The organism is Larkinella sp. C7 (assembly GCF_006149005.1).
GTDB lineage: Bacteria > Bacteroidota > Bacteroidia > Cytophagales > Spirosomataceae > Larkinella.
Window position 1 is genome coordinate 1 of the sequence record NZ_VBSL01000014.1, and the last position, 57,671, is coordinate 57,671.

The 57,671-nt window shown below is 44.4% G+C and carries 38 protein-coding genes (1 of these 38 running past the window's edge); 29 read left to right on the top strand and 9 right to left on the bottom strand.

The window, feature by feature from the left end; translation table 11 throughout:
* The first annotated feature begins 205 nt into the window (after positions 1-205).
* The 26 genes from FH871_RS25225 to FH871_RS25350 all read left to right on the top strand — a co-directional run bounded on the left by FH871_RS25225 (position 206) and on the right by FH871_RS25350 (position 42,355).
* The gene (locus FH871_RS25225; RefSeq protein ID WP_138994195.1) at positions 206-949 is read left to right on the top strand and encodes a ParA family protein; all 744 of its coding nucleotides are present in this window, start codon (positions 206-208) and stop codon (positions 947-949) included.
* Positions 946-1,416: an SPOR domain-containing protein gene (locus tag FH871_RS25230; protein WP_138994196.1), complete on the top strand. Its 471-nt coding sequence runs from the start codon at positions 946-948 to the stop codon at positions 1,414-1,416. Before FH871_RS25225 ends, FH871_RS25230 begins: the two co-directional genes overlap by 4 nt.
* 59 nt (positions 1,417-1,475) lie before the next feature.
* Positions 1,476-2,093 (top strand): hypothetical protein, encoded by a 618-nt coding sequence (locus FH871_RS25235; RefSeq protein ID WP_138994197.1) that lies wholly within the window; start codon positions 1,476-1,478, stop codon positions 2,091-2,093.
* A gap of 11 nt (positions 2,094-2,104) precedes the next feature.
* Positions 2,105-2,653, top strand: coding sequence for a hypothetical protein (locus FH871_RS25240; protein ID WP_138994198.1), 549 nt, complete (start codon positions 2,105-2,107; stop codon positions 2,651-2,653).
* A gap of 114 nt (positions 2,654-2,767) precedes the next feature.
* Positions 2,768-3,097 (top strand): DUF4134 family protein, encoded by a 330-nt coding sequence (locus tag FH871_RS25245; protein WP_138994199.1) that lies wholly within the window; start codon positions 2,768-2,770, stop codon positions 3,095-3,097.
* A gap of 5 nt (positions 3,098-3,102) precedes the next feature.
* Positions 3,103-3,459: a DUF4133 domain-containing protein gene (locus FH871_RS25250; protein ID WP_138994200.1), complete on the top strand. Its 357-nt coding sequence runs from the start codon at positions 3,103-3,105 to the stop codon at positions 3,457-3,459.
* Complete coding sequence (locus FH871_RS25255; protein WP_138994201.1) at positions 3,407-5,905, top strand: TraG family conjugative transposon ATPase; 2,499 nt, start codon at positions 3,407-3,409, stop codon at positions 5,903-5,905. The genes FH871_RS25250 and FH871_RS25255 overlap by 53 nt, the downstream gene beginning before the upstream one ends.
* Positions 5,906-5,949: 44 nt before the next feature.
* Positions 5,950-7,119 (top strand): hypothetical protein, encoded by a 1,170-nt coding sequence (locus FH871_RS25260; protein WP_138994202.1) that lies wholly within the window; start codon positions 5,950-5,952, stop codon positions 7,117-7,119.
* Positions 7,120-7,181: 62 nt separating this feature from the next.
* Positions 7,182-7,823, top strand: a complete 642-nt coding sequence (traK, locus tag FH871_RS25265) for a conjugative transposon protein TraK (RefSeq protein WP_138994203.1) — start codon at positions 7,182-7,184, stop codon at positions 7,821-7,823.
* 304 nt (positions 7,824-8,127) lie between these two features.
* Complete coding sequence (traM, locus tag FH871_RS25270; protein WP_138994204.1) at positions 8,128-9,366, top strand: conjugative transposon protein TraM; 1,239 nt, start codon at positions 8,128-8,130, stop codon at positions 9,364-9,366.
* Positions 9,367-9,370: 4 nt separating this feature from the next.
* Positions 9,371-10,234, top strand: coding sequence for a conjugative transposon protein TraN (traN, locus tag FH871_RS25275; protein WP_138994205.1), 864 nt, complete (start codon positions 9,371-9,373; stop codon positions 10,232-10,234).
* Positions 10,231-10,818 carry a conjugal transfer protein TraO gene (locus FH871_RS25280; RefSeq protein WP_138994206.1) on the top strand — a complete coding sequence of 196 codons (588 nt, stop codon included), beginning with the start codon at positions 10,231-10,233 and terminating at the stop codon, positions 10,816-10,818. The genes traN and FH871_RS25280 overlap by 4 nt, the downstream gene beginning before the upstream one ends.
* Entirely contained in the window at positions 10,808-11,269 is a 462-nt protein-coding gene (locus FH871_RS25285; protein ID WP_138994207.1) for a hypothetical protein, read from the top strand. Before FH871_RS25280 ends, FH871_RS25285 begins: the two co-directional genes overlap by 11 nt.
* Before the next feature lie 11 nt (positions 11,270-11,280).
* Positions 11,281-12,237, top strand: a complete 957-nt coding sequence (locus tag FH871_RS25290) for a hypothetical protein (protein ID WP_138994208.1) — start codon at positions 11,281-11,283, stop codon at positions 12,235-12,237.
* A 4-nt stretch (positions 12,238-12,241) separates the two neighbouring features.
* Positions 12,242-12,862, top strand: coding sequence for a hypothetical protein (locus FH871_RS25295; protein ID WP_138994209.1), 621 nt, complete (start codon positions 12,242-12,244; stop codon positions 12,860-12,862).
* Positions 12,863-12,993: 131 nt separating this feature from the next.
* Positions 12,994-13,551, top strand: coding sequence for a recombinase family protein (locus FH871_RS25300; protein ID WP_138994210.1), 558 nt, complete (start codon positions 12,994-12,996; stop codon positions 13,549-13,551).
* A gap of 321 nt (positions 13,552-13,872) precedes the next feature.
* A complete protein-coding gene (locus FH871_RS25305; RefSeq protein WP_138994211.1) occupies positions 13,873-14,622 on the top strand; it encodes a hypothetical protein in 750 nt (249 codons plus the stop codon).
* A complete protein-coding gene (locus FH871_RS25310; RefSeq protein WP_138994212.1) occupies positions 14,597-15,151 on the top strand; it encodes a hypothetical protein in 555 nt (184 codons plus the stop codon). The genes FH871_RS25305 and FH871_RS25310 overlap by 26 nt, the downstream gene beginning before the upstream one ends.
* 4 nt (positions 15,152-15,155) lie before the next feature.
* Positions 15,156-18,800 carry a BREX system P-loop protein BrxC gene (brxC, locus tag FH871_RS25315; protein ID WP_138994213.1) on the top strand — a complete coding sequence of 1,215 codons (3,645 nt, stop codon included), beginning with the start codon at positions 15,156-15,158 and terminating at the stop codon, positions 18,798-18,800.
* A gap of 9 nt (positions 18,801-18,809) precedes the next feature.
* Positions 18,810-22,481, top strand: coding sequence for a BREX-1 system adenine-specific DNA-methyltransferase PglX (pglX, locus tag FH871_RS25320; protein ID WP_138994214.1), 3,672 nt, complete (start codon positions 18,810-18,812; stop codon positions 22,479-22,481).
* On the top strand, positions 22,482-24,095 hold the full coding sequence (locus tag FH871_RS25325) for an RNA-binding domain-containing protein (protein ID WP_138994215.1): 1,614 nt from the start codon (positions 22,482-22,484) through the stop codon (positions 24,093-24,095). It begins immediately after the preceding gene.
* Positions 24,088-26,316: a hypothetical protein gene (locus FH871_RS25330; protein WP_138994216.1), complete on the top strand. Its 2,229-nt coding sequence runs from the start codon at positions 24,088-24,090 to the stop codon at positions 26,314-26,316. The genes FH871_RS25325 and FH871_RS25330 overlap by 8 nt, the downstream gene beginning before the upstream one ends.
* 8 nt (positions 26,317-26,324) lie before the next feature.
* Positions 26,325-28,376 (top strand): protease Lon-related BREX system protein BrxL, encoded by a 2,052-nt coding sequence (gene brxL, locus FH871_RS25335; RefSeq protein WP_138994217.1) that lies wholly within the window; start codon positions 26,325-26,327, stop codon positions 28,374-28,376.
* Between the two features lie 100 nt (positions 28,377-28,476).
* The gene (locus tag FH871_RS25340) at positions 28,477-33,972 is read left to right on the top strand and encodes an ATP-binding protein (protein ID WP_138994218.1); all 5,496 of its coding nucleotides are present in this window, start codon (positions 28,477-28,479) and stop codon (positions 33,970-33,972) included.
* Entirely contained in the window at positions 33,959-35,677 is a 1,719-nt protein-coding gene (locus FH871_RS25345) for an AAA domain-containing protein (RefSeq protein ID WP_138994219.1), read from the top strand. The genes FH871_RS25340 and FH871_RS25345 overlap by 14 nt, the downstream gene beginning before the upstream one ends.
* 435 nt (positions 35,678-36,112) lie before the next feature.
* A complete protein-coding gene (locus tag FH871_RS25350; protein ID WP_138994220.1) occupies positions 36,113-42,355 on the top strand; it encodes a DUF4011 domain-containing protein in 6,243 nt (2,080 codons plus the stop codon).
* A 231-nt stretch (positions 42,356-42,586) separates the two neighbouring features.
* Here FH871_RS25350 and FH871_RS25355 read toward each other — a convergent pair whose 3' ends face one another.
* Genes FH871_RS25355 through FH871_RS25365 form a run of 3 tightly spaced genes read right to left on the bottom strand, consistent with a single transcriptional unit; the run spans position 42,587 to position 48,010 of the window.
* Entirely contained in the window at positions 42,587-44,707 is a 2,121-nt protein-coding gene (locus tag FH871_RS25355) for a DEAD/DEAH box helicase (protein WP_138994221.1), read from the bottom strand.
* Positions 44,707-46,017 (bottom strand): ATP-binding protein, encoded by a 1,311-nt coding sequence (locus FH871_RS25360; protein ID WP_138994222.1) that lies wholly within the window; start codon positions 46,015-46,017, stop codon positions 44,707-44,709. The genes FH871_RS25355 and FH871_RS25360 overlap by 1 nt, the downstream gene beginning before the upstream one ends.
* On the bottom strand, positions 46,004-48,010 hold the full coding sequence (locus FH871_RS25365) for a tellurite resistance TerB C-terminal domain-containing protein (protein ID WP_138994223.1): 2,007 nt from the start codon (positions 48,008-48,010) through the stop codon (positions 46,004-46,006). Before FH871_RS25365 ends, FH871_RS25360 begins: the two co-directional genes overlap by 14 nt.
* Before the next feature lie 159 nt (positions 48,011-48,169).
* On the opposite strand from FH871_RS25365, the gene FH871_RS25370 reads away from it, so the two are divergent.
* Positions 48,170-48,925, top strand: coding sequence for a 3'-5' exonuclease (locus FH871_RS25370; RefSeq protein ID WP_138994224.1), 756 nt, complete (start codon positions 48,170-48,172; stop codon positions 48,923-48,925).
* 685 nt (positions 48,926-49,610) lie between these two features.
* On the opposite strand, the gene FH871_RS25375 is transcribed toward FH871_RS25370, so the two are convergent.
* From FH871_RS25375 to FH871_RS25400, 6 genes are all read right to left on the bottom strand, one after another.
* Positions 49,611-50,774: an SIR2 family protein gene (locus tag FH871_RS25375; RefSeq protein WP_138994225.1), complete on the bottom strand. Its 1,164-nt coding sequence runs from the start codon at positions 50,772-50,774 to the stop codon at positions 49,611-49,613.
* Between the two features lie 4 nt (positions 50,775-50,778).
* Complete coding sequence (locus FH871_RS25380; RefSeq protein WP_138994226.1) at positions 50,779-52,680, bottom strand: Piwi domain-containing protein; 1,902 nt, start codon at positions 52,678-52,680, stop codon at positions 50,779-50,781.
* A 390-nt stretch (positions 52,681-53,070) separates the two neighbouring features.
* A complete protein-coding gene (locus tag FH871_RS25385; RefSeq protein WP_138994227.1) occupies positions 53,071-53,508 on the bottom strand; it encodes a hypothetical protein in 438 nt (145 codons plus the stop codon).
* Positions 53,509-53,625: 117 nt separating this feature from the next.
* Positions 53,626-53,907 (bottom strand): hypothetical protein, encoded by a 282-nt coding sequence (locus FH871_RS25390; protein ID WP_138994228.1) that lies wholly within the window; start codon positions 53,905-53,907, stop codon positions 53,626-53,628.
* A gap of 328 nt (positions 53,908-54,235) precedes the next feature.
* Positions 54,236-55,153, bottom strand: coding sequence for an ArdC family protein (locus FH871_RS25395; protein WP_138994229.1), 918 nt, complete (start codon positions 55,151-55,153; stop codon positions 54,236-54,238).
* Positions 55,154-55,270: 117 nt separating this feature from the next.
* The gene (locus tag FH871_RS25400; RefSeq protein WP_138994230.1) at positions 55,271-55,924 is read right to left on the bottom strand and encodes a recombinase family protein; all 654 of its coding nucleotides are present in this window, start codon (positions 55,922-55,924) and stop codon (positions 55,271-55,273) included.
* A 171-nt stretch (positions 55,925-56,095) separates the two neighbouring features.
* On the opposite strand from FH871_RS25400, the gene FH871_RS25405 reads away from it, so the two are divergent.
* On the top strand, positions 56,096-56,779 hold the full coding sequence (locus FH871_RS25405) for a recombinase family protein (protein ID WP_138994231.1): 684 nt from the start codon (positions 56,096-56,098) through the stop codon (positions 56,777-56,779).
* 542 nt (positions 56,780-57,321) lie between these two features.
* A protein-coding gene (locus tag FH871_RS25410) for a TonB-dependent receptor (protein WP_229317559.1) crosses the window boundary here: on the top strand, positions 57,322-57,671 show its start. 2,161 nt of this gene lie beyond the right edge of the window; the window shows 350 of its 2,511 coding nt (coding positions 1-350); the start codon lies at positions 57,322-57,324; the stop codon falls past the right edge of the window.

The window sequence follows — 57,671 nt, forward strand, 5'->3', positions numbered from 1 at the left end:
ATTGATTGATGGGTTGATTCATATCTTGATAAATGGGTTTATTAGTTAATTGATAAATTAATATATTGATTAATTGTTTATCTGATTTATTGATTACCTAATGGATTAAGTAATTATACCATTAGTGAATAAATTTATTAATGAATTATTGCACTTGTCAATAATTCCATTTTGCTTTGGCCGAAACTTCACCCCTCCCTACTTTATGACTACCTCTTCAACTGCGCCCCCCAAACCTATTGTCCTGGCCTTTGCAACCGCGAAAGGAGGGATGGGCAAAACAACCCTGTCAGTTATTGTCGCATCTTACATGCATTACAAAATGGGCGTCAAGGCGGCTATCCTCGACGTTGATGGATCCCAGCTCTCTGTTTACAACCAGCGCCTTCGTGAAGCGGAAAACCTGAGTGAAGAGGGGAAGCTTCGACTCATGGAACGTCAGGAAAAGGAAGGTATTGATGCCTACCAGATCCTGTCGGGCTATCCGGGCGATGTTCCAAAGTTATTGAAACACTTGCCCGATGGCACCCAGTTGGTGTTTGTCGACTTACCGGGCAACATCGAAATCGTTGGTTACGACCTGGCCTTGAAAGAGGTGGACTTGTTGATCGTTCCGATGGAAACCAGTGAATACTCGGTAACAACCGGGTTTCAGTACCTGAGCGCCATCAAGCAGATCGGATTGCTACCGCTTACTAATTGCTGGATACTCTGGAACAAGTATAAGCCCTCCCGTGATGGCGCCCAGGCTGACCAGTTGGAAGAGGTATTTCAATCACACGGCTTCCAGTGCTTAAAAAGCAGGGTTCCCGCCAGAGACTCCTATCAGGACCCGGCCAATCGATCTACCCTGTTTGCCATGCCTACGCCCTACCTGCGCAATTCGGGTTTAAAAGACTTATTCAGTGAGTTAGAAGACATTATCCAAAAAATTACACCAAACAAATGAGCGAAAAACCAGCAAACCTCGTCGACGTCACGCGCAAAAGCAACGCTACCCGTCTGGCCAACTTCAGCAGCACCTTGCTACCTAAGGCTCCGGACCTTTCCGAGCCCCAGCCTGAACCTCAAACACCGGAAGGGCCTGCACCGGTGGCAGCAGTAACCCTGGAGGAGACGAAGCCAGAGCCTAAGCCTCCAGTTCAGGTCAAGGCGACAACGCCTGAAACTAAGACACCGGTGGCCAGCAAAACAGACCGTCGTCGGGCATGGGGACTGTCATTCCCACTGAACGAGTTAATTACCAGCCCGGTAGGCAAGGATGTTGAGTACAAAAAGCATATCGCCATTTCGGAAGACCATCACAATTTGCTCCGGGATTTGACCTACAAACACCGGGTACCAATGAATGTCATTCTGAATAACCTATTGGAGGTCTTGAATCAGACCGTCAAAAAAGAGGCCTTAAAAGAGTAACTCTAAAAGGTCGGGTTGCTTTTGGGTAACCCGACCATCATTCACCAACCCAATCAGCCATGTTTAGCCAATACACCTGGGGGGACTTATTCAAAGTCTTAATTCCCCTGCTTGTTGTTTACTACGCGATTGTAATCTGGAAATTCTACCGGAAGAGCATTCGCGATAAGATCAGCCGACGCGGATCAGCCGAACTCACAGCCCAGACAGAAATCGACCAGGAAGAGGAGGGAAGCGAGAACGAAGCCCAACTGCTTTACACCGTGCGGGATTATCCAACCACCGCAGTTGCGTCCGCACCCGCCCCGGCCGCCAAGAAAAAGGCCCGCAGCAAACCCAAGCCCAAAGCTGCACCAACTCCTGCGCCGGCAGAGCCCACAGAGGTAGCATCTGGTGGGTTGTCCACACCTTCGGTTGAAACTGAGCCCAAGTTTACCCCGGTGCCCGTATTCGAAAGCATCACCCCGGATGATTTGTTTATAGCCATAGAGGGCGTAAGTATCCCACAGGGTGAGCACCCGCTGGAAGATGTGGTTAACGCAGCGATGACGCTTGAAAAGCAGGAGGATGGCACAGTAGTGGCCAGCGAGACCTCCGATGAACAGGGTGCCTTATTCGCCAAAATCTTTAACGACCAAAGAGCAACCGCGCTGGCAAGATTTCAATTTACCCGTTAACCTATACTGCCATGAATTCACCCGGTTTTGATTTTGGAGACTTTGTTGCATTGGCCGTTTTTGCCGTGCTGTTGCTGGTAGCGATTCGTGTAGTCCGGTTGTTGGGGCGAATGTCCGCGCGAATAGTAGCTGTTTTTGTTCGTATGGGTTTGATCAGTGTATCCCGGGCCTTATTGCAATTGGTTGGCTATGATCGACACACCTATCTGAAGCCCCGAACCATGTATTTGAACCGGGTAGAGGTGCGCTTTATGCTGTTCTGGGGCGGGTTGATTCTATGGGCATTTGTCTGGCATTTCCTCAAAACGGGCAGAACGATCCAAAGCGTAGGCCCATACTGGGTACTTGGCTTGTGTGCCTACATCGGTTTTCGCTGTTTGTCTACGATGGGAAGCGATGAAGAGGAGTTGAGCAGTGAAGAATCACAGGATGAGGCTACCAGCTCAAGCCGGTTTAATACCAACCAATCCAGCACGAACGCTCATTATCAGAGGTTTCGCAATCAAATAGTTCAATTCCGGGCGTGGGATTATCTGGATGATCTATTTCAGGGTCAATAATTTTTTTGTCCTATTGAACACTTATTAAGTGTTTGTAATATATCTTAGAAACTTCATTGGTTTTTTTGTCACCGTTTTAATCCTCCTTTGTTCAATTTTTTTATTATCTCAATTATGTTTAACCGTACTCTTTTCTCAGCAAAGCGGCCCGTCCTGATAGTGGCCCTACTGTTCGTTAATGAACTGGTTATGGCTCAGCAGCCCGCAGCCGGCAATGGTGCCGGTGCCTTGTCGGCGGCCGCCACTACCATCCGTAGCTACGGAACGGCAGCAAGCACAATCGTGCTGGCCATCGGTGTCATCATTGGTTTGATTGGCGGAATTCGGGTTTACTCCAAGTGGCACAACGGCGACCCCGACACAATGAAGGCGGTAACCGGCTGGTTTGGCGCAGCTATGTTTTTGGTGTCAATCGGCACCATTTTGCAGGCCTTTTTCGGATAATCCAGATGCTGGAAATTAACAAAGGTGTTGGCAAGCCCGTAGAGCTGATGGGCATAAAAGGGACCTATCTTTTGCTGGTTATCGGCATTGTGATCGGTAGCCTGGTTCTGGCTCTGATTCTCTACGGGTTCAACGTCAACACGTACCTGATCACCTTTCTGGTTTTGGGTCTGACCTTCGGGGGCCTCTGGTACTGCCTGCAAATGTCAGTGAAGTACGGCATTCATGGTGTGGCTAAAAAGGAAGCTAGCCGCAACCAGCCATCCGCTATTCTGATTACCTCCGCCAAACCATTCGCCCAGCTTCGCCGTGAAACTAAACGCAAGAACGCTTCAAAAAGCCCTGCCGATTCTCGCCGTTGAGAATGATTGCATTGTCAACAAGATGGCTGACATCACCGTTGGCTTTCGTTTGTACCTGCCTGAAATATTTACGATGGCGCCAGAGGATTACAGCAGCCTGCACAACAACCTCGTCAAGGCGCTTAAACTCCTGCCCGTCGGTACGGTAGTCCATAAGCAGGATTGGTTTATGGAAGAGAAGTATCAGCCCGATAGTGATCACGACGATGATAGCTTTCTGACATTGGCCTTTCAGCGTCACTTCGTCGAACGGCCTTTCCTGAATCACTTCTGCTACCTCTACGTCAGCAAGTTGCCCAAGTCCCGTCAGCGTCAAAAGAGCAATCAGCACACCCTGACGCGTAAACGGCTCATTCCGCAGGAGCAGGTCGATCCCCGCGAACTTCAGTTGTTCTTCGACTCGGTGAGCCAGTTTGAACGGATTTTGCAGGATGCCGGCATTAAGGCGGTCCGGTTGCGTGATGAGGACCTGGTTAGTTTGAAAGGGGATAAAGGTATTATTCCGAACTACTTCCGATTGCAACCTGACGGAACCCGCAAGGTAACACTGGAGGACTGGGATATTGATGGCCGGGTGCGGGTAGGGGCGAAGGACGTCATGTGCTTTACTTTATCGGACGTTGATACGCTTCCCCAGGCCGTGAACGTCATGGCCAACTATGGGCCGTTGTCGTCGGACAGTACGCCCTTCGCGGTCGGCAATGTAATACCAGTCGGGCTGATGCTACCCTTTAATCACATCTACAACCAATACCTGTGCCTGGATGACACGCAGGCGACCCTCAAGGAGTTTGAGCAGCATGTACGGCATTTAAACTCAATGTCGCTCTACTCCAGCGAAAACGGTATCAATCGAGACTGGCACCAGAAGTACATCAATGAAGCGTATCACGAGCAGCGTACCGTTTGCCGGGCTCACTTCAATGTTATGGTCTGGACGGATAAGCCTGAACAGATTGAATACCTGCGCAATGAAACCTCCTCGGCTATTGCTCAACTGGACTGCTTCCCCAAACAAAATACGCTGGATGCGGCCCGGCTGCTGTGGGCAGGGATTCCGGGTAATGCCGGCGACCTGCCGTTGGATGAAACGTTTTACACCTTCACGGACCAGGCCGTCTGCCTGCTGAATCTGGAATCGGCTTACCAATCATCGATGTCACCTTTCGGCATCCGACTCTGTGACCGTTTTGGTAAACCGGTATGGGTAGACCTGTCAGATGAACCCAAAGAGCTGGGCTGGATCAACAACCGCAATAAGTTTATTGTGGGGCCTACCGGCTCGGGTAAGTCGTTCTTTATGAACCATCTCGTCCGGCAGTACTACGAACAGGGTACGCACATTCTATTGGTCGATGTGGGACACTCATACCGCGGTCAGTGCGAATTGGTGCAACGTAAGACCTACGGACGGGATGGAATCTACCTGACGTATGAGGAAAATAACCCGATCACTTTCAACCCCTTCTTTGTTGAGGATGGCTTTTATTCCATTGAGAAAATTAGCTCGATTAACACGCTGCTACTGACGCTCTGGAAAAAGGAAGGTGAACCGTTTTCCCGCACGGAAGAGGTCGCCCTGGGTGATGCCGTCGAGGAGTTCATCAAGCTATTGAAGAAAGGAAAAGCCGAAGCTTCGTTTAACGGCTTCTACGAGTACTGCAATGATGAGAATGGGTTTCGGGCCTATCTAAAGGAGAAGAAATACAAAGCGCAATACTTTGACATTGAGCAGTTTCTGATCACCATGCAGCCCTTTTACAAAGGCGGCAAGTATGATTACCTGCTGAATTCCAACATGAACATTGATTTGATGAACAAGCGGTTCGTCGTCTTTGAACTGGACAATATCAAAGATCACCCGATTCTGCTGCCCGTAGTGACGCTGATCATTATGGAAACCTTCATATCTAAAATGCGCCGTTTGAAGGGTTTCCGCAAAATGATTGTCATTGAGGAAGCCTGGAAGGCCATCGCCAAAGAGTCTATGGCTGACTACATCAAATACCTGTTCAAGACCGTTCGGAAGCACTTTGGGGAAGCAATGGTCGTCACGCAGGAGATTGACGATATCGTCGGTAACAAGATTGTGAAGGACGCTATTATCAACAACTCGGACTGTAAGATACTGCTCGATCAATCCAACTACCAACACCGCTTCGAGGAAATCAAGCAGCTATTGGGCCTAACTGAAAAGCAAAAGCAGCTGATTCTTTCCGTCAACAAAAACAACGATCCACGTCGCAAATACAAGGAAGTCTTTATCAGTCTGGGCTCCCGGGCCAAAGTGTTTGCCACGGAGGTAAGTCTAGAAGAATATGCCGCCTTTACAACGGAGGAGCGGGAGAAGCTGGAGGTACAGCAACGCGCTGCGGCCAATGGCGGAGATATCCAGGTTGCCATCACCGACTTTGCCGATGCCCGCCGGGAGAAGGCTGCCGTATAACCACAACCGTTTTAAAAGCTCACAAACTTTATAACCTATCGGCAATGATTTTACTACAGGCAGGACAACCCGGCGCAGGAACATACGTCGATTACGACTTTTACCGGAAGTTCGAATCTTTTGAAGCATCGATCACGCAGGCGTACAAGGAAGTACTTCAGGCCATGGGCAACTTTGGGGACGTCGCGGCTGCGATTGCCGGCATTGCGGCCAGTCTCTTCATTGGGTTTAAAATCTTGCGGCATCTGGCTTATGCCGATGGTATTGATGTGTGGCCCCTGCTGCGGCCGTTCGCGATTGGCTTTCTGGCATTGAACTTCACGATTGTAACGGACTTTATCGGGGCTATGGTAAAGCCACTGGAAACGGCTACCCAAAACATGATCGATGTGCAGACCACCCGGATTCAGCAAATCGAGAATATGCGTCAAGACAAGATCCGGCAGCGGATGGCTGAGATGAATAAGAAGATCGACGAGGTAAGCGGCTGGCAGATCGGGCAATACATGAGCCTGGTTGTTGAGAAGTATCGAACGTATATCAATGAGGGTATCGATACCATTCTGAAGAACTTCTTCTACGCCATCTATCTGGCGGCTCGGTTGGTGATCCTGACCGTCAGAGCCTTCTTTCTGATTGTGCTGACGATGATCGGCCCCTTAGCGTTCGCGATTGCCATTTTTACCGGCTTTCAGGATTCTCATTTGCTATGGATCGCCCGGTACGTGCAGGTATCGCTCTGGTTTCCGCTGGCCAACATTCTGGGTACGATTGTCACCTATTTGCAGGGTAAGGTGATCGCCCTCCAGTATCTGGAATTGACCAATAACGTACCCGATGAAGCCCAGAGTGGCAAGATCATTTACATCGTGTTTATGATCATCGCTACACTGGCCTACTTCACCATACCCACTATTTCGAGCTACATCATTTCCTCCTCCGGAGTCGGCTCCGCCATGCAGCGAATGACCAGCATGAGCACCGCATTGGCAGCGGGGGCAATGGGCATGGCGGCACCGGCTGCACTGGCAGGTGCGGGTTTAGTTGGTAAGGGTGGTGTAGCTGCCGGTGGTGCTGTTATTAGTGCTGGAAAAATGGGTCTGGGCGCAACCATCATGGCGGGTCAGGCTGTGGCTCAGCAAGCGGCCTGGTACGGGCGGGCGGCTCAGCACGAGATGCGCAATATTTCCGGATCGGGTGGCAAAAAAACGTAAAGCCCTATGGTGACGAAATGTCACTAGCCTCAAACCATTCACAGAAAACATAAATCTAAGCCATGGCAGCAGATCAAATCTTTTTCAAATCGCTCCGCAACCTGGAGACTTCGTACCGCAACATCCGGATACTATCGTTTGTGTCCATCGGCACCTTTTTTTGCATTACCATCGGGGCTCTATACTTCGCCTATATCATCAAGACGGACTCGGAAAGTCGTATTTACGTCGTTGAGCAAGGCAAGACCCTGATTGCCGCTTTACGCAAAGATGTGCGCGAAAATCGACCTGTCGAGGCCCGCGACCACATCAAGCGATTTCACGAGTTGTTCTTTACGCTGGACCCTGATCCGGGTTCAATTGAAGATCACGTCCGGGAGGCCTTGCCCTATGCTGATGAGAGCGTTTCGCGGCTTTATCTGGACACCAAGGAAAAGGGCTACTACAATAATCTGGTTCAGGCAAATGCCTCGCAGGAGATTCAGGTTGATAGCGTTCAACTGGATTTGAATCAGTATCCGTATCGATTCCGTTCCTACGCACGTCAGCAGATTATTCGGCTAACGAAGGTGACTACACGTCGGCTGATCACCGGAGGATACCTGCGTAACGTCAGCCGATCCGAGGTTAACCCGCATGGATTCCTCATCGAGCAATTTGGCATCATTGATAATTCGGACATTGAAGAACGGGCACGGCAATGAGACTATTCGGTGAGACCTTAATTCGAATCAACAACTGGGTTACGGGATTATCGAACCGCGCCCGCCTTCGTCTGGTGCTATCGTTTTTCCTGCTCCTGTTGGGTTCCAGTTGCTATAAGCTGGTTACCTCCTGGCAGCGGCTGCAAGAGCCCTTGCCAAAAGTCAGTCCTCAGGAGATGATCAAACCCATGCAGGAGATATTTCTACAGACTAAGCAGCGCTATCCCGACGCCCGTACCAACAGGGACTTCGCTCGTCTGGATAGCCTGGCTAAGATATACATGGACAAAAAACACGTAAAGCAATGAATACGACATCTATTGCCATTTCGCCACCGTACGACGATGACATTACCCGAAGGGGTCAGCCCTATCTGGTATATCCGGTTTTTTTCACGATTGCCGTTTGTCTCCTTTTCCGTTTGGGTGGAGGTGGCTCGGGAGCCCGCAATAACAATAATGCTGAAGGAGGTTCACTTGGCTTTAATACACAGATGCCCAGCGCCGAAAATACCAGCTTGAAACAGCCCTCTATTGAGCGTCCATCTTATGCCAAAGCCGAAGGCCAAATATTGTCCAGCTTTACCCATACACAGAAACTGCCGGTGGCTAATGGACTGCGTGAACTACCGTCTGATGAGACTACGGCTAATAACGCCAATGTTGCAACGCCTTTGGCGCAAAACATACCAACAGTGGCCACAAGTCAGCCAGCCTCGGCCTATGTGCCATCCCAGACAGTAAAAGGCTCACGCACCAGAAAACGGGGCAATTCGCAAGGATTCCAATACCACGCACCACGGCAACCCTACTACGTTGGCACGAACCAAACGGATCAGCAACTGGAAAGCCAGCTCAGCACCTACCAGGCAGCCAGTCGCCCAGGCAATCAGCCAACAAGCTCGCACACTGCCGGACAATCTACCAGTCTGACTGAACCCGGCTCGGTGCCTAATCTGATCCAGTTGGCCGATAACACGACTGCAACCCGACTTGCAGAGCCAACGCCTGTCCTTGAGAATCCATTCAATACGGCGGAGGTAGGGCCTACCCGGCGAGAATCCCAGAAAACGAGTCTGCAAACTTCCGGCTACAACCGGCGCGCGGTGGCCACGATGATACCCGCGGTCATTCACGATGATCAGAGCGTGCGACCTGGCCAGCCGGTGAAGCTGCGGCTGACCAAAGCAATTGTCGTCGACGGTATCAATGTGCCAGCCAACACGATTGTCCATGCAACCTGCAAGCCCGAAGGTGACCGTATTTACCTGATCATCCGTAGCCTGCAACTCAATAGCCAGTTGATTCCGCTGGATCTGGAAGCGGTTGATCTGGATGGCGGTACCGGTGTCAATGCGCCTGGCTTATCGGAACAATTGGGGGGACAATTGAAGTCGTCGGCGGTGCAGGGTGTTCAGGTTCCTACCGGCAGCATGTTGGTAAACACGGTTCTAAATACCGCACGGTTCGGGGCGTCTTCCGCCGTTCGCAAATCCATGATTCACCTCAAAGGAGGCTATCACCTGTTTCTAAAATCCATCTAACACCATGAGAAAATTACTCCTTTTAGGTCTACTGTTGCTTTCTGCAGAAGCCACCCGCGCGCAGATCGCCTATTCCCAAAATCTGGATAAGAACACCTTTCAGACCTCCTACGCCATCAAGGTAGGCTCGAATAAAACCACTCACCTGATCTTTCCATTCGAGATCAAATACGCGGATCTGGGTAGCAAAGACTTGTTTGGCGAAGCCGTCGCTAATGCGGGCAATGTATTCCGGATTAAAGCAACCGGTCGCACCTTTCTGGAAAGTAGCCTGACGGTGATTACCTCGGATGGACGGCTATTTAGTTTTCTGGTCAGCTACGACGAAAACCCGCTGGTCTTAACCTATGATCTCACCCGGGTCGGCATGGGCGCCATTGTCCCGAAAACGGCCAAAGTAAGCACCGGTTCACCGGCACGTCTGGCGGATCAGCTTAACGGATTAGGAGAGCGGGCCATGACGTCTAAACGACGGATCAAGCACATCGGTACCGAGCAACAAGGTGTCAATTTACACCTGAAAAACATCCTGTATAAAGACGATGTGATGTTTCTAGTTCTGGGCCTGGACAACGATTCCAAGTTGGATTACGATATGGACTTCCTGCACGTTTTTGTCTCTCAGGCTAAAAAGGCGGGGGAAAGCTCCGTTTCTCAGGATGTACCCGTTGAGGCCATTAAAATCTTCAACGCCAGCGAAAACACGGTACCGCACCGCAAGGAAATTACCAAGGTGGTGGCCATTACCCGGATGACATTGGAGAAAGACCGTCGGCTGATGGTGCAAATCAATGAGAAGGAGGGAGGGCGCATGTTGACGCTCCCGATAGGAACCGAAGAATTAGCCTCAGCCCGCCCATTGCTATGATGAAACGTTGGTTTTTCGCATCACTATTGCTGGGTAATTGCATTTATGCAAAAGCCCAGCTTCACCAGTCCGGACAGACCGCCGTTGAGGTGTCTGTCGGGGCATTGGACGGATTTCGGCTACCTCACCAGGATAACTTTGGTTACTTCGCCGGCATAGCCTTCAGCAAGTATCATACCCGCTATCTCTATTGGAAAGCCGGGATGCAACTGAATCAGAAAAGCTACGCGTATGATGCGGTTCGCATCCCCTTGCAGCAGTGGCTCGGTACCGCTGAAATCTATACGCGCATACTGGGCCGGGTTAGTCAGTCACTGATCATCAATGCCGGAATCGGCGCAGCTGGTGGCTACGAGTCAATTAATTCCGATCGACGCTTTGTGGAGGGGGCGGCCATTGGCAACCGCTCCAAGTGGGTAGTCGGCCCGACCGCGGCAATCGAAGCGGAATACCTGCTGACGGGTAACCTGATCCTGGTTGCCCGGGCTAAAGAGCACTACCTGTTTCGCTCCTCGGTAACCAACACCCGATTTAATGCCGGCATCGGAATCAAGATTATTCTTCCAGCTAAAGATGATGAATAAAGTTGCTATGAAAACGAACAAAAAAAGCCTCGGTGCTTCATACGGCGTGATTGTGTTGGTATATATAACACTCTCGACGCTATTCTTTGGCTGTCAAAACGAAAGCCTTGACATTCGTGGGCCTTACCGCATCAAACTAAATGCAAGGCCCGATATTCCAGTACCAAAACTCAATTTTGCCATTGGTATAACGCTGGATCTGCAAACAGACTCCTACTATTCGACGGGAGGATATCAGCTTATTTTTTACCAAGAAACCGGTCTGGGCAGGCTTCGAAAAGACACGGTTGGCATTCCGCAAAAGGTACCCATTCCGTTAGGGCTTGGTCAGACTCATTTTGCGTTCACACCGGCTGCTACCGGAAATTGTCAGGTCGTATTAATAGCACGTCAGGCACGGGGCTACACCCAGCCCGATACCGTCCGGTTAAACTTTCAAGTTATTCCTTAATTCCCATTCCCATGAAAAAGCTATTCGCCTTCTCTCTTGCCCTGGTAGTGGCCTCCGTGTCCGGTCAGGCTCAAATCAATATATCCGGTGATGCCAATACGGAAGCATCTGCGAAACTGGAAATCATCCGGATCATTCAGGAGCGCATCCAGAAAATGACCATTGCTGAAATCAATTCCCGGATCGTCGTATCGAAAGGTGTGTCTACTTATTACAAAGTGGATGAGATCATAAAAATGCATCAAAGCATAGCGAACGGCCGGCAGTCATACGCATTGATGGCGCAGAACCTCAACAAGGGGGCGCTGGGTATTCAAAACACTTACGTTAATACGTACATTGATGCCGTTAAAAAAGCAGACGCTTTAAAGAAGCAGCTTAATACAGTTACCACATCTGGTAACATCATCCAGTTGCCACCACTGCCCGTCTTTAATATCTCTTTTGCTTCCAGTAGTGGATCTAACCCGGCCAATGACCTCACTCAGCAAATTACAGACCTGATGGCTAGTTATGGGGTCTTGGCTCCGGAAGACTGGGATAAAATAGATCCTGCCAAAAAACAGGAACTGGAAGCGAAACTGGCGGTGATGAAAGACGATCTTCAGAAACAGACGATTTCCAAGGGCAACAGCAATGCCACCAAGCTGGTAACTTTTGTTGCTAACCTACTGGCTCCAGGTTTGGGTAGTGTTCTGGGTGGCGTAACGTCAGGGAAGCCAATCTCGGCGTTAGTCGGCTACGTTTCTGATAATTTTCAGATGCCAACCGAATACTATTCATCCGAGACATTGAAACTGACCGATTCGGAACGCATTAAGGTGATTGATGAACTGCATTTGCGCATGTCTGAAGTCTATCAGCAAACTTCTGCCTTATCCGCCAGTTTAAGTAGTGAAGCCCGGAAGCGTTACGGTGAAGTAACCGAACAGCGTAACGATCTGATTTTGCATGCACCCAAAAACTGACCCTATGAAAACGGTTCGAGTCTGGATTTTAGGATTGATGATTGCCGGATTGTCAGGCTGTAACAAGGAGCCAGATTCGGATCTGCCCGATTATTTAGTGATGCCGTCTTCTCTGTCTGGGTACAAGGGAACGGGCCGTATCGCCATCAACGGTGGCTTAACACTAGTGGCCGAGGGCCAGGAACGGGTTCAAACGGGTGGTAAAATATCCGGCGTTCTGGCCTCGGCGATCTTTAGCAACGAGGTTTTAATCAATGCCACTTTTGGCCAGCCCCGGATTTACGCGGAAAGCTCTGTTGTGCCCAGTAATTCCCGATCAAACGGCGAGCTGCGCATTTCGAATACCATTCGGGCAGGTTCGTATCCCATGGGAATTAAAATGCAGCCCACACCAAAAGGCGAGTTTGCGTCTCTGATACTGAACTTGCCTGGGACATTACTCTATATCAGCCAGGAGGGAAGTATTACCATTGAATCGTCAACGCTGGTGAAGCAGGAAGGGAGTAATAGCTTATACCGAATCCAAGGCACCTTTGACGTCAACCTGCACAGTGATGATTCGGGCAATCCTAATCCTGATCCGCATGTGACCGGCAACTTTGATGTACTGGCCGTGGATAACTAAAAAGCCATAACTTTCTGACCCATCCATTCTAATCCTATTTTCATCGAATTATCTCCAATAAAGTGAGGCCAAAAAGTAGGTTCAGGTAATTTTTTGCTTTCACTTTTCTGAAACTAACTTGTTGAGCCCATATGAATCAGATTTTTGGTTATGCCCGCGTCTCCACGGTCGATCAGAACCTGGATACCCAGATTGATACTCTACAGAAATTCGGTTGCCATGAAATCTTTCAGGATAAAGTTTCCGGAGTTCACATTAGCCGACCAGCTCTGGACGAATTACTCGCCAAATTACGAGAAGGTGATACTGTTGTTGTTGCTCGATTTTTTCGGTTAGGTAGGAGTAGGGACCACCTCATTTCCCTGATCAGTCAATTTGCCCAACGCGGTATTCATTTTCGGGCACTGGATTTAGGGGTAGACAGTTCCACGCCAGCCGGTAAAATGGTGTTGCAAATTTTTGCAGCCTTAGCGGAATATGATCGGGAAAGTATTCTGGAGAAAACCAGGGCTGGTCAGTTACTAGCCAAAGCGAAAGGAAAACACATTGGTCGACCCAGTGGCATTGATCCTGAGAAGTTTAAAAAAGTGAAGAAGGCTTTTGAAAAAGGTTTGTCCGTTTCGGAGATCGTAAACCTCACCGGGATTAGTATGTCCAGCGTTAAGCGGTACCGAAAACAAATCAAATGATCGTTAAAATCCACAATAGAAATTCCCCAAGTTATAAAATCACTTCCAGTCTCTTCTAATTGTGAACTCAGTGAGTTCACAATTAGAGCTAGGATATAATTTACTTTGTTCAAATTGACCATCGTTCTTACTATCCCCGAAATTTAACCGACTGCCAGGTTTTTAGTAGATTTGAAATCTCCCTGCATTTATGATTTTCACCATTAATTTGTAAGTGTCTGTTAACCAATGAAGATCTAATTGATTACTGCAAATGTGGTCACATAATTGGTAGGTAATGAGGGGGTTACTTTCTTTTCAGTAGGAATAGCATCAGAACGAATGGTAAAAAACGGCACTATTAAAAGTAATATTAATATATTAGGAGGATTTGAAGGTTTCGACCGGATCCCTGATTTGCTTGGTGCAACCTCGCTATCTCTTAATGAACGTACGGAAGCATCGGCAAAAAGGTACCTCAATGCAATCAATGAAACCTTTAATAAATTCCACTCTAAAGAAGTTGAACTGCTTTTCAAAGCGGCACTACAATCCAGGAAACTGTCTGAGGAGGCAAAAAAACGGGTAATGGCACTTCAGTTCATTGCAGGTGACCCACTCTTTCAATCCCTCTTTATAGATTGCTTCATCCCAGTAGTAAATAGTGGCAGGATAACCATATCGAAGCATGATGTGATTGCTTATATTGACGAAAATATAAGACTGGATACATTAAACGTTACCTGGAGCCGTGAAACGATTGATACAGTCAGCCGAAAATTCCTATCAGTCCTTAAGAAGCTCAACTTCCTGGATGGTAAGGTCAAGAAAACACTGGTTGACACATACACAGGGCCTGATTTCCTGGTCTTCTTCCACTATTGGCTTCAGGCGTTTAACGAAACCAGTAATGCCCTCACTTCCCGATTCTTTCCATTGTTGATGGTCTCCAAAGAAAAATACCTTTTCCTACTCAAGCAAGAGGCAATTCGAAACAAGATTGATTGGAGCTATTCCGGCGATAAAGTGCAAGTATCTACTAAATTAACCCTTGACGAATACGCCGATGAGCTTTCAAACCGACTACGTTGAGAAGTTTCAGAACCTGGCCCTAGCCTTGTCGCCCGACAACATCGATCAGATTCGACTCACAGCGAACGGCGGTAATACCGTCTTGTTCGTTTATCCCCCAACCGACGAAGAGGCTTATATACAGGAGGCTCATAAACGGTATCCTAACGCCCAGTTTATCGATGTGCGACAACTCCTGATCGACTTTATTCGTCAGATTGGCTGGGCCGATTTCCGGGACTACTATACAGCCTACCGGTCGCAGCCTGAAGTAGTGTTCATGGACGACGGCGAAGAGGAAAAGCTGTTTATCCGCATTATCACCAGTATTCGGAACGCTATTAAAGCGGGTCAACTGCCCATACTGGTGCATACCGGTGCCCTATATGGCACCGGTATCGATAACGTCAACATCATGCAGCACCCGGATGTCATGCGGTTCGATCAACCGCTGATTGTATTCTATCCGGCTATTTTTAAATCTGAAACCGAACTTGACTTTTTGGGCGTGAAGCCTGCTTCGAAATACCGGTGCAAACTGGTTAGCTAACAACATGAAAACAATTAAGGATATCCTTCGCCTAAACCTTGCCGAAGACATTAAAAACGTAATCGATCTGGAAGATGAGTCAGAAACGGGGATTCAACAGGAGATCGAATCGTACATCGTGACGGACAATATTGCCAAACACTTCTATGATTTTGTAACGCAGTACACCTCTACCATTAAAGAAACAGGCGTTTGGATTTCGGGTTTCTATGGCTCGGGCAAATCCTATTTTGGCAAGACCCTGGGTTACCTGATTGCCAATAAAACGATCAATGGCACACCGGTGCGGGATCGCTTTGCGCCCCGTCTGGCTGGTATCAAAGACGAAAGTCTAATTATAAACGGGATTAATAAACTGGACGCCTTTCCGACAAAGGTTGTGCTGCTCGACGTGGCCAAGCAGAATACTCGTCAAGGTCTTGCCTTCACCCTGTTTGCCAACTTCCTGAAGAGTCTGGGTTTCTTGCCTAATATCTATGGTTTCTTTGAGTATCAGTTATTTCTGGAAGGTGATTTAGATGCCTTTGAACAACGGGTGCTGGCCAGCGAGTTGGAGCCGTGGAAAGAGGTAAAGAAACGTTCCATGAAGGTTCCGGCAGTTGTTAAGCGTGTGTTGGTTGGCTGGAAGTATTCTGCTGATGTTGATTATGATCTGACGCATAAATACCTGGAATCGCAGATTGACAATTTCTCGCCGGTAGCTCTGAAGGATGAATTGACTAGCTATCTAGGCAAATTCCCGGCCGAATCCATCGTCTTCATTTTCGATGAAGCCAGTGAAGCCATTGCGCAGAAGAAGTTCAGTTTGCTCGATCTGGAAGGGATCAGCGAAGCGTTGTCGAGCATTTCCAAAAAGGTTTGGACCATTGCCATTGCGCAGGAGAAGCTGGATGATGTCATCAACAACAACAATATCTCCAAGTCGCAGCTCATCAAGGTAACCGATCGCTTCAAAACGAAGATCCACCTGGAGTCGACGGAAGTGGATAAGATTATTCGTAGTCGGCTGCTGCAAAAGACGGATGCGGGTAAGCAGGCCCTCCTCGACTACTACGCCAAAAATCAGGGGCTGATTGCCGATAGCACCAACCTCGACTCGTCGTTTCCGACCAAAACCGAGAACGCCGAAGCCTTTGCCATTTATTACCCTTTCCACCAGTACCATTTTGCCTTACTGCAAAACTTCCTGTTTAGCTCCAAAGCGCTAACCAGCACCCAGATTGCCGCCCGGGGGATGATCATTACCACCTTTGATGTACTGCGGAAACAACTCAAAGACCTCGACCTGTATCAGTTTGGAACTGCCCACCACCTGACCACCGAGGCACAAACGCAACCCTCGGCGGCTTTGGTCAATAAGTACGACAATGCCTATAAAATTCTCCATAATAAGGATTCGGAGATCGACGGTACCAAGTTGCTGAAAACAATTCATTTCATTAATGAATCACAACGCGTAAATCCTACCTCTGAAAATATTACCAAACTCTACCTCTCGGATCTGACCCGCTACCACAGCACCAAGCCGCAGATTGAAGAAGCGCTGACGGTACTGGTCGATGCCAAGATTCTGCTGGAGAGCCATCACCAATATAAAATCACCTCTGACCTGGAAACCCGCCTGCTGGAAGAGATGCGGGAGTTTCCGGTGGAGCTGTACCTGAAGAAACGGGAGATCATTCAGTACCTGAAAAAGAACGCTGACCTGCGCACGGTGCAGACGCTGCAAGAGGGGCAGACGACCTACAATTTCAGAATTCTCTCCGATCAGGACGAAGACATTTTCCCGGCTTCGAGCAAACAGATGAAATTGCAGGTGTACAACATCTACAACATTAACGAAAAGCTCGATGACTTTATCGAGAAGCTGAAGCTACAGTCGCAGAGTCAGAAAAATGTGATTTACCTGGTACCGAATACCACCCTTTTCGCAACGATTGACAAGCTGCTAGAAGCGGTAAAGCGGCATAAATACACGGTCGACAAATACGAAAACGACAATGATCCAAACGTGCGGCAGATTGCCCGTGAGTTTGGGGTCATTAAGGAGCAGAAAGAGAAAGAGCTTATTCAGACCATTGAAAAGGCCTACACCACCGGCCACCTGGTTTACCTCTTCGACGATCATTTAATTAATACCGACTCGTTCCGGTTAACGTTGATTGGCATCCAGAAGAAGCTGATTAAGTACATCTTCACCCGAAGGCTCGATGTGCAACTTTCCGAAGCAGCAGCGCCTAAACTGCTGAAGGAAACTAACAAAGACCGGTATCACAGTCAGTTTGCTGGCAATGACTTCAAGTTTTTTGATGCCAATGGCAACTTCATTGGCGAGAGCCTCAAGGTTGTTGAAGAGTTGAACCACCTGATTCAGCACAACTTCACCGATGGGGCTACTATCGAAACAGAACTGTTGAATCCACCGACGGGCTATAGCTACGGAACCGTTTGTACCACACTGGCCGTGTTGATGAAGGCTGGAAAACTGGTGGTGAAAGTCGGTGGGCACGAATACTTTTCGCCCACCGACCCGGAGGTACTCAAGGCATTCGAGAACTCACGGGAGTTTAAAAAGACCAGCTTCAAAGCCATTTCGAAATCGCTCTCAACGGCCGATAAAAACGAGATTGTTCGGACGCTGATGGAATTGAAGTACAATGAAGAGATTAAGAATCATAACGATCCGCGGGTTGACTGGAACCTCAACGACTTTCAGTTGGTAAACGCTAGTGTCCTAACCGCCAGTCATTTTATTAGTAAAATAAAGGGGATGGAGCAGTCGAATGCAGAATTTCCAAAGCTATTCCCCAATGTGGCCGCGCTGAAAACCGAATTGAATGCCTTTACCGGGCAGGTTAACGAGAATAATTATATCGGTAAAGCCGCTACGTTTATTAGTCAAAAAGCGCGTTTTAGTGAGATTTCGAAAATCATTGACAAGACCCAAAAGTTCATCAAGAACAATTTGGTTAAGGCCAAGGGGATGAAACGATTCGTAGATGACCTGTCCGTAGAGTTACATAAAGCGCAGGTGTCGGATGTTGATTTCGATACGCCCATTCAGATCTTTCGGGATATTTATGACAATTATTTGGTCGACCGGTTTGTGGACTTACAGCAAACGGCGCAAACAATCAAAGATCAATATTACAAGCTTGTAGAGGCTGAAAATAAAAAAATGAGACCGGTCTATCAAGCGGTTAAAACCAAAGCCGTTGATACACTGACGGAAATAAGGAAATATCCGCTCAACCTAAATCAGCTCATACTGACCAAAGCTGAAGCCACCCTGAAACAGGCGCAGGATCGTATATATGACCGCGTGAGTTTGGAGTTTCACATTTCCTGCCAGAATAGTCACCTGTCGTTGTCGGAAATGCAAAATGCGGTGGCATTGGCATCTAGCAAGGAAGCGGAGTTGGACAACCTGCTAACGCAGATCAAAACACATGCGGATCCTGTTCCCAATCCCAGCAGATCCTATCCTGTAGATGAGCCTCCTGCTCCTAAACTCACCCGCAAAGTGCGGCTGACTATACCTAAAACGGTCATGACCGTGCAGGCATACCGGCAGATCCTTTCGGAGCAGATTAAAGCGTTGGTAGGCGTGCCCAATGAAGATACCATTGAAATTGACTTTCATAACTAACCCCACCAAATGAAACTCGCCGACCACGTTCAATCCATCAAGCAGCTTACCCGAAAGGCATTCGATAATCAGTTTTCACGGCTGGGCATTGGCGCGGCCAAACTGCTCGACGCGGGCTTGCTGGCCCCCGAACTCCAGACCAAACGGACCAAAATAGAAGAGCTGGTGCGCAACCACGAAGGCGAAACCGGCACCTTTGCCCAGGCCCGCGAGAAGGCGCTCGACGAACTGGCCTTTACGCTCTTTAACCGGATTGCGGCCATCAAGGTCATGGAAGCCCGGACGCTGTTTCCCGAGGTGATTACCAAACGCCCCGAAAACGGCGACCGCTCGTTTCAGCACCGCGACTGGCTGGAACAACACCCCCACCGGCGCGGCGATGAACTGGAAGGCTTACGGAGTTTTATCAAGGATGCCTTTGACCTGCTGGGGACCGAGATTGCGCTCTATGACCGAACCTATCCCTACGCGCTGCTGCCGCACACAGTGGAGCTGAACGAGATCATCGATGCGTTTAACGCGGTGGAGAAAGACCGCGACATTGACGACCACATCTGGGCGAGCGACGATATTCTGGGCTGGCTCTACGAGAGCTACAACATCGACAAGAAGCGGGAACACAAAGACAGCGGGGCCAAGACCGAATACCACAAGGTGTCGCTGCAATCGCAGGTGTATACGCCCCGCTGGGTGGTTGAGTTTCTGGTGCAGAACTCGCTGGGCAAGCTCTACCTGGAAATGTACCCGCAGTCGGAGATCCGGAACCGGTACAAGATTGCCAACGCCCCGCAAAAGCAGGAGCGTACGCCCAAGCCGCTGCCCGAGGTAAAACTGATTGACCCGGCGAGTGGCTCGGGCAATTTCCTGCTCTACGCCTTCGACTTTTTCTACGAACTGTACCTGGATCAGATTGAGAACTACGGGGCCGATTATGACGAAGACGACGTACCGGCACTGATTCTGGAAAACAACGTGCATGGCATCGACCTCGACGACCGGGCTATTCAGCTGGCGCAGCTGGGACTGTATATAAAAGCCAAAACGCACAACCGAAGTGCCCAGATTCCGGGCTTTAAGGTGGTGTCGTCTGATTTTTTCCTGCCCGACTACGACGAGGTAGCGGCTATGTTTGAAAGCGACGACCAGTCGATTGGCGAAAGCCTGCGCGGCCTGCTCCGCGAGATTTGGGGCGACTTGCAAAACGCCTACCGCTTTGGCTCATTGGTACGGATTGAGGAGAAGGTTAATAATAGAATTGGCCAGTTAGATAGCTCAGCGACCCCCTTATTTGGCAACCAAGATGCACAAATACTGACCGACTTTAAGGTGGAGTTTTTCCCTCGAATCCGCGAGGCCGTAACCCAATATAGCGGTAGCCGGACCACGCCATTCATTAAAGGCAAAACGCTGGATGCGCTGACTTTTCTGGAAATCATTACCCAACAATTTGACGTAGCCGTAGCGAATCCACCGTATACGGATAGTAGCGATTTTGGGCCTGATCTGAAAACGTTTATTGAGGATAATTACAGAAAGCCCTACAAGTTTAATACGAATTTATACGCCACATTTATAAAGCGTTGTTGTGAATTAGTGGATAGCAAAGGGAAGGTAGCAATGGTTCATCCACCCACGTTTATGTACATTAAAACGTTTGAAGATGTCCGTAAATACATGATCGACAAAACACACATTAGTTTGTTTGTTGAGTGGGGTTATTTAGGCATGTTTCATCCTTCGGCAAGAGTAGATAGTGCCATGTACATTTTAGAAAAAACGAAACAATATAATGATACAACGTTTATAAAACTTTCCGATTTATACGAAACCAAACGTTATGATGCCTTATTTGAAGCGTATGAGGATTACTTAAGTGGAAAAAAACATGAGTTAGTTTATCATCTACCTCAATCAAAGCTTAAAATTATCGATGGTTGGCCTTTTATTTATTGGATTTCAGATGGGTTTCGAAATAAGTTTACTGGCCTAAGCTTCGAAGATGTGGCATCAGTTGTCTCAGGCGTCAAAACCGGGAATAATGATAGGTTACTTAGATATTGGTGGGAGTTAGAGCAAAACTCCATTTCAAGTAGCTACTTGACAGATCAAAAGCCTTGGGTCAGATATGTTAAGGGAGGCAAATATTGTAAATGGTACGGAAATAATTGGCTTTGTGTTTATTATAAAAAAGATGGTGAAGAGATAAAAAAGAGCAATAATTATAATTTACCTGTATCAAAACATTTGTTTAAAAAAGGAATCACTTATTCGGCTACGTCAACTAAAGGTGTATCATTTAGGATATTGGAGGATAATCAACTTTTCGATATGAAGGGTTCATCTATATTGTTTGATGAGCCTTTCATGGTAGAATACTCGCTTGGATTGCTAAATTCTAGACTCTCTTTTTATATAGCAAAATGCTTAAATGGGACAGTTGAGACGCAAGTAGGAGATATTAAAAGAATTCCATATATCGATCCAGGTATTGTTACACAACGAAAAATATCTAATTTAGGTCATAAAAATATTGTATTAACACAGGAAATAAATTCATACAAGATTACCGAACACAACTTTAAAATAAGCTCTGTTTATTTTTTCGCAGGAAATTCTTTAAGAGAAAAAGTTTTATCTTCTCTTTATCATGAAAATACTCAAGTCAGTTTGCTTTTGATTAATGAAGCATTAATCAATATTCTTATTTTTGAAATTTATGACCTCAATCCTGAAGATCAGCAACAAGTAGAAGCTAAAATGGGTAAATCGGTTGGTGAGTTACCCGTACTAGCTATAGCCAAAACGGCTTATCTGGACGAGGCATCAATAGACAACGAAACGGTCAAAACATTCATTCAGGAATTACCGGTCGCCAGTTTTGACGATGAGCAGCTAGACGCCATCAAAGCGGAGTTTCCATCGCTTTATCAGGCCAACAATGATCTGGAAGAATTCTGTATCCAGCATCAGGTCAACCCCATCAACGTCTGGTACTGGTTCCGGGAGAGTAACGTACTGCCACCGGCTCGGGCGGCAGAAATTGCCCTAGAGTTTCTAGCCGATCTGATCCGGGAGATTCTGATGGAGGACGAAGACGGCATTGTGCCGCTGGTCCGCAATGCTGGGGAAGACATTCTGCTGGATCGCATCGAGAGCAAGATGCAGTCCAAAGGCTTCAGCACCGCCCAGATTTCGCAGTTGGATGGGTTGTTGGGTCGCCCACTCAACGAGTACCTGGAGAATCATTTCTTCCGCAACCTCAGCGACCATCTAAACATGTTTCCTAATCTGCCCAGAACGCCCTTTATCTGGCACCTGAGCAGCGGGCCGTACCGGGGTTTTGAGTGCTACCTGATCATTTACAAATGGAGTAAAGACAAACTGCTGCTGCTCAAATCGGTTTATGTCGAGAAACGGGAGCGGTCGCTCATCAACCGCAAAACAGACCTGCTCAACGATAACTCCGCCAAAGGCCAGAACGAGCGCAACCTGGTCGATAAGCAACTGGGCGAGATAGCCGAGTTCAAACGCAAGATCGACGACCTGCTGGCGTCGGGCTACGACCCCAAGCTGGACGGTGGCGTGGGCAAAAACATTGCCCCGCTTCAAAAACGCGGCATGATCCCCTACGAGGTGCTCAACGCCAAGCAATTGCCCAAGTACCTAAACGCAGACTGGTAAATGGCGCTACCCGTCAACATAGTCGACTTACTACACGGCCGCTCGGTAGAGTGGGATCGTCTGGAGTTCAAGCAAGGCTGGAACCCCGAAGACGTGGTGCATACGCTATGCGCCTTCGCCAACGACATCAACAACTGGGGTGGGGGCTACCTCATCATCGGCGTGGCCGAGCAAAACGGTCGTCCGGTGCTGCCCCCCGCTGGCCTCAACCCCGATCAACTCGACCGCATACAAGGCGAGCTGGTGAGTTTGTGCCATAAAATCCAGCCCAACTACCTGCCCGTTTCGCAGCCCTACGACTGGCAGGGGCAGTCTATTCTGGTGATCTGGGCCCCGGCGGGCGATGTTCGGCCCTACACGGCCCCGGTGTCGCTGTCCGAGCGTCAAAGTCGCCGGGAGTCGTACATCCGGCAGGGTTCACGCAGCATCCTGGCCCAGGGCGAGACCCTGCGTCGGCTGCAGGAGCTCACCGCCCGCATCCCCTTCGACGACCGCATGAATCAGGTCGCCACCCTCAAAGACCTGTCCCTAAGCCTGATTCAGGGCTTTCTGGACGAGGTCAACAGCGACCTGCTCGACGAGAGCACCCGCATGCCCTTTACCGAACTCTGTCAGCAGATGCGGATTGCCAAAGGTCCCGATGAGAATTTGCGGCCGGTCAACGCGGGTTTACTGTTCTTCAGCAAAGAACCCGAGCGTTTTTTCGACCGCGCCTGGATCGAGGTCGTCATCCGGCGCGACGAAGCCGGGAAGCAGTTCAGCGAGAAATACTTTAAAGGGCCGCTGCACGTCCAGCTGCGCGATACGCTGGCGTATATACGTACCTACGTGGTGGAGGAGAAAATCCGCAAAGTAGCGGGTCGGGCCGAAGCCGAGCGGTTTTATAACTTTCCGTTTGCCGCCATTGAAGAAGCCGTTGCCAACGCGGTATTCCACAAAAGTTACGAGCTCCCCAACCCCATCGAAATTCAGATCTGGCCCGATAAGATCGAGATTCTGAGTTTCCCCGGTCCGGTACCGCCCGTAACGGCCACCATATTGGCCTCGCAAAAACGGATTGTTGCCCGCGAGTACCGCAACCGGCGCGTGGGTGATTTTCTGAAAGAGCTGCACCTGACCGAAGGGCGCGGCACCGGCTTGCCCGCCATTTACCGGGCCATGGAACAAAACGGTTCTCCCGCGCCCGTTTTTGAAACCGACGAGCATTGTACCTACTTCCTGACGGTATTGCCGATCCATGCCGATGCGGTGGCTGGTTCAAGTAACTTAGTTACTCCCGAGAAAAGTAACGAAGTTAGTAACCAAGATACCCGTACAGAATCGGTCAGGTACCAAGTCAGGTCCGAAGTTGGGTACCAAGTTAGAGACCAAGTCATAGACCGGATTATTCAGACGCTACAATATTGTCTCCATCCGCACTCCCGCAAAAGCATACTGGAAAATCTGGGTTTAGCGAGCAAGACGGCCAATTTCTCTGAGAATATTGGCCCTGCCCTGGATAAAGGCTGGCTGGCCATGACCATTCCCGAAAAGCCCAATAGCAAGAGCCAGCAATACATGACCACCCCCGAAGGTAAAAACCTGCTCCAAAACCTGAACCTGCTCCATGATTGAAACCTGGCTGTACCAAGACATCAAGAAAACGTTCGACCGGGGTTATACTCGTTTTGTGCTGAGCGATCTGCACGGCGAAGCCAGTTACCTGCTGAGCCAGCTGCCCAAAAACTGGACGGTACTGGAAGCCCATTCCGAACTGGACGAACTACACGCCAAATACCTGGCCGAAACCGAGCACGCCGATACCCCCGTGGTGTTTTACACCCGCATTCCCGTTGAGAAGCTCACCTTCCTGATGGAATACGCCATGATTGGCGGGAATCTGCCCATTACGCAGTTTCAACAGTACATCAAAAAACAGGTTCATAAACATACGGGATTCAATTTGAATCTGGTGAAAGAGGATCTCCTGACCGCAGCCAAAGTCTCCGTCGGCAAAGACAAAACGTACTGGATGGACCTTAGCCATAAAGGGTCGGGCGAAATCTTCGATCTCCGGGAAATGCTGTTGCCGTTTCTACATGAGCCGGAGTCATTCGCGAGCAGTATGCACGCCACGGTAAAAAAGGCATTTCTATCGCGGGTTCAGCAGCACATCGGGCAAACGCCCATGGACAAACCCGCCCAAACGGTGGCGCAGGAAGTGACCCAAAACCTGCTGGAGGGATTGCTGCTTAACAAACCCGATGCCCTGTTGCTTTCCGTTTATCACCGCTGGCTGGATAGCAACAGCGCCAAATCATCGTTTCTAACGTACCTGAAAGCCTACACCCCGTCGACGCTGGCCAATCCCTGGAACGTCCACCCCGATCACCCATTCGGTCAGGTCGATCTGTTGCAGCTTCAGGACGTGGTGGCTCACCTGCACGACCGGTCTAAGCTTACTAAATGGCTTCCGGCTATGCAGGCTAGAGCCAAAAACCGCTACGCCCGGCTGATGCAACTGGACTGGTGGGAAGCGGTAGTCGCGCTGATCCAGTTCGATGCCAAAGGCATTCAAAGCATCAGTTCGTTTGCCGACGCCATCAAGTTTTACAAAGAGAGCTTTGTGCCGGTCGATCGGGCCATGCGGCAGTTATTAGCCGAGTTCCTCAGCAACGCTCCCCTCATAAAACCCCTACAGGAGTATTACCATACCCTGGTGGGTGAGCTGCTGGAAAAATGGTTTTATTACTTTGAAGACTACGGGCAAACCCAACAGGGGTTACTCAACCGAATTATCGACAATCGACAGGGGCCAATTGCCATCATTGTGGGCGACGGCGTTACCTACGAAATCGCCGATAAAATCAACCGTCGCGTCGGCAAAGACCTGAAAACAACGGCCGATCACTTCCTGGCCGATTTGCCGTCGGTAACCGACAACAACATGAGTCGGCTCTACCGCTCGGATGGCAGTTGGGTAGCCGAGAAAGCCGAACGGGAACGCTACCTAAAAGCCGAATTTCCGAAGCTCAGCATCGCCTTTGTCGACCTGGAGGATATAAACCACAGCCTGTCGGGTCACGATGTGGTTATTTGCAGCTACAAAGACATCGACGACATGGGCGAGAAGCTACAACAGAAAGCCCTGAAGTTTCTGGATACGGTGATCGACACCGTGAGCAGCAAGATCAAAGAGCTGGAAAAGATCGGTTTCCCTACGATTCACCTGGTTACCGACCACGGTTTCGTTTTAACGGGTTTAATTAGTGATTCGGATAAAATTGAAGTCAAACCAACGGGTGCCAGTCTAAAAACAGAACGGTTTATCGCCTGTGCCGAGCGGCAAACTACGTTACCGGCGCAGCTGCTGGAGGTCAAGTCCAGCTATAAAGAGTTCAGCTACCTGTATTTTGCCAAAAACCTACGGTCGTTTAAAACGCCCGGCAAATACGGCTACGCACACGGTGGGGCTTCCCTTCAGGAATTGGTTGTTCCCCACTTTACGTTTACGTCTCCGCACGTAGTAAAAACGCTGGAGGTTGTCATTACCGATAAAGCGGCTCTAAAAGACGTAGTTGGTGAAAATTTCGTCATCCGGCTTCAGGCGGGAACTGGTGATGGTGGGGTGTTTTCGGCCCAGCGCAAATGTAAACTATTGATCTACAATAATGGGAAGGAAATTGGTGCCAGTGATGTAATCTCCCTTTCGGTTAATGAGAGCGCCAGTAGAGAATATTCCTTCGAAAAAAAGCCGGAACTGGACATCATTCTGGTGGACGCCACCACCAGAGCTCAGTTGGACAAAGTAGTCGTAAAGAAATCTTCCATCCGTGATTTAGGCGGTTTATTGTAGATTGCCGTATGATTGTACTCGATAATCTTGATAACAAACTGCTGGAGCATTTCCGGGGTTACGTCGTCAAAAAAGACCTGGTTCGCATGGTCAAAGTAGGTGCCAACGTACCGGTCTTCGTGCTGGAATACCTTATTGCCAACTCCTGCTCGACGAATGACGAAGAAAAAATTCGTCAGGGTATGGAGAATGTCAAGCGGATTCTATCCCAGCATTACGTAAACCCGGAGGAAAGCAGCCTGATTCATTCGAAAATCAGGGAGGCCGGGAGCTATAAGATCATTGACAAAATATCGGTTCGGCTCGATCCCAAAAAGGACAAATACTGGGCGCAGCTCAACAACAGCAACATCAAAGACGCCAATATCCGGGATGAACTGGTGCTGGAGCACGACAAAATGATGTTGGGCGGCATTTGGGCCATCATCGACATTGAATACGATCCGAATATCAAAATTGGCTCGACTATTTTCCCCTTTGTCATTCGGGACATCAAACCCATTCAGCTTTCATCTTTCGATAACACGCGTATTCAGGACAAGCGGAAAGAGTTTAGCAGAGAGGAATGGATCGAGGTATTGATGCGCAGTAGTGGCTATGAGCCTTCCTCAGAAGGAATGACCGACCGGGTAAAAATGCTCCTGCTTTCCCGCCTGATCCCGCTGGTCGAATCGAACTTCAACTTTGTGGAATTGGGCCCCCGATCGACCGGTAAGTCATTTGTTTTTAAAGAGTTGACGCCCTACGCGGTTTTGATTTCGGGCGGTCAGGGCACGGTGGCCAAGTTATTTGTCAATGGCTCAACCGGCCGGGTAGGGGCGGTGGGTCAGTGGGACGCCATCTGCTTCGATGAGGCAACCGACAAGCTTTTCAAAGAGCGCGATGCCATTCCGCTCATGAAGGATTACATGGAATCGGGTTCGTTTTCGCGGGCTGGTGCTGGTGGAGAAATAACCGGTAACTCGTCGATTATCTTAAACGGCAATATTAACCAACCGGTTGAAACCGTACTGCAAACATCTCATCTATTTAGCCCGCTGTCGCCCGAAGTAAACAACGATACCGCGTTCCTGGACCGGATTCACTTCTATTTGCCCGGCTGGGAAATGATCAAGTTTTCGCCGGTCAACTTTACCTCGAATTTCGGCTTCAGCACCGATTACTTTTCAGAAGCCCTAAAGAGCATGCGGAAAGAGAACTACACCGATGCACTGGAAAAGTACTTCTCGCTCGGTTCGCACCTCAAACAGCGCGATACCAAGCCCGTTAAAAAGACCGTATCCGGCTTAATCAAGATTCTGCATCCCGACGGCAAATTCACCAAAGAAGATGTTCGGGTATATCTGCGATTTGCGCTGGAAATGCGTCGCCGGGTGAAAGAACAGCTCAAGCGGATAGGAGGGATGGAGTTCTGGGATACCAACTTCTCCTTTATTGACAAAGACACCCAGGAAGAAACGTTTGTTGGCTTACCAGAAGAGAAAGGCTCCCAACTCATTGAAAGTACTCCGCTCTCTCCGGGATTGTGCTATACCTGTACCAGTGAAGGCGAGAACTTTGCCTTGGTCAGGATTGAAGTCGTTGTTACTCAGGGCTCGGGGAAAATGAATATATCAGGAACAACCAGTGCTTTGGTAAAAGAAAACATCCGGAATACCTACCAGTACATCAAGGCCAATGAGCGGAAAATCCTGAATGAGCAGCACAGTTTGGCCAACTTTGATGTAAACGTCCAAATATCGAATTTACTCGGTGCGCAGATAGGATCAGGAGTAGGAGGGGCGGTTTATCTGGCTATTTTATCGGCATTATATAAGCGAAACCTGAAGCCGGGACTCGCCGTATTAGGGAACATATCCATTGGTGGAGCAATCGAACGAGTGCCTAACTTTTCGGATAAAGTCTCGATGCTTTCTGAGAATGGCGCCAAAACCATTGTCGTACCGATGGACAATTTGTCGGAGATCGCTACAGTCCCGCAATCGGTGCTTGGCTTATCCGATGTGCCGTTTTATTCTAACAGCCAGATGTTGATGCAAAAAGCGGTTTTGATGGAGTGAAGGGAGAATAAAGCCCTTAGCGTTAAAGGGCCATTTAATATTATTCTGAAGTACCCCAATTTTTATACTACCTATATAGGTATAAAAATAACATACAACAATGAACCCTTCTGAAAACACTCCACACCCGTTAGAAACACTACTGAAACGGTCTTGGCAAATCACTGATTTTAGGCTAGTTGGCAAATACGAAGTTCATCCTGACGGCAAATGGGCAACATTTAAAGAACTTCGTTCAATGTCCGGCGAACTATTATATTTTCCAGAAGATAAAAATACAGGCCTTAGGAGTAGAATAGCTTCTGCATCTGTAATCCCTAATGACAAACTTATCACAGGAGAATATTATCAGTTTATAGCTAAGCTCAATTCCAAAGAAAGCGAATTAGGTCGTAATCCGTTATTCGTAGTTCCCCAGCCATTCGGTAAGGTTTCACAGCAAGTTCAAGAGCGGATACAGAAAGAGCAACTTGTGAAATCAATTTTTAGACGAAACGGAGCTACCCCATTTGACGCAAAAAATCTAGCTAATTCATTAAAGAACTTTCAGATCGAGTTATATACCAAGACAGAGCGCTTCATTTTTGAACTCCTCCAGAACGCCGATGACTTCCCTCTTCAAGGCAAAGAAGTTAGTATTTCGTTTGAAGTTCTTAAAGAAAATATCCTCGTTCAACATAACGGTCGACCATTCAGCCAGCGAGATGTAGAATCTATCTGTAGTGTTGGTGATAGCTCAAAAGCTAAAGATATTTCTGCTACAGGTTATAAAGGTATTGGCTTCAAATCTGTTTTTACACATGCAAAACGTGTTTTTGTCTCTTCAGGTGGGTTTGAGTTCTGTTTTAATAAGGAGCACTCAACATACTCACATTTTGAAAAGATGTTTCCTGATTTCAGGGAAAACTTTTCTGGAGATAAAGAAGTCCATACAGGACCCAATAACGTGCCTTGGCAATTGAAACCTATATGGAGAGAAAAAGATCTGTTTCCTCAAGAGGTTAGGCATCATGCTGATTTCTTTAATGAAAACGTTTCGTTTTGTTTAGAGTTTGGCACTAGGAACTGTGAGGCATTCACAGAAAAAGCAGATACTTTTTTTTCGGACCCCCGTTTTTTACTATTTCTCAGAAATATCTCTCAAATAAACTATGTGACTGGAGACAGCACATTGCTTGTTAAAAGATACGTAGAAAGTGGAAAAACAAGGCTACTTAGTGGAAACACCGAACAACAATATATTACACATAAAGCTGATAAGATAGATTTTAGCAATTCAATTAAAACTTTTAAAAACGCAGGTGACATACCTCCAAAACTGCTCGATTTCCCTTTTTTAACACTGTCCTTTGCGGCACTGATTGAGCAGGAAGAAATAGTTCCTCTATCCGATGTACCCTTATTCACTTATCTTCCCACTGAAGATCGGTCTTATCACTTTCCATTCTTGGTGAACGGAGATTTTGTGACGACATCAAATCGTGAACAAATTTTACCTGGCAACAAATGGAACGAGCTTGTTTTTGAACAGATTGGATACCAAGTATTTATTTGGGTCCAATCTATTGTTAAAATAAGTGAGTACCGCAAAAATGCTTACAGGCTTATTCCTAAAAAACTAAGCCAGGATACAGCCGTATGTAATGCTTTCAACCTTGGTTTCGAACGAGCAATATCAGATGTCGACTTTATTCTGAACCGATCGGGAAGCCTTCAACTTCTGAAAAATACCTTGATTGATAAAACTGGCCTGACAGAGCTGCTTGGCGACGATTTTAGCTCAATAACAGGGTATGATGAACAAGTTATTAATGCTGACGTCCATTCAAAGAAAATAGAAAACCTAATTAGGGAGTATAATGAAGGCATCATATTTGACCTTGACGATCTCAACGATTTATTGGACGTAAGTACCTTCAAAGCTTGGCTAACCGTACCAGAGCATAATGCTGTATTCATAAACCACCTAGCAGATAAACAATGGATTGAACGACTAGCTGAACAACCTGTATTCCTTAACCAGAACCTGCAGTTATGTACCGCTGGGCAGCTTTACGACAGCTTTTCTGATGATCTCTCTTTGCTCGAATGGCTTAACGTCTCTTATTTGCATCCTGAGGTTGCAGAAAGCATATCATCGATTACTTTACCCATTAAGAGCTACAATGCGGAGAATTTTATAAAGGTAGAAGTCTTGGGTAACCAATCAACTATCGACGAATTACTAAAAGACAAGCAACATAATCTTAATTTCTATCGATATATTTTCAAACATCATGAATCACTCAGTGACAAAGATTTTTTTGGATCTGGAAAATTAAATTACTTTAGAGTATGGAGCGGACTGGAAAATGACATAAGTAGTTTCAGTGACAATATCTACGGGTTTCATCGTTCAATTGCAGAACTTATCAATAAGCAGGCACTGCCAGCGGAGCAAATAAACTTATTATCCCCCGAGTTTCATAAAAACGAAGAAGACGTACACAAATGGGCAAAGTTTTGGCAACGACTCGGGGTAAAAGAATACAAAGAGTCGACGGTTGCAGGCTTCCTAACCGCTGAGGTTGTTAGCCAAGCCATGGCTTTAGAAAAGCATTTCGACGCTTACGATCCTTTTGATGAAGACGTCGAACCAACAGACTCATATCTACAGAAGCAACAGGCTAGTGCTACGTTATGGGTATTTATCTCGCAAGCGCTTAAACATATACCCGAAGAGACAGCAAAAAAGCTATGTAAGGACATTGGGAGTCTGGTAGTATTCACTACAGAAAATTGTACGACCAAACCCTTGAGAGAATGCTATCTTTCGAATTCTTTTACTGGGAATCCAACCCTTGAACAGTTAGCTGATCAATTCGCTGATATTGATTCCTATTTTATTTCTGGATCATATCTAGACAATAAAGACCTTTCAGTAATAGAGTGGCGTAAGCTATTTGAACAGTGTGGGGCTCAAACTACTACTGAAAACTTTGTTGAACGGTTATCTGCTGAACTCGATAATATTGAGGAGACTAATCTTCTTACTACAACGAGGTTCCTCTTTGAAAATAGAAGTTTTTTTCAGTCTAGCGATAAACGACTTAACTCTTTAAAAATACAGATAACCGACGAATTTGTTGAGCCAGCAGCAGCGGTAATTGGTAGTTACTATACTCAAGACAGTCTCTTGGAAACTGTACTACCCAGTATAAGGCTAAAAAATCTGGTGTCAGAAAACTATGCAAGTAGACGTTTGGCGGACTGGACAGTTTTTTTTGAAAAGATTGGTGTAGTCATACTGAAAACGGAACAGGAAGTGATTGATTATAAAATTGATTATCTCCTGTCTAATCAAGAAGCCTTACACACTTTAGAAAACACAGTCGAAATTATTAATGAACTGGCCAGCCTGCACAGACAGGATAAACTGAAAGATCATTATCAGTCTCTTGGCCAGTTAAAACTTAAACTCAAAGGGCATGACAATAATTTTTTACAAGCTGACGAATGCCATTTATCAACTGAGTATAAACCGAAGCTTGACTTAGAAACACTGCTCCCACCTGAAGAATGCCCTGATCTATTTGTTAATCCGATCTATATTGGAAGCAACCGGGATCATGTTCGTTCGTTCTTTCTCAAAATTGGAGTATATAGTGATTTTGAGATTTTGGAAGATGAATGGGTTGTTAGAAGCAACCTTACTCAGGCGTATCAAAGCGCTATTGATACTCAACATCCATATATTCCGGAAAATGCTAAAAAATTTGCTGGCCAGCACCGAATAGGGCCTTGGATTCGTCTTAATTATGAGCGCTTTCTCAACAGGCCAACTGTGTTAGTTGCCTTTTGGGCAAAAGTTTTAGAGTCCAAAAAATTCAGAGATCATTTGTTTAGCAAAATTAAGTATAAATGTCAATACTATTCATTTTCCTGTGTAAATAATATAGCTTTTCGAAGTCAAACAGAACGTCTAATCCCAACCCTAGACAACCAGATTGTAAAGGCGAATGAACTGTATTCTATAAGTCTCAAGGACAAAATCGATGATCTAGCTTTATTACCAGCAGTTGATCTTACTGGAGTTTCAGTGGACGGCACCAACTTTGAGCAATGGCTAGGTATTAGGCAAAATCTCTCATTAAGCCTTTGCTTAAAGAGAATTTCAAAGGTGAATAATCAGGCTCAGTTAAATTCTGAAGGAACCTGGCAAAGAGTAAAAGAGATATTGAAAGCCGAAAAGAAAAATTTAAATGGAGAAGACAAGGCTAGCCTTATTAATTTCAAAACAAATGGCTTTCTACCGAATCAAACAGGGGAGTGGAAACAGACTTCAAATCTGTTCTATATCAGCGATGATTTCGATCTAGGTATCGGAAATAGTCCGTGGTTAATTGCTGATGAATTACAGTTCATTGCGTCGTGGTTAGAATTGAAAAAACTTACAGAAACTGACTTTGCACCAGAGTTTCGCAATCCGATAATAGAGCGAAGCTTTCAAGAGACACTAACTAAGCGGCTGAAATTTATTGCATTTGCTGAAAAACAGTCTGATTGGTCAGAATGCCAAAGTGATTATTTAGATACAATCACTGCCTATCAATTTTATCGGACAGTTCGAATCTCCTTCTGCTATACTGGAGTAACGCCACCTATTGAAAATACAGATCGAAACTTCTATCAAGAAGATAATAAAGTGTACTATATCGGCAACTGGAACGGATCAAGAGCGGCAGAACTTTTCAGCTTTGTTCATAAAGTGCTTGATCTTAAAAAGGTATCTGTAAAAGTGCTTCAGGACATTCTGTTAAACACCGAGGCTGAAATTATTGAGCTTTTAGAGGAGAAGAATTTCAGTATCCCTGATGAATGGAAGCATAAGCGAGAGTTGATGCCAACAATAGCCCCTCCCCTAATTGCTGATTCATTTTTAAACCGCATCAGCCAATCGGAGCCATTGGTTTCAGAAAATGATGAAAAAACTGAACAAGAGCGTGCTCAGGCTCAAGGCCCCAGTTCAGAAGAACGAGTGTTAGATAGTGAGGAAGTAGAGAACGATTTTATCAAAGAAGTGGAAGAATTTATTAGCGCTGAATTGGAAGACACTGAATGGGCAGACTACATACCAGAACTAAAAAATATTTTAGAGCTATCTATAGACCAGCCTAAAGAAAAACAAAAACTTTACAATTTAATTGCCAAAATAAAATTAGCAAAATCTACATTAATTCATTTCGACAGAGCGGATAAGGATTATAATCGGCTGGTAGATGGAGATGAGAAGTATTTTATACATAGTGCGAGAGGTTCGTTTGCGTACATTCACCCTAATGAAATACTATCAATGAGGGATAATGGGTATAAAATTGCTTTAGATTTTGGGTCAAAATTTCCAATAAAAATATACCATAAAGCTGAAGATATATTAAGCCTCAATACAAATCATTTACTTGCTTATCAATATGAAAAGACAATGGATGATTTATTCATGTTCTGTGAACATAATAAAGACGCGAATAAACACCTATTGATTGTTGATAAAGATATATCGAGAGGGAAATCAAATGATATTTTCAAACTACTAAATCCTGAAGATGATTATCAATAGAAATAAGCATATAAATCTCATACAGGATGAATTAACTTATCAGACGAATGAGTTTGATAAGTTATTGAGAAAGCATGCTGCAAAAATGTTTGTAGATGGTCAACTCTATCTATGCCGTTACCAGGGCTTCGATGAAGCACGAGGCAATTTAATCGTCAGGTTCGAACATAAAATATGTTTACCCCCAAGGAAGAATGAGCACTTTCAGTGTTTTGTTTCTGACATTCAGAATGATAACGTACAAAACTGGGGTGGTTTAACTTATAGAGATTTACGAAAAAGAGTTACGACGCAGTTCGAATCTAAGACCGTTTTTTTTTCTTATGAAAATGGCCATTCAATCGTTGGGTTATCTGGTATAAAGATTGAGGACGTTGAAAAATATTCAAAAGACACCTTAGTTTTTTTGGCTCCTACAGATCCACCATTAAATTATCTTTTAAATCTCATCAATTTTTTAAAAGAAACAGCATCTTCTCCAAATGAAATACTGGATTTAAATATTACTAATAAAAATTGGAATCCTACACCTCTAACAGTAAGCGAGGATATTGTCACGGTTATCCAAACGGATTTAATTGAAAACGAGATAGTTGTAATTCAAGGGCCCCCAGGTACTGGCAAAACGTATCTGATGGCACAGCTTTGCAGTGCGTTAATTAAGGCTGATTATAAGATCTTAGTTACTGCCTTAACTAATAGAGCTTTAGTTGAACTTGCTGAAAAAGATCATCTGAAAGCAGGTTTAGCGGAAGGGAAGGTGTATAAATCATCTCTTACAGCAGATGAGTCCAAAAACAAGAAGATAAAAGGTATAAAGGCATTTAAAAGCCTTAGCCAACAAAAGCCACAAATGTTATTATTGACGTATTATATTATGTCTCAAATTGCCGCCAAAGCAATCGTTGACGACCACTTTGACTACATAATTATTGAAGAAGCAAGTCAGGCATTCTTATCAACACTCGCACTGGCAAGAAAATTAGGGAAGAAATGCATAATAATTGGTGATATAAAGCAACTTGAGCCTATATTTTACAAAGAATATGCACCTGAAGATAAAAACAACTACGATTTAATGGTTTGTGGACTGAAAGCTATTAGTTACTTTTTACCTAATACGAAGCAATATATCCTCACAGACTCGTATCGACTTACGCAAACCAGTGTCAATGCAACAAATGCATTTTATTCTGGAATGCTAAGGAGCAAATCAGACACATTGCTTCCTATAGATTTTAGTAAATATCCGCTACTGAATAATATTTTTCAAAGCAATGGAGGCACATCATTAAAAATGTTTGATTTGCCTGATAGCCGAATACCTTCAGCAGCATGCACGAATTTAATTATAAACCTAGTAAGTACGCTAAAGCTGTTTAATGGTAAAGCTGAAATAGCTGTCCTAGCATTTAATCGGGATACAGTTCGTTTTTTGCAAAAAGAAATATTTTCCAAGTGTGCCAATACCGATGATGTGCTAGTAGAAACAGTAGACAGAATTCAGGGGTTAACAACTGATTTCTGTATTTTCTTCATTCCCACCGAGAGTATACCCTTTGCTTTACAAGCCAATAGATTTAATGTTGCTACTTCCAGAGCTAGACTTTGCACACTTCTAATTTCGTCTCCAGATATAAGGTACTTTGTAAATACAAATGCATCTTTAAGATATTACTTTGAACACGTTAGTTCTTTAAGTTAAGAGTTTACTTGATACATTCACGCTTTTTTATGCGCCATTTATGCTGAAGTTTGAGTAGTTTAGAAATTAAGCTATTTTCTTATTTCTGACTCACCGCAGGTTGACCTAATCTCAAATCTTGGACAGTCAAAACTGGAGAATCGGACTAGCATGACCTTGGCACCATTCCATTTACTCATTAACCGGCTGTGCTCAACCATATAGATTTCCCAAAAAAAAGTATGTTGTAATGGCTCATCTACTAAAACTAACAAGAAGGCACAGCTACTAAAACTAACAAGAAGGCACAGCCAGCAAGAACATTACCACAGGCTAAAGAAGCGGGTTATCGTGCTTAAATCAATAAATCTGACAAAAACACAGATAATGTGAATTTTTATAATAAAGAAAAATAGCGTTACATTTAAGATTTGTAATTTACAATGAATTAAATATATGGACTTTGATAGTGAGGATATATTCAATGGGAAATTCTCAGTTGATCAAGCAATCCAGCAGTTTCGTACCCGGCTTTTAGATTTAACCGCCCGTAATCGGCTAATAAGTTACCGGCATCCCAAAGGTCGGTCCATTCAATTTGTTGATGACCCCGTATTAAATGTTGTTTTTAACCGGCTCATTGATAACAAGTCAATCCTCATTAAAAGCGTTCCCAACCCTCCGGCCGATCTATTTGCCGTTAAAAGACCTGATGCAAAGGCATATGCTAAAACAGTGCATATAAATGTTTCTGAAGAGTTCCTGGTTACTACCCCCGGATTACCTCCCCAGCGACAATCAGCCAAACTTCAAGCTCTTTTTTATCCAGACGAATTAGAAAAAATCTGTCGGAAGCTACGATCGGAATCCAATACGGTCATTGAGGAAACCGGTACGAATATGTTGTATTTAATATTCGGATTTTTGGAATATTATGAAAACGAAGAGTCAGATAAACCGATTCTGGCGCCCTTACTGTCTTTACCCGTTACGCTTGAAAAGGGCGATATTGACCCAGAAACCAGGACATACCAGTATACAATCAATTATTCAGGTGAGGATGTTCAGCATAATGAATCGTTGCGGGAAAAACTTAGCCGTGAATTTATGCTCCAACTCCCCATTTTTGAAGAAGAAGGAGAACCTGAATCCTACTTTGCCGTCATTCAAGGGGCAGTACAAATGCGAAAACGCTGGCGGGTTCGCAGCCAACTGACGTTAGGCTTTCTATCTTTTGGAAAGCTAGCTATTTGGGCCGATCTAAATCCTCAAAAATGGCCCAAATTTGCCCAGAGTAAATTACTAAATCAGCTATTCTCAGGCCACTCAGGGAGCGAATCCGATGAATTTGGTGAAGATTATGAGATTGATAATCATCCTGAAACCGAGGCACTGTCGCTTATTTTCGATGCCGATTCCGCACAACATAGCGCCATAATAGATGTTTTGGCCGGTAAAAACCGAGTCATCAATGGCCCACCAGGTACAGGAAAATCACAGACTATTACCAACATTATAGCAGCCGCATTACAAAAGGGGAAAAAAGTACTTTTTGTATCTGAAAAATTAGCGGCATTAGAAGTTGTTAGGCATCGACTCAATCAAGCGAACTTGGGACATTTTTGTCTGGAACTTCACAGTCATAAAACGCAAAAAAAGAAGCTTCTAGAAGACCTGCAAAAACGACGGGATGAAACGTTTGCAACACCACGTCAAATAGAAGATAGGTTGGCAACGCTCAATCAACAAAAGCAAGTACTTAACACGTATGCCCAATTGATATCTAGTCGAATTGGCAACAAGTTGGGCTTGACCGCGCATGAAGTTTTTTGGAAGGCTGAATTTTTTCGTGGGTTGGTAAGGCAAGATGTTTTCCAGAATGAGGCTATGCTTTTACCAGAAGCCAGTGAGTGGACACTAGCTGATATTGAGTTGAGACGATCCAAATTAAATACACTTGGCAAATTAATGACTGAGGCCGGGCCATACAACTCATCAAATCCGTGGTGGGGATTTAAGCCATATGTACTGGCACCCGGCACCGAAATGAGAATCCAGCAGCTATTAAAGGATGCCATGGTTCAATCACAGTATTTAGACGAACTTGTTCAGGAATATATAAGTAAAACGAAACTCACTGAGGAACCATCACTGCAACGGTTTAAGGAGCTGCATAGTGTTATGTTGACTTTGCCTGAACCTCCTCCCAATTTAGTCGAAAATCTACTGCCCTGCCTGTTTCCAGCTCCGAATGTTATGAACCTGGAATTGCTAAAAATAGTGAGGCAAGTCGTTAAGGATATTCGACAGGCGAACCAGTTAAAAATGTTTAGTATAGAATTTTTAACGTCATCTCGTGAGATGATCTATACCCAAATTCACGATTATGCTGAAACCGCATCAAAGCAGCTCATCCCAACGGCTTCATCATTGACTTTAATTCAGCTAAATGAACTTGTAAAGGCAACCGTTTTCGCCCTTGACCATTTTGATCAGCAGATTACGATAAGATCGTATGCTTATCATCCAATCAATTTAGCTATCCTGAGAAACTTGGATAAAGCATTAGCGGATCTTAATGAGAATAGCCCGTTAAAGCTCGAAAAGCAATCGATCAAAGTGATCAATCAAGGAGTAACCCTGTTAACTGAACGCGTAGATCAACTGGCGCAATGTTACGAACGCATCGATCTTCTTGTACATCAACTGAATGTCAATTATGATGGTTCTTTGACTTCCATTCAAGCCTTAGGTCGTCTGGAGGGCATCAAGGGTTTACGGTCAAAAACGATAATTGATGAAAGCGTCCTAGAAAACATCCAGGCAGTTACTAGCCAACTGCCTATTGAATTTGCGAAACTTTCATTAACGGAACTTCAGACAAGGAAACTTAATTTAGTCGCCTTACACGAACGAATTGACGATTTACTAACTAATTTAAAAGGATATGCCCAGCAATTATCTTTTCCTTTTAATGGTTCCTCATTGGCAATTTCCAGCTTGTCTATAATAGCGGAACTGGCTGCTGAGGCACCCCATGCCTTGATTGATTTTCGACATCCTGCGCTTGCGCACCCTCGTATTGGGGATCTTATCCGAAAAGGGGAGGAAATGCAATTTTCTGAAAATAAACAAAGGGAAAAATTGGCAGAAGAGGTTTATTTTGATGCCTTACCGAACCAGGATGAGCTGAAAGGAGCTCTTCGTAGCCTGCGGCAAACTGGTGATGGCTTTTTTAATTTTTTAAATAAAGATTGGCGCTCGGCCAAAAAACTAGTTGATGGAATTAGCCGAGATAAAATAAAGGGTAAAGCAATTAATTACCAGAATCGTATAGAACAGATTTTAAAGTGGCAGGATTGTGCGACATCAATAAATTCCAATCCGGAGTTTAAGGAAGCATTCGGCTTACTATTCAAAGGTGTAGATACTGACTTCTCCGCGATTCGTCGCCTTCATGAATGGTATAAAAAATGCCAAATAAAGGTGCATCAAAAAGTTGAGTTGGCAGGTATGATTGATCTAGCCACTCTAGAAACTGAGATGCTAATGAAATATGCGGCTTTAGCACCCAGTATCACTGAAATGGCTACTGCGCTGGATGATTCCATACGAAAAACCAACCATCTACTCTATAGGCGACTGAGTACGTTGGCGCAGGAAGACGGATGGACTTATAATAGAAGAATCAATCAAGTAATCAATACAATAGCAAATCTGGCTACTAAACTAGAACAATTCGTTACACCGGACATTTCACCAGAACGTTCAGTAGAACTCCTGACAGCTACTTTAGAAATTAGGCTAGCCAAAGAAGATTTTGAATTGCTTACGCAAGTGGTAACAACTATTCGTACGCAAGTAGAGCCTTTGTTACCTGGTTTAGCAACAATGGAGTGTCAATACGTGGATCAATATATTAGACAACTAAACACGATTATTATTCAGGTGAACCATTTGCTGGACCAAGTGGTCACTTTTGTTCATGACCATCAGACCAATCCAGAGGAGATGCGTTTGTTCATGGATGCAACGTGTAAAGTAGAGGCTTGCGTAACTGAATTACTCAATACAGATCCTATAACTACTAACAATTGGCCATCTTACTCTTCACACCTTCAAAGTCAGACTAACGCTATAGGCCAATTAGTTTCTTCGCTACTGTCTGTGGCTAAATCTCCGGAACAAACGGTTCAGGATACACTAGAAGCTTTACAAGCCCAAAATGAGTCAGAGGTACTTGTTCAACAAATAACGGAGCAAGTAACGGGGGTAGGACTTCCAGACGGACTAATTGAAGGTTTAAATACAAATGTAGATGCCCTCGAAGCCACGATCGATTGGAGTCAAAACGTAGTAATGAATCCACAAATTTTTCGTTCCGAACTTCAACATCTTTTTAAAAGTGCTGATGCGTCATCTAACTTTCTCCTGATCAAAAAAATACTTGACAAGGTTGCCGCACTTCCTCAAAAGATTGAGGATTGCTTAACGGGCCTTGCCAATTACGGTCACTTTTCCTGGGCAGAATGGAGTCAAACAGTAATGAAGAGAGATTCTTCCCCATACGCAAGTCTTCTTCATCAACGAACCCAAAGCGCGGTTTTTCAAGTCGACAAAGTCCTAGTTTGGTCACAGTACTATTCCAACCGAACGAGCTGTCTTGAACTCCAGCTTCAACCCTTTGTCGATTTTCTCGAAGACCAAACGTTTCCAGCTGAAAAAATAAGCGATGTATTTCACTACGCCGTTTACTGGTCAATTGCCAAACATATTTACACTACATTTCCCGTCTTTAATAATTTCGTTGGGACAAGACATGATAGCCTCCGATCAGAATTTGCCGCCTTGGATCGCGAAATCATTCAAGTCACGGGGAAAGCCTTCGCTTATCAAATCGATAGAAATAAAGAAGTGCCGAGTGGACTTAACAGTCTCTATGCGCGTGAAAAGACGCAAAGATGGTTGCTGGAGCATGAAATCGCTAAACAAAAGCGTCATATTCCAATTCGCCAATTGATCAAGCGCGCTGGCAAGGCCTTACAAGAGTATAAGCCTTGTTTTATGATGGGACCATTATCAGTGGCCCAATACCTTGAGTTGGGAGCAGTCGAGTTTGATCTCATTGTGATGGATGAAGCGTCCCAACTGCGGCCCGAAGAAGCCCTTGGGGCTATTGCTAGGGGAAAACAACTCGTTGTTGTTGGTGATCCGAAGCAATTGCCACCGACCAATTTTTTCGACCGAATAATGGATGGTGATGATGACGAAGAAGATGCGACACCTGACATTTTTGGCGGACTGGAAAGTATCCTGGATATCTGTCAACAACTTTTTCATCCGGTGCGTACCCTTCGCTGGCACTATCGCTCCCAGCATGAATCTTTGATTGCGTTTTCTAATCACCATTTTTATGATGGAAAACTAATCGTTTTCCCATCTCCTTACGATCGAAATAAGCGTTTAGGAGTTCGCTATCGATACTTGAAAAATGGAGAATATAAGGATCGTCGCAATATCGTAGAAGCACAGCGGGTAGTAGAGGCCGTAATTGAGCATATGATCCATTATCCGGACGAATCGTTGGGGGTTGTGACTTTAAATCAAACCCAGCGTGATCTTATTGATGATCTATTGGATAAAAAAATGCGCGATAGTCAAGAAACCGCCAGCTATTTAGAAAAATGGAGAAGTGAAGGCTTGCCGTTTTTTATTAAAAATCTAGAAAATGTTCAAGGTGATGAACGCGATGTAATTTTCATTTCGACAACATTTGGTAAAGTTCTTAATACTGACAAGGTACGCCAGAATTTCGGCCCCATTAGCCGGTCTGATGGCTGGCGCCGGTTGAATGTACTATTTACACGAGCCCGACGGAAAATCGATCTTTTTACTTCTTTGTTACCCGAAGATATTCTTTCCGATGAGAAAACGCCACGAGGTACCCGAGCATTACGAGACTATTTAGATTTTGCCAAGAATGGTCTATTAACATCGGCCAATCCTTCGGGTCGGGAAGCTGACAGTGATTTTGAACGGTCGGTGGGCGAAATGCTTCAAAATCATGGGTATGATACAGTACCTCAGTTAGGTGTTGCAGGCTTTTTTATTGACATAGCGATTCGTAACCCAGACCGTCCGGGTGAATTTCTAGCTGCAGTTGAATGTGATGGTGCTACCTATCATTCTAGTAAATCAGCACGTGACCGGGATCGAATCAGGCAGACCATTTTAGAATCGCTCGGATGGAAAAATCGCATCTGGCGCATCTGGTCTACGGACTGGTTTTATAATCCACGTCGGGAATCTGAACGCCTGCTCACATTTTTAAAAGAACGAAGGGAAGCAGCGCGGCTAGAACCTATTTACATTGACGATGAGCCAGATGAAGATGATTATTTTGGAGATGATTTATTGGTTCAAGTAGTGGATAGTGAGATTGCAGACTCACTGGTAATAAATAGCAGAGAAGAAATATATGTTGAAGTTGGTGATAAAATAACGTTTAGCTACTCAGATAGACCAAGCGAAAAACGAACTGTAATGCTTGTTGAGGGGGCCTCCGACCCTAAACATGAGCGTTTTAATGACCAATCTTCATTAGGGAAAGCCTTACTGAATGCAAAAGTTGGCGAGGTAAAACTTTTAGAAAATAATGCATTGACACGGAGAATAAAAGTGCTAAAAATTAGCCGATAGAGCATGCAAAAAAAATTATACCCTAGTCAACCTTTAAAGTTTATCCAGTAAGGGGCTAAACTTTTCCAGATTGTTTTTATTTCTTTCCCTAGAAATAAAAACAATTTAAAGGGGACCGATTTTCATATTAAATTGATAAAGTTCCACACGCGATATACCTTAAGTAGGATACAGAATGGAATTTGCACACAAGCTATTTACATTAATATACATTTTAAAAAATAAAAAATTTCAATAAACTAAAACAATTTGGTCCAAAAATAGCCAAGTAGTAGGAATGTCAAGATAAGCCTCTTTCACGTAGCCAACTTTGAACTGATCGTTTAGATAAACTCCCCATTTGGAAGAAGGGAAAAATGCTGGCTCAGCAGCTAAATAATATTGAATATACTCGTCAATATTCCGCAATCTTTCTTTTCCTTCTTCCAAAATTGCAGCTAAGTCATCATAAGGATTTGTGATTAAAAAAAGACTTTGACTCTCTTCATACCGGAAGGCAAGGTCCATGGTTTTAAACAGAAAAGCGATCGTTCGGTTAATCCGGCTTCCGGTAAATGTATACCATTCAAGCGTTTGTTCTTTAACAATGATAGGTCTGTCAGTTAGGAAATTGTTAATTTGAAAGCGTTTAAACTCAAATCGTAACTCTTGCAACTGATTTTGTAGTTCAATAGATGTGTCTTTAATCTGGGTCCCTATAATGATAATTCGCAGCATCTCAATCCGAATCCGGGCGTGAATATCGCCACCGGCACCAAAAAAAAGAGGTTTTTTGCCATCCTGAGCAGGGATTACTTCCGCTTTTGCGGCTACAGCATCCACGTCAATAATTTTCCAAATTTTGGCGGCCAGGTATATATTTTGGTCCGGAGCAATTTGCTCTGAATTAGGAATTTCACCGAGTACCTTACCCTGAAAGATAATTTTGATGGTGGGATCACTTCGAAAGACACTGTAGAATTCCCGGCTATTGACGAGCTTCTCACCGGCTATGCCTACGATGTATTCATCATGTAGCGCCTCTACAAAATCCCCTTCCACCATCCAGCCAATGAGAGACCGAATGGCATCTTCGGGTAAATCGCTAAATAGATAATTGGCTTTGATCCAGGGAAGGAGTTGCTTTTGCTTTATCCCAGACGCTTCTTTGAGTTTGGATAGGATCTGATGGAAGAGAATATCAAACGGTTGCTGACGGCTTTGAATAGGTTCAATAAATCCATTAGTGTACAGTTGCCAGCATGCCAGAGATTGCAGCAAGCTCCAGGGATCGGTTGCAAAGAGCAGCAACCGGCTGGCCATCCCGGCTCGACGTCCACTCCGGCCAATGCGCTGAATCAGCGACGCTACCGAAAAGGTTGAATCAATTTGAACCACCAAATCCACAGACCCGATGTCGATTCCTAACTCCAGCGTGGAAGTACAGGCAATACTAAAGGGGTGATCCTGATTTTTTTTGGCAAACGTTTCGACGTATTCCCGTAATTCTTTATCAATTGAAGAATGATGGGAAAAATAATTTTTATGCCCTTTCCGCCGGGCACTTACTTGCTGGAGCTTGACGGCAATTTCTTCGGCTTTCCCCCGGCTATTGGGGAAAATCAGGGTTTTCTTATCGCTGACTTCCTGATACAGATCCGTTATAAAAGCCAACGGATAGTCGATAGTCATAACAGAATAATACCGGAATTCAGCCATGACCTCCTTGGGGGTTTTGTCAAGGAGTACTTTGGTGTTTTCGGCGTTGCCTGTAAACTTTTTGGCCTGCTCGTAATCACCAATCGTCGCCGATAAGCCAATTAAACGAACTGGCAAAGGGGAAAGAGATTTAATCCGGGCTATCAAGGATTGGAGATGTAAGCCGCGGTCAGTACCCAGAAAAGCATGGATTTCGTCGATAACAATAAATTTCAGATTGGCAAATAATGCCTGCGCCTGGTAGGCTCGGTTGACAAACATGGCTTCTAACGATTCCGGAGTAATCAGTAAAACACCTTCCGGAGTCTTGAGCAGTTTATCCTTCAGGGTTTTACTGGCCTCTCCATGCCATTTGGTCACCAGAACATCCAGGTGTTTACACAAATCTTCGATCCGCATAAACTGATCGTTGATCAAAGCAATTAGCGGGGAAATGTATAATACTTGCACACCCGACTGTCTGAAGTCCACGCAGGAAAGAATTGGTAGAAATGCAGCCTCGGTTTTCCCCGAAGCCGTGCGGGATGCCAGGATGTAATCGTGCGAGGTGGTTAGGATCTTACCAATAGCCGCGTTCTGAATAGGCCGCAGACTTTCCCAACGTTGCTCATAGACGTATCGACGGATGGGTTCGGAGAGAAGTTCAAAGGCCATTACAGTTCCTCGATTCCATCAAATGCAAATTCCGAAGGCCGCTCATCCCGAATTTCAATATCGCTGATTAATGCCCGTTTATCCAAAGATGGATTTTGCCGAAGAATGTTTAACAGGTGCAGAAAATCCCGAATGACCTCGCGGGGCGTAAGGAAGTCCGACGCGCCGGGCTTATTGAACATCTCTTCCATAAACGAGTGAATGTCACTTTCATCTAGCTGACTTTCGCACTGATAGTGGAGATCAAATATCAATTTTAGCTTCTGCAGCAACACGAAAACCTCGTTGTGGCTCAATGGCAATAGACGAATCACGGGTTGGGAAAAGTCCCGCAGTTCGGCGGTTTCAAATTTATTGGTCTGTAACCTTGTTTTCAGGGCGCTGTAACTGAATAGGCCCCGGCGTTCATTTTCTAAAAACTCCCGGGTCCCGGCAAAATTGATGAAAAAGTGAGTTATTTTTCCCTGAAGGCAATCATTGTAAATGGAGAGGATTTTTTCGTAATTCTTTTCCCGCATCTGAACTGTTGAGATCTTATAGAGGTTGATGGCCTCATCCAGATTGATCATAAAGCCACTATACCCTATACTTGTGAAAAGACGGGAAAAGTTTTTAAGCATGTCATAATAGTTCAGGTCGTTGATGATTTCCCGAACTCCCAGATCCTGGCGAGCCTCTGTCTTCGTTTTATATTCCCCTTTTAACCATTTTAGGGCATTTCTTTTCAGGGTATTGTCACCGTTAAAATATCCTTCGTAGTATTTAATCAGAACCGAACCAAAATCAAACCCACCTACGTCGGTTAGCTCGTTGATGGTATTCATGATGTTATTTTTGATCAGTAAACTGTTTTCTTCGTGACGAATCTGGGCTAGCCCAATATGGTTATCCTGGGCGGTTTTGGAAATGACCTGCTCCAGCCATTTGTCCAGCAGGGTTGGTAGTGCTCCCCCTTCCGGTTTGGTTAAAATGGCCAAATTATCCATGATAGCCGAGTAAAGCAGGGTTGATTTGCCGTCGTTGGCGTACAACCGGTTGTCAGGAGTAAAATCGGCATTGGCTACCACAAATTTCTGCTTCAAGGCCACGGTATTCATCAAATGCAGCATAAAGGACTTGCCACTGCCAAAATCGCCGATCCAAAATTTGACCAGACTGTGTCCACTTCGGACATCTTCCAGGGATTTAACAAATGATTCGATTTCCGGGGAGCGGCCCACCGTAATATGTTGAACCCCAATTTTGGGTACGACCCCACCCAACAGGGAGTTGACAATCGCCGTGGCTTCTTTGGGTTTAACGGATTCCATCCTGCGCTTTTAGTTTTTGGTAAAATTGGGCATTCATTTCGTATTCATCGTCACCTTCTTCGATCAGCACATCATCTAATAGTAGGAAACAAGAATCATTGATCCCATCGATAAGTTGGTTTTTAAATAGCTGGTTCGCTGCTGCGAACGCGTCAGCCGTTTCCATGGCCAATCGAAATTCAGGACCCGTAAACATGGCGAGAAAACGCCATTGCATAGGAGTCAACAATGAATTTGAGGGTATTTCATCCGAACTCGAAACGACCGGTGAATCTTGTTCCCCTTTCGGGATGGTTGCCGTGGCTACTATTTCTATTTCATTCTCAATGGAATTGGTTTCCTGAAGCACTTCATTCAGTAAGTGAACTGTGCCGGCATGTTGCTGGCGGACTTCGTCGATCGCTTGGCGATCAAGCGCAATCTTTTTCCGCTTCGGCGCATATATCTGCGGGACTTGGGCTAGGGCTTGCGTTAAATCGCCCGTTTGAATCAAATCAGTAATGAGTTGCTCGAATTGCTCCCGTTCGGTATCCGTCCGGAATAAATTTTTGTGCATGGTCTTACTGAGTTGCTTCTGATCGATTTTGTCGGACTTTAAGTCAGAATACAGGTAAGCCAGATAAAATTTTATTGCCTCGATTTTATTGTATGGAGCCACTAGTTTAGAAGCTTCGTAATAAATATTCTCCACCGAGGGATTTCGACTATTCTCTTCGGCTAATTGGTAAAGCTGTTCCACGCACTCCATACAGTTCTCAGCCTTTATAGAAGCTGCCACATCCGCGAAAGGCACCTTCCAGCGAGTTGTATTCTGGAGGTTAAGCTCCAAGGTTGTCAATCGGTCAGGAGGCAGAATATCTACCGTTTTTTTGGAGATGATGCCTTGGAGGTGAGTGCCAAAGTGGTGCTCAAATTGATCAGCAAAATCACGATATGGGAATTCATCCGAAATCTTTCGTTTATGGGCGTAGCGTAGCCGTACTTCACTTTCAGCCCGTTTAAATAGGGTTAGGTACAAATTCGAAACAATCGATTCTTTGTTATAAACCTGCCAGTCACCGTAGTAGCCATCGCTGAAATACGAAGATTGGGGGGGAGTTTTGGCTTTTAGGGCGGTAAAGATTTGCTCACTGAACGCATCGATCTCCTGAGCCAGTGTGGTCTGGCTTTTTTTGAAATGCTTAGCTAATTCCTTTAAAACGACCAGATAAAATAAGATAGTGGCCTGACAACATCCTTCGATAGATAAGAATACGTTTGAAGGGTTGTAAAATTTGTTCAGCCAGCTAACTTCCTGGGTAGAGAGACCAAGTTTTAATTTATACTTCGTGCCGAGTTTCCACTCTTCGCTGTAATAAGAGGATGAATCAAATCCTGTATAGGGGGTGTCCGATTTTTCTGGTTCATTCGTTTCCTGTACCTGGAGCGGTAGGGGGGGAGGAAGCAGATACGACTCTTGAGAAATGTCAATGATGGAGTCGTCTATATTGATTGGGGGAATCGACGGAGAGTCGTTCTGCCCACCAATATAATATCGGAACATGGCTACTACTGATTGATGATGAAAAAGACCCATTTCTAATAAACGGAAAATCCCCGTATGGATTAGACTGGAATCCACATCGATTTTGGTGTTTTTTATGCTGGAAGGAATATTGTTTCGAAAAACGTCGCCTTTATTCCGGACCAATTGCGCAAGGGCCTCTTTTTCTTGGCGATCTAACTTATCATACGCTTTTCCAATTTCAGTCAATATATCATCCGGAATTAGATTCATTAGCTTTTGAGAACTCTTTATTGTATTTAACCATTCAATGCTGAAAGTTAGGCTAACAAACTGGCGAGATTCAATAGAAATGTTGCTGGAGAAATATTTAAGGTCAGAAGGCAATGCATTTTGATCACTCTGTAAAGCTGGCAATTGACTCTTTTTTATCAATTTAACTATTACATATAAGAAGACGGCAACCGTAACCAATAAAAGCCAAATCATTGATGTTTCGAAATGTGTAGTTTTAAGTTAAATTGCTGCAATAATGGTCATTTTTATGCTGAATAGATTAGCTAATGAAGTAAGTGATGGATAAAGATACCAATCATTTAATTACCAGAAAAGTGGAAAAATAGGGCTCTTTTCAATAAATTATCAAAAATGAAGCTAAAATTATCACGCCCCATCATCTTTTTCGATCTAGAAACTACTTCTCTTAGCGTGCCAGATGCTAGAATCGTTGAAATATCTTTGTATAAGCTTAATGTAGATGGAACCCATGAAATTAGAACACGAAGGTTAAATCCTTGCATTCCTATTCCACCAGCTAGTACCGAAGTCCACGGAATTACCGACGAAGATGTGGCCCTTGAACCTACCTTTACAGCAAAAGCCCAAAGCCTGCTTAATTACATTAAGGACTGTGACTTAGCTGGCTTCAACGCAATTGCCTATGATGTACCGGTGCTTTATCATGAATTTCTAAGGTCTGGTATTGACTGGGACTATAGTACCATTTGCATCGTTGATCCTGGAAATGTCTTCAAGATTAAAGAAACACGAACACTAAGTGCCGCCGTAAAATTCTATTGTGATCGGGAATTTGAGAATGCGCATAGTGCAGAAGCGGACGTATTAGCTACGGTGAATGTATTAACTGGACAACTTGAGAAATATGGTGATTTGCCGACCACCGTGGAAGAGCTGGCTTTGTATTCTAATAGGGGTAAAAAGATACTGGACATCTCCGGAAAATTCTACGAAAATGCAGAAGGGGAAATTTGCTTTTCCTTTGGCGAACATCGTGGCGTACCTGCAAAGGAACAGGCTAGCTATTTGAAATGGATGATAAAGAAAGATTTCGCACCTGACACTAAAAAACTGGCAGCCAAGATTTTGAGTGAGAATTGCCTATGATAATCTCTAATAATTGTACGTCGTCAAGTAAAAGTGGATAAATAAGGTGTGAAAGGGAAGGGACAATTCAGTAATCGCAAAGGCTACCTGGTTGTTTCACTAAAGTCACCAAAGTTATGTTCAAATCGGCAAAATCATCCCAGCCCAAACGTTCTGCTACCAACTCACAGACATATACTGAACGTAAACCCACCCCTTCCATTATTAAAGAAATCCAGCCGGTCCGCCAGCCAGTGCGGGTCAAATCCGACGCCAGTACACGGCCAAAGGAAAGATTGGCACCGACCACCCGGCGCATTGTACTGGAAAGCTTGCAAGGAAAGCAGTCATTCGCTGAAATCTGCTGACGAGAAGGGCTCACCGCGACGGCGGACCGTCACCAATATCTATTATCGCTGGATCAGACTGCCGAAGTAGCAAATAATTTTTAGAGGCGGGTAAAAAACTACTGGCCGGAGATACTTCTCATGAAGCTACTGCTCCCGAAGTACAATCGATTAAGTCCGAAAACGAAGCGCTCAAACAACTGGTGGCCGAGCTTTGAGAACTATATTCGCCAGACTTAATTGTAATTCAAGATAGGGGAGAATGTCGAATGTAAGATTACGAGCAATAGGGAGAAATAGTTAAAGGAGAATGTGCAAATGTCAATCGCACAATTGATTTATTAGCATGTAACTTAAATTTAAATTTCCTCAGTCGACGTATTTGAAAAAAATAATTCTTCCTCTGGATCTGGCGGAAACAAAGTTTCCAAATTATCCATAGACAAAAATTCAAAAAAAGCAGGTGCTTTCCCAAACCATAGTTTTATTTGCTCTTGGTTCTGCGGCTGTAAAATATCTGAATAGAAAATATATCTTTCTTTTTCCCGTTCTTCACTTAAGGGCAAATCAGAATCTTCAAAATAATCACAAATAAGTATTTTCTCATCTGAATTACTTAACAATGATTGATGCAAAATCCTATTAATATAGTCATCAAAAAAACTATAACCACATACTATAATAAGTTTTGCATTTAAAGTAGAGGTTCTAAACTGATAAACATAATATAGATATGGATCATGAGCCTTAACTTTTTGTTGGGTTCCGAATATTAGTTCTCGTATACTTAAGTTGTTAGTTTTAATTAGTTCCTGCTTATCATTACGATCCCAATCAATACTACCGTGCATTTTATATAAAAAAATATATTTCGATTTTTCCGCATTAGGCTGACTATCTAAATCATTCTTTTCATCAAAGTTTCTAGTATTCCAAGTAGCATTCTGCTTTTCTTTTCCAAACCCTCTTTCTAATAATAATCCTGTAATGTCATCATGCTCTTGGAATGCTCCTTCAATACATTTATCATAATTAAGAGTGAATACTCTTAATCCTGATCCAGAATTTTCTTTTGCAAAAATCAAAAGTTGCCTAAAATAGTCGAGCTTTAATTGATTCGGCACTATCCATTCTTTCAATTTATCTTCAATCTTACTTCTAAAATTTTTTACATCTTCAAAACCGTAAAGGTTTTGAAATAAGTCAATCCAGCTCTTAAAAAAAGGGTAAAGAATATGCTCTCCATTTAATAGTAAAAGCAATTCTGTTAAGTTCCCTACAAGTTGTTCAATATTTAAATCACCACGAATAACAGATCCATTGTCTGAATTATATTCTTTACCATACAAACTCTTTAGATGCTTATAAATAGGCCGGTATTTTATCCATTCAGGGTTATTAGCAAGCATGTTGTTAATATCTGAAATCATCCGTGAAGTATGAAGTACTCCAGCATCTATACTAGCTCCCGCGCCGAGAAGAACTAATACACTTCCATTTGTATTTCTTATTTCACTTCTCATATAATTATAGAAACCAAGGGTTATCAAACTTACTTTTTAAATCTTCTAGATCAAGGGTTTCTTTAAAATCCATAATATATTCGGACACTAACTTACAATAATATACAGATACGGGAACAGCTTTAGCATTTAGGCCACGCCAATTTGCACCAGACAAGTTTAGAAGGTCTTGTAAATATCTTTTTTTCTCATCTGAAGTTAAGGTTTTTGAGCTGAAGTGAAACTCAATATACAACGGGCCTGAATATCTTTTAAAAGGCACTTCATGCTGATTATTTGTGCCTTCTAGCCATAATAAAAACTTACTACTTGATAAAGGTAGATAGACATTTTTTGTAGGCGTAAGATGTCCCTTACTTTGGTCATATCCTGTAAATTCGTTTGTTGTATTAATTCTTATTACAACAAACTCTATACTAGCATCAAACTCCTTTAATGTATCAGTGATAGCTTCAAGTTCTTTCTTTCTTAGTTTAAAAGTTACATGTAAAACCACTTTAGAATAGGAAATCGTTGCGGTTTCTAGTACTAATTTTAAATTTTCTTTTAGTTTGATTAAATAGTTGTCTAATTTTTCGTCAGTACTTAATACTTCTAAACTCTTATAAATACCACCGGTATCTAATAACACAGAATATGCTACATATTTTTTCGCCTTAGATCCTGGCTTATTGTGTACAGTCTGGCTAATACCTAAGATTAAACAATCATCGTTTGTGGGTTTTACTTTCCAAGGCTCTCCGCCAAGTTTAGCAAATACAGCTAAAGCTATATTTGGAATCGCTGATTTAAGTGAGTAATTATTAGTTACAGTTCCATATTGAACAAATTGAACTGGTATTGACCGCTGAGCAAATTCATATTTAAGTGTTAAATACCGTTTCTTTTCGTCTCCACCATCTTCTTTACGTGGAGAAAACGCAAAAACGATCAATTTATAACCTGGGTGTTTTTGTACTAATTCTTTACTGATATTTTCAAGTTCTAATGGTTTCTTGTATTTATCAGCATTTAAACCTCTAATATTAGTCTGGTCTATAATAACACCGTAAGTATTGGCAAACCCATCAAAATATTTATTCTCTTCCACCTCTTTACCAACAAGAAAATTATAAAGCTTTAAAGCTTTATCCTTTTCACTTTCTAACCGGTAAAAATAAAACAAAACAGGTTCTTTAATTTTTTTGTAGGGACCAAATTTATTTAAACCACTAGTCGGATAATTATCTTCACCTCCATTACCAAAAATATATCTTTTCCCGGTAAGTTGACTATATTCAATCTGTGAGAATCCTCCAAAATCTAAGATGTTACCTGAAAATATTTTCCTGTAATATTGTTTTGCAAACTCTTTAAGTTTTTCAAATTTTTCAAAATACAGATTGTTATTAGATTTGAATTCTTTATTTAAACTTAAACTAAGTTGTTGTACTTTACGGTTAAAGGTTTGATTTTCATTCATTATGAATTTATACTCCAATAAAAAACCGTGTTGCTGAGTTAATTCAAGAAAATGAGTTGATAAATAAACTACTTCATCCCCTTCTGAATGACGTTTGATAATAAATCGAATTTGTTTAGTAGCTGTACTATAAAAAACGCTATAATCTATTTCTATTTGCAGTTTTTCATTACATGCTTGTTCTAAAGTATAATGTAAATATCTATTAGTAAGGTGAATGTTATCTTTTGAAGAATAGTTAAACTCTTCAAAATCATCTCTATATACAAAACTTAACCAGTAACTTAAATACTGTGCGAGTGGCTCTTCATTCTGTGGCAAGTATAAAGAAAATATACTTTTATCTTCGTTCTTACCATCATTCATATCGCGCAGTTTTCGAAATGCGTTGAATATAAAATCTTGGTTTTTTAATGGAACGAAATTGATCGCGATTTTTCCCATCAGTTATACAATTGGCTATTGCAACAATTATTGATTCTTATGTCGAGCTATCTTATTTTGCTTTCAGATTAAATACTTCTAATAAAATCTATATTAGAAGTTGTAATATACTGAAAAAGGCAAAAAGGCTCCCTTTATAATCTTATGATATTAATAATAGAAAATTTTCATGATAGGAAATATACAGCAAAAACAAATTAGTTAACATAATTCAATTTATATAACAAGGAAAAATATTCATAAATTACTGTAAATTAATGGTTTATAAAAATAAATAGCTAGTTATAATAAGCAATCATTGCAATGAATTTGTTTCTTTTTAGGTTCTAAACCCACGGCATTTAAACGCTCAATAACATCGGACTACGTGAATCTAAACGCGCTACTTTTTTAAAGCCGTTTAATGATTTCAATGACTTGGGCAATTCGTTCGATTTCGGCCTTGTCCCACAAACGGGGGTCTTTTTGTTTCCGGTGGTAACTTGATGTATTAATACCTAACTTCTTACAAAGGAAGGTAACGGTAATCTCCGCGTTTCTCAGACTTTCAGCAATGGTTTCACTCAACTGCTGGCCGAATTCAAGGGTTTCCTCATATCGCTGCGCGATAGCGTCATTTTGCACCAGTTTGGTTAACGCATCAATTTCTTGTTTGGGGATATTTTGAGGATATTTCAAACGTTGGTAGTACATCGCAGCGGTAATTTCCAGTGCTGCCTGCACCGCTTTCAGGCTGGCATTCGCGCGCACCTGGGACTTGATGGTTTGCGCAAATGCCTGTAATTTTTCCTGATAATCTGTATAAGCCTGCTTGATGGGTGATTCCATGGTAGGTGACCCGAAATTGCCGTTTAATCAAATTGGTCTTCTAAACCGATCCATTATCTAGGTGCGGATCGCACAATACTCTATAAACAAATCCCTTTACTGTCCATTGAAGGCATTTTACCGATTAAAGTAGGGCGTGAAGAGATCCAGTTCATAATCGATCAAGACCTCTTGCTCTCCCGCGTACTGATACCGTAATTCCGTGTTATAATCAAATTCCATTTCATCCGGAGAAATATGACAACAAGCACCGTCCATCGTAACCCAAATAAAACGGTTGGGTTCGAGTAGTATCGCAACGGTTGGGTTCACTTGCTGTACACTCCGGGCAAGGTCACCCACTTGCCAGAGATGTTGCTTTTTTACGGGCAATGCGTGATTTGAGTTGGTTTCTTCCATGACGATTTTACAAGTCAAAATTTTAGGTTCCGATAGGAAGATACAAACGTGCCTATCCGGGTCCCTCGGTCAGGTAAAACGAATAGCCGCAATTGGGTGTATTACGAGCCGTTCGATATCAATACGCTCGAGTCGGTGCTCGCTACCAGCGACCTCAAAACCAAGTAAGCGCCCTCCCGGTTGCTGGTCAATAGGCTACCCCCGAACAAATCAAGTGGTTTTCCCATCGATTCGCTAATTTTCACCCCAATGCTTGTTCTGGGATCCCGGCAAAGCCGGGCCGTTGTGAAAAAAAGTGGCCCACTTTGTTGCGGACCTTTGGTTGGCGTTATTCCAAGGGTTCGGGATGTGGATCACTCAAGACAGGAGCGATGAACTGAACCGCTTTTTGAGCCTCTTTGGCGGCCCAGAAAATGAATTTCTTATCGTCCCGTAGGGGCTTCAACCACCCTTTTAAGTAGGCGGCTGAATTATCCAGTAAAGTTTCATCAGCGATGCCGGTAAACGTATTTAGAAAGGCGGCACCCAATTCGGCTACTAATTCTTCCCTGGAATAATTGGTCGAACCAAACGGACAAAGCTGCGTGACGCCCTCCCGGTTCAACCGGCTTGCATGACCGGTACTGTGGGTCAGCTCGTGGAATAAAACGCTGTAATACGTCTTTGAACTGGAAAACTGTTCTTGATCCGGCATATTGACTAAATCAGCCAATGGGCTGTAATAGGCCCGGGCTTTGTTGGTGTGCCGAATAGCGGGAGCTTGCGGCATCTGGGCAACGATGGTTTCACAAATCTGAATCGGTTCATTCGGATTTGTTGGGAGAGCGGGTAACACAAAGTCAATGCCTTCGACATCGCAAATGTTAAAGACGTTGTAATACTTTATAAAGGCCTTTTTCTTGGGTTGCTCGGTTCCATCGGGGCCCGTGATCGTTTCGGTTTTGCTGTCCACAAAATTCCAGTAAATAACCGGCAATGATTTCGCCCCTTTTTTGATGGTGCCGCCGTTTTCCCGGGCCTGGTTAAAGGTGCAAAAGAACGGTACATCATACGGGCTGAGCGACAGCAGGAACAAATTAATCCCCTGATAGGTGTTTTTATTGAAATAATTCTGGGGGAGCAATCCCACCATAGACCACGATTTAACCCAGGGGTTCACGCCGTTTTCGAGCTTTTCAATAAACAGGTTGGTGACCTTTTGAAACACATCAATGTCATGAGCGAAGGTTAATTTCTTGGGTTGCATATGGGTCAATGTTTACGTGTTTAACTCATTGATTATGATATAAATATAAACATTTATATCATATAATACAATTAATTAGCACATAAAATATGGTAATATGGTGATTTTCAAAACCGATTAATTCGTTTTTGAGTCCAACCGTTGGGCACTCATGGCAAAGAATTTATTGCCTCTTCGGGTTCGATATCCCATGGCATTTAAGCGCTCAGCAACAGCAGCATAGGTGAGTCCGTCTTTACGGTACAACCGGACCAGTTCAGCCGCTTGCAAATTTGCTTGATGCGTTCGAGCGTTTTCCTGACGAATCTCCAAGCCCTTTTGCGTAATGGCCGGTGTGATATTGGGCATGCCCAATTTATGCCCCTGGGCTTTCTTGGCCTGTAAAGCCGCCCGCGTCCTTTCCCCAATCAATTCCCTTTCATGTTGGGCCAGAACTGCCATGATTCCTACGGTGAGGGTATTGGCATCGGGAATGTCGCAGGCCACAAAGTCGACCTCGGAATTACGCAGGGAAAAGATAAAAGAGACATTGCGACTCAACCGGTCGAGTTTGGCAATCAGTAAACGCGCCCGGTGTTGTTTAGCAAAAGCAATAGCGGCCGATAGTTGGGGGCGGTTGGATTTCTTGCCCGATTCGACTTCGATAAATTCGAGTAAGAGTTCATCATCCGCTTTGAGGAACCGGTTTACGATCTCGCGCTGAGCCGAAAGACCCAAGCCACTCTTTCCCTGGCCAGCCGTTGAGACCCGGTAGTAGGGTACGTATTTCATACCTTATATATAGGTGTTGGAATGGGGAGAAAAAATGAACCCTTCTTCCCCTTTTCAACAAAGTTTGATTCTTGAAGGTGTTCCACGGATAAAAGTAGGAAAAATTTCGAGTTTATAACGTTTTCGCATCGACCATTTGGAAAATGTAAAATCAGATTTACCTTCGTAACTATGATCTCAACAATTACCAATTCGAACCAATATGTGGTTTACTACCGCGTCTCGACCCAAAAGCAAGGAGCTAGTGGGCTGGGATTAGAAGCCCAGAAAGCAAGCGTAATCTCCTTTTTAGGAATAGAAGGAAAGACCCAGGCTGAGTTCACGGATATCGAGTCGGGTAAGAATAATAACCGACCCCAACTGCTCCAGGCGATCGACTATTGCCAGCAAAATGGGGCGCGCTTACTGATTGCCAAACTCGACCGCCTTACCCGCAATATTGCTTTTATATTTACCCTTAGGGATTCGGGCGTCTCCTTCGTCTGTGCCGACATGCCCCAGGCCAATACCTTAACCATTGGCGTAATGGCTAGTATGGCTCAGCACGAACGCGAATTGATTTCGGAACGAACTCGCCAGGCCTTAGCCCAGAAAAAAAAGGCAGGATTTCAATTGGGTACTCCAGCTAACTTAACCGATGAAGCCACCCAGCGGGGACTAGCGGTTCGACAGCAAAATGCCCGTATGGATCCCAATAATCGCCGAGCTCTAGCCCTGACTCAATCGATGCGTCAGGCTGGCCAGTCCTGGACTACCATTGCTAATACGCTCAACAAACACGGCTTTCGAACACGCCGGGGGAAATTATTTCAAGCCGTGCAAGTCCAGCGTATTCTGAAATTGCTAGAAGTGTAAGGCTATTCAAATATATTTTATTACCCGACTTTATGTCTTTACTTGTCCCTTTGTGCCATTTTATCCGAGTGCTTCAGGTTTACTTCAGATTTACTTCCTTCATTTGATATTTCATTCAGTCAATCACTTGTTGATTCAATTCCGTATGATTCTGTCTTTTCATGAAAAATGAGACAACCAAACGATGAACTAGTATTCTCATCAGATTGCATAGTACAGATGGTTGGCCACTGACACCATCCTGCGCCGGAGCAATCGATCATTTTTTTCATTGGAAGCCATACCTCGGATGCAACCAATGGTTATCTGTTAAAGTCGTTCAGAATCTGACTTCGTTGGCTATTGATGAGTTGCCTGCCGCACTTTTTTTGTGGTTACTGCTCGATAAAGGCAACGATATAATGATTTGAAGCTCAATTTCAGCGGTCGATTGTAAGGATTTAATCGCCGAAATCGGTCTTCTACACTTGTTTTTTAGCCTATGTATTCTAATCATGTGTCTACTTGTACCAATCAAGCGTAATCTCAAAAAAATATCGCCCGTGCGACACCTCATTTATTTGATATCCAGTTTACTCCTAACGGGCCAGGTAGCCGCCCAGTCTGCTGCTTCCCCGGCTGATCCAATTAAACCGGGCATCTCAGCTGGCTCACCGAAAGGAAACGCAAAGATTACGGGCTATGCGGTTGATTCGACGCTGACCAAGGCGGTCGAATTTGCAAACGTGGCTTTATACGAAACGTCTACCGGTAAATTAGTCGATGGAACGGTAGCCAACGAGAAAGGAAAATTTTCGCTTACCCGTATTGCTCCTGGTACCTACCGACTGCTCATTTCGTTTCTGGGTTATAACACCAGAACGGTTGACAACATCATTTTGACGGTAGGTCA

What these genes read in the sequence shown, in the direction of transcription:
- FH871_RS25280 (WP_138994206.1), top strand. Translation starts at nt 10,231, where the DNA reads ATGATGAAACGTTGGTTTTTCGCATCACTATTGCTGGGTAATTGCATT.
- FH871_RS25325 (WP_138994215.1), top strand. Translation starts at nt 22,482, where the DNA reads ATGGCGCTACCCGTCAACATAGTCGACTTACTACACGGCCGCTCGGTA.
- FH871_RS25330 (WP_138994216.1), top strand. Translation starts at nt 24,088, where the DNA reads ATGATTGAAACCTGGCTGTACCAAGACATCAAGAAAACGTTCGACCGG.
- FH871_RS25360 (WP_138994222.1), bottom strand. Translation starts at nt 46,017, where the DNA reads ATGGAATCCGTTAAACCCAAAGAAGCCACGGCGATTGTCAACTCCCTG.
- FH871_RS25345 (WP_138994219.1), top strand. Translation starts at nt 33,959, where the DNA reads ATGATTATCAATAGAAATAAGCATATAAATCTCATACAGGATGAATTA.
- traN (WP_138994205.1), top strand. Translation starts at nt 9,371, where the DNA reads ATGAGAAAATTACTCCTTTTAGGTCTACTGTTGCTTTCTGCAGAAGCC.
- FH871_RS25355 (WP_138994221.1), bottom strand. Translation starts at nt 44,707, where the DNA reads ATGGCCTTTGAACTTCTCTCCGAACCCATCCGTCGATACGTCTATGAG.
- FH871_RS25240 (WP_138994198.1), top strand. Translation starts at nt 2,105, where the DNA reads ATGAATTCACCCGGTTTTGATTTTGGAGACTTTGTTGCATTGGCCGTT.
- FH871_RS25225 (WP_138994195.1), top strand. Translation starts at nt 206, where the DNA reads ATGACTACCTCTTCAACTGCGCCCCCCAAACCTATTGTCCTGGCCTTT.
- FH871_RS25245 (WP_138994199.1), top strand. Translation starts at nt 2,768, where the DNA reads ATGTTTAACCGTACTCTTTTCTCAGCAAAGCGGCCCGTCCTGATAGTG.
- FH871_RS25340 (WP_138994218.1), top strand. Translation starts at nt 28,477, where the DNA reads ATGAACCCTTCTGAAAACACTCCACACCCGTTAGAAACACTACTGAAA.
- traM (WP_138994204.1), top strand. Translation starts at nt 8,128, where the DNA reads ATGAATACGACATCTATTGCCATTTCGCCACCGTACGACGATGACATT.
- FH871_RS25260 (WP_138994202.1), top strand. Translation starts at nt 5,950, where the DNA reads ATGATTTTACTACAGGCAGGACAACCCGGCGCAGGAACATACGTCGAT.
- FH871_RS25395 (WP_138994229.1), bottom strand. Translation starts at nt 55,153, where the DNA reads ATGCAACCCAAGAAATTAACCTTCGCTCATGACATTGATGTGTTTCAA.
- FH871_RS25300 (WP_138994210.1), top strand. Translation starts at nt 12,994, where the DNA reads ATGAATCAGATTTTTGGTTATGCCCGCGTCTCCACGGTCGATCAGAAC.
- FH871_RS25295 (WP_138994209.1), top strand. Translation starts at nt 12,242, where the DNA reads ATGAAAACGGTTCGAGTCTGGATTTTAGGATTGATGATTGCCGGATTG.
- pglX (WP_138994214.1), top strand. Translation starts at nt 18,810, where the DNA reads ATGAAACTCGCCGACCACGTTCAATCCATCAAGCAGCTTACCCGAAAG.
- FH871_RS25350 (WP_138994220.1), top strand. Translation starts at nt 36,113, where the DNA reads ATGGACTTTGATAGTGAGGATATATTCAATGGGAAATTCTCAGTTGAT.
- brxL (WP_138994217.1), top strand. Translation starts at nt 26,325, where the DNA reads ATGATTGTACTCGATAATCTTGATAACAAACTGCTGGAGCATTTCCGG.
- FH871_RS25405 (WP_138994231.1), top strand. Translation starts at nt 56,096, where the DNA reads ATGATCTCAACAATTACCAATTCGAACCAATATGTGGTTTACTACCGC.
- FH871_RS25400 (WP_138994230.1), bottom strand. Translation starts at nt 55,924, where the DNA reads ATGAAATACGTACCCTACTACCGGGTCTCAACGGCTGGCCAGGGAAAG.
- FH871_RS25230 (WP_138994196.1), top strand. Translation starts at nt 946, where the DNA reads ATGAGCGAAAAACCAGCAAACCTCGTCGACGTCACGCGCAAAAGCAAC.
- FH871_RS25310 (WP_138994212.1), top strand. Translation starts at nt 14,597, where the DNA reads ATGAGCTTTCAAACCGACTACGTTGAGAAGTTTCAGAACCTGGCCCTA.
- FH871_RS25385 (WP_138994227.1), bottom strand. Translation starts at nt 53,508, where the DNA reads ATGGAATCACCCATCAAGCAGGCTTATACAGATTATCAGGAAAAATTA.
- brxC (WP_138994213.1), top strand. Translation starts at nt 15,156, where the DNA reads ATGAAAACAATTAAGGATATCCTTCGCCTAAACCTTGCCGAAGACATT.
- FH871_RS25365 (WP_138994223.1), bottom strand. Translation starts at nt 48,010, where the DNA reads ATGATTTGGCTTTTATTGGTTACGGTTGCCGTCTTCTTATATGTAATA.
- FH871_RS25290 (WP_138994208.1), top strand. Translation starts at nt 11,281, where the DNA reads ATGAAAAAGCTATTCGCCTTCTCTCTTGCCCTGGTAGTGGCCTCCGTG.
- FH871_RS25375 (WP_138994225.1), bottom strand. Translation starts at nt 50,774, where the DNA reads ATGAGAAGTGAAATAAGAAATACAAATGGAAGTGTATTAGTTCTTCTC.
- FH871_RS25305 (WP_138994211.1), top strand. Translation starts at nt 13,873, where the DNA reads ATGGTAAAAAACGGCACTATTAAAAGTAATATTAATATATTAGGAGGA.
- FH871_RS25370 (WP_138994224.1), top strand. Translation starts at nt 48,170, where the DNA reads ATGAAGCTAAAATTATCACGCCCCATCATCTTTTTCGATCTAGAAACT.
- FH871_RS25390 (WP_138994228.1), bottom strand. Translation starts at nt 53,907, where the DNA reads ATGGAAGAAACCAACTCAAATCACGCATTGCCCGTAAAAAAGCAACAT.
- FH871_RS25285 (WP_138994207.1), top strand. Translation starts at nt 10,808, where the DNA reads ATGATGAATAAAGTTGCTATGAAAACGAACAAAAAAAGCCTCGGTGCT.
- FH871_RS25235 (WP_138994197.1), top strand. Translation starts at nt 1,476, where the DNA reads ATGTTTAGCCAATACACCTGGGGGGACTTATTCAAAGTCTTAATTCCC.
- FH871_RS25380 (WP_138994226.1), bottom strand. Translation starts at nt 52,680, where the DNA reads ATGGGAAAAATCGCGATCAATTTCGTTCCATTAAAAAACCAAGATTTT.
- traK (WP_138994203.1), top strand. Translation starts at nt 7,182, where the DNA reads ATGGCAGCAGATCAAATCTTTTTCAAATCGCTCCGCAACCTGGAGACT.
- FH871_RS25250 (WP_138994200.1), top strand. Translation starts at nt 3,103, where the DNA reads ATGCTGGAAATTAACAAAGGTGTTGGCAAGCCCGTAGAGCTGATGGGC.